This is a genomic window from Planococcus sp. ISL-110 (assembly GCF_018613575.1).
In the GTDB taxonomy this organism is placed as follows: domain Bacteria; phylum Bacillota; class Bacilli; order Bacillales_A; family Planococcaceae; genus Planococcus.
Window position 1 is genome coordinate 57,672 of the sequence record NZ_JAGGPX010000027.1, and the last position, 57,671, is coordinate 115,342.

The following is a 57,671-nucleotide window of genomic DNA, read 5'->3' on the forward strand; positions in this document are numbered from 1 at the left end:
GGCTTGTTTTGGGATGCGCGAAAATATGCCAAAAAATATCTGGTCTATGAAACGCAGGGTAAATATGCGGCAGAAGCGATGGAAATCGTTGATTTTGCGGAACAGGAAGATTGGCAACTTTTTGATGACGACGGAGAAGCGCAGGACAGCGAATACTATTATCGTCAGGAAAAGGCGCGCCGGATGATGGAGCAGGGGGATTTTGCCGGAGCCATCGAAAAGCTGGAAAAGCTGGTCGAAGAAAAGCCGGATTTCTGGGGTGCCTATAACAACCTCGCTTTGGCTTACTTTTATATCGGTGAAGCGGAAATGGCAAAAGCTCTGCTGCATGATGTGTTGCGGAAAAATACCGGCAACCTCCACGCGCTCTGCAATTTGGCGGTCTTTCATTATTATGAAAAAAACCCGGAACTGGACGATGTTCTGGAGCTGCTGAAAAAGATCCAGCCCTATGTCTTTGAGCATCGCTATAAATTGGGTGCGACGTTTGCACTGGTCGGCAAATACAAGGAAGCCTACCGCTGGCTGAAAAGCCTTCAGAAACGGGGCTTTGATGGAGATCCGGCTTTCTATTTCTGGCTGTCGCATGCCGCTTATCACTCAGGTTATGAAGAAGCGTCCCGCCAAGCCTGGGACCAGTTGAAAAAGATGGATCCCGGCAAAGACGGCTATGAGCCATGGAACGACCATTCGGCTATGCCGCATGCAGATGCGCTCGAGCATGACCGCGATTATCTGGTGAAAAAATTAGATCACGTGAAAAAAAGTGAACGGATATTCGGTTTGTTTTTGCTTGGCAAATCTGCACATAAGCAGGAGATCATCTCGCATCCGAATTGGCTGGCATCCGATCAGCCTTCTGTTTTGGAAACCTTTGTGTTGGGATATGCTCTTGGCCATCCGTTTAAAAAGGAAATTCCTGCCGAGCAGGCGTTCATGCGGGCTATGGAAGCTGCAGAGCATCTTTATGCCCGACACGGAATGGTGACCCAGCAGCAGGCTGAAGTTTTCCAGCTGTGGTTCCTGCTGGTCGAAGAGGCCTTCAGCCGGAATTATCCGTTCAAGAATCCGGCCGCGTTAGCTTCAGCTGCCGACTACATGGTCAAATCCGCCAAAAATGAAAAAGTGACAAAAAAAGAGCTGGCGGACAACTTTGGTGTATCGGTCGCTACCTTGACAAAGTATGTAAAGGAAATGACCGCCTACTTGGCGGATATGGATTCATAGGCATAAAAGTTGAAGCTTTTGCCGGAATCTTATACGATTTAGCTACTGAGAAATAGGAGGCCTATGATTATGACTGAAACGAATACAATTTATGATGTAGTTATTATTGGAGCAGGACCAGCAGGCATGACTGCCGCTGTTTATACTTCCCGTGCGAATTTGACGACCTTAATGTTGGAACGCGGCATTCCGGGCGGCCAAATGGCCAATACAGAAGAAATCGAAAATTATCCAGGCTTTGATCACATTCTAGGGCCGGACCTTTCAACGAAAATGTTTGAACATGCAAAAAAATTCGGTGCTGAGTATGCATATGGCGACGTAACTGAAATTACCGACGGCGAAGAATTCAAGACCATCAAAGCCGGGTCGAAGGAATACAAAACGCGTGCCATCATCGTGACAACCGGTGCTGAATACAAAAAAATGGGCGTACCCGGTGAAAATGAACTGGGCGGCCGCGGCGTCAGCTATTGCGCCGTGTGTGATGGAGCTTTCTTTAAACAGAAAGAATTGGTTGTTGTCGGTGGGGGAGATTCGGCAGTTGAAGAAGGAGTCTACTTGACCCGTTTTGCAGACAAGGTAACAATTGTCCACAGACGTGACGAGCTTCGTGCCCAAAAAATCCTTCAGGACCGTGCATTTGCCAACGACAAAATCGACTTTATCTGGAGCCATACCGTCAAAGAAATCCACGACGATGGCAATGGCAAAGTCGGAAGTGTTACTTTGGTATCCACTGACGATGATACAGAAAGAGAATTCAAAGCAGACGGTGTCTTTATCTACATCGGCATGTTGCCGTTGACGAAGCCATTTACTAAGTTAGGCATCTTGAACGATCAGGGCTATATTGTCACCAACGAGAAGATGGAGACCAATGTGCCTGGCATTTATGCAGCAGGCGATGTTCGTGAAAAAACATTGCGCCAAGTCGTTACAGCAACAGGCGATGGCAGCATCGCAGCGCAGGCGGCACAGCATTATATCGAAGAGCTGATCGAGAAAATCAGCATGAAAACACAAGCTTAATTGTTTCTTAATCGTTCTGTAACGTGCTTGTCATGAATAGGGGCTATAGTAAGAAGAGTAAATTGAACCCCTTTTTATAAAGAAGTTTTGATGGGCCGTTTTTCGAGCAACTCGAAAGGCGGCCTCTTTTTTTGCATTTTTTTGCATGACACACCAGGATAGATGTATAATGGAGTAAGTTTACAATAGATGCGGAGTGTCGAATGTGCAGCGAATCGCAAATTTATTAGTTATTAAAGATAGACAAGTCTTATTACTGAAGAAGCCGCGGCGTGATTGGTACGTAGCACCGGGCGGCAAAATGGAAGCCGGGGAGTCGATTTTCGAAGCGGCAGTCCGTGAATTCAAAGAAGAGACGAACGCAATGCCAATTGGCACGCATTTAAAAGGCGTCTATACGATGATGATCCAGGAGCAAGAACAAATTGTGGACGAATGGATGCTGTTTACATTTGCAGCGAACAATTTAACCGGTGAATTATTTGAAGAAACAACTGAAGGCCTGCTGGAATGGCATCCTGTGGAAGAGCTCGCATTTTTGCCGATGGCAGAAGGCGATCGTACCAATCTCCAGTTTGCGGCGCACCACCAGGGAGTCCAATATGGTACTTTCTATTACACGCCAGAATTCCAGCTGATCAAAAAGAACATCCAATCATCAATCGAAGAGGTGAACCATCAGAATGGATAACCGTCAAGAAGAAACAGAGTTAATCATCATCACAGGCATGTCGGGTGCAGGAAAAACCGTGGCAATCCAAAGCTTTGAAGATCTGGGGTTTTTCACAATCGATAATTTACCCCCTGCACTGCTGCCTACTTTTATCAAATTGATGAGAGACTCAGGGAAATCGATGAAGCGGGTAGCGGCAGTTATGGATTTGCGCGGCGGAGACTTTTTTGACAGCCTCGTAGACGCAATCGACGATTTGTCACAGGAACCGAACGTCTCCATCACCGTTTTATTTCTCGATGCGGAAAACCAGACATTGGTGAGCCGATACAAAGAAACGCGAAGATCACATCCTTTGTCGCCCGGCGGATTGGTATTGGGCGGCATTAAAAAAGAACGTGATATGCTAAGCGACCTTCAAGGAAGAGCAAAGTACTTCTACAATACGTCCGAAATGACGCCGCGCCAGTTGAAAGAGCGAATTACCACCGATTTTTCAACAAAGACCAGCAATGTCTTTACGGTGAATGTCATGTCTTTCGGATTTAAACATGGTATGCCGATCGACGCCGATTTGGTGTTCGATGTGCGCTTTTTGCCAAATCCCTATTATATCGAAGAGTTAAATCCGTTGTCAGGCCTTGATGAGCGGGTGTCAAGCTACGTCCTGAAATGGCAGGAAACACAGACCCTTCTCGAGAAATTGACAGATCTGCTGCAATTCATGATCCCGCAGTATAAAAATGAAGGGAAAGCGCAGCTTGTTATCGCTTTCGGCTGCACCGGTGGCCAACACCGTTCAGTGACCTTAGCTGAATACTACGGCAAGCTTCTGACTGAAAACAATAAAGTCATTGTTACGCACAGGGATGTCAAAATAAGAAAGGAATGAGTGCATGGAACACAACCAGCACCGGAAACGCGTCGTTATTTTAGGCGGAGGCACAGGACTTTCTACACTATTGCGTGGATTGAAGCTATATCCGCTGGATTTGACGGCCATCGTAACCGTCGCAGACGATGGAGGAAGTTCAGGCCGCTTAAGAAATGACTTGGATATTCCTCCTCCTGGAGATATCCGAAATGTCCTCGCAGCATTATCGGATACGGAACCTTTAGTTGCTGAAATGTTCCAATACCGTTTTAAGCAATCCTTAGATCTTGATGGCCATTCCCTGGGCAATTTAATGCTTGCCGCTTTGACGGACATTACAGGGGATTTTTCCCATGCGGTCCGTGAAATGAGCCGGGTATTAAGTGTCAATGGAACAGTGCTGCCTGCGGCCAATCAAATCGTAACGCTGAATGCCGAATTAGAAGATGGCACCATCATCAAGGGTGAGTCCAAAATCCCTGCCTATCTCCAGCCGATCAAACGGGTTTTCATAGAGCCTCATGACGTCAAAACCCTACCCGCTACCATAGCAGCGATTGAAAATGCGGACGTTATCGTAGTCGGACCGGGTTCGCTATATACCAGCATTTTACCAAACCTGTTAGTGAAAGACATAAAAAAAGCGGTGCTTGCTGCCAAAGCCAAGAAAATCTACATCTGCAATTTGATGACGCAAGCGGGCGAAACTTATAAATACACTGCCTCTGACCATGTTCAGGCGATTTACGACCATGTCGGCGAAAATTTTCTCGATGCGATTCTTCTTGATAGAGTCCAGATGCCGCCGATTGTAGCCGAACGCTACAAAAAAGAGATGGCATCGCCGGTCGAATACGACGAAGAGCGACTAAAGCAGATGGGTCTTGAAGTGTATAGAAAAGACATTGCCAATATTTTTGGGGAAATTGTCCGACATGAGCCGCTGAAAGTGGCAGAATGGTTATTTGAATATGCTGGGGGCCGTGCCAGCGAAGATTCGAAGCAGCTTTATTTTTAGTGCTTTGAAAGGAGGAACGAATTTTGTCTTTTGCATCCGAAACAAAAAAAGAAATGACTCAGATCGAAGTGGACGATTGCTGTGGAAAAGCAGAACTTTCCGCAATGATCCGGATGAACGGCACCTTGTCGTTTTCCAACCGGCAGTTGAGCCTGGATATTCAAACTGAGAATGCAGCGATAGCGCGGCGCATTTATACGCTGTTGAAACGCTTTTACAAAGCTTACCCGGTTGAATTGCTTGTCCGAAAAAAAATGCGCTTAAAAAAGAACAACATTTACATCTGCAGAATTCGTGAAGGCGCCAAACATGTCCTTGAAGACTTGGAAATCCTGACGGAAGGTTTTCAATTTCAGCACCAGATCGTCAAGAGCCTGATTGAGAAAAACTGCTGCAAACGCTCTTATTTACGGGGAGCGTTTTTAGCAGGCGGATCGGTCAATAATCCGGAAACCTCATCCTATCATTTGGAAATCTACTCTCTCTATAAAGACCATGCCGACTCTTTGGTCAATTTGATGAACGAGTTCCATTTGAACAGTAAAACGATAGAGCGGAAAAAAGGCTTTGTGACCTACCTGAAGGAAGCGGAAAAAATCGCCGACTTTTTAAGCATCACAGGAGCCCATTCCGCTTTATTGAAATTCGAAGATGTCCGAATCATTCGGGACATGCGCAACAGCGTAAACCGTCTTGTGAATTGTGAAACCGCTAACTTGAATAAAACCATCGATGCCGCTTTACGGCAGGTGGAGAATATCCGTTTTATCGATGGAGCAATTGGAATCGACCAATTGCCTGAAAGGCTGCGTGAAATTGCCAGACTTCGGGTAGAGTATCAAGACGTGACTCTTAAAGAGTTGGGTGAAATGGTGTCTGGTGGTTCGGTCAGCAAGTCGGGTGTCAACCACAGGCTGAGGAAAATCGATGAGATTGCAGCGTCACTGAGAAAGGGAGAAATGATCGGCCGCTAACTGGCGGCTGTTCTTTCATATATAAGAGCGAAGTTTCAGAGGAGGGTAAGCATGGTTGAAAAACAAGTGAAAGTACGGTTGAAAACAGGTCTTCAAGCAAGACAAGCCGCATTATTTGTTCAGGAAGCGAACCGATACAGTGCAGATGTTTATTTAGAAAAAGACAACAAAAAAGTGAACGCCAAAAGCATCATGGGAATCATGAGCCTGGCTATCAGCAAAGGAACAGAAGTCAAGATTTCGGCAGATGGATTGGATGAGGAAAAAGCGGTTCATTCCCTGTCGGAAATCATTGAAAAGGAAGCATGAGAATAGCGGTCTCTGTAAGCTGAACCGACGTTCTTGCCTGGCTTCTCGCGGAAGGCATGCCAAAGCGGCCGACGCAGCGGGCAAAAGGTAAGTTCTTAAGCTCGAATTCCAAAATTGAAAAACTACAAAAAAACTCACAGCGCAAAGGCTGTGAGTTTTTTTTAGACATCTTTTTTGTGGTTTTCAGGTAATTTGCTGCGTGTGATGACCTGATCGATCAAACCATATTCAAGCGCGCGTTCTGCTGTCATGAAGTTATCACGGTCTGTATCTTTGGAAATGACGTCCATTGGTTGCCCAGTGCGTTCAGAAAGAATCTGGTTCAACTTTTCGCGAAGGTGGAGAATGCGTTTAGCGGCAATTTCGATTTCAGTTGCTTGGCCTTGAGCACCGCCAAGAGGCTGGTGAATCATGACTTCGGCATTTGGAAGCGCCAGGCGTTTGCCTTTAGTTCCGGCTGCAAGTAGGAAAGCTCCCATTGAAGCGGCCATACCGATACAGATGGTCTGGACATCCGGACGGATAAACTGCATCGTGTCATAAATCGCCATACCGGCTGTGATGCTGCCGCCTGGGCTGTTGATGTAGATTGAAATATCCTTATCTGGATCTTCTGCTTCAAGGAACAAAAGCTGTGCAACAATTGAATTCGCAACATTATCATCAATGCCGCTGCCTAGCATGATTACGCGATCTTTCAACAAACGTGAATAAATATCATAAGCACGTTCGCCTCGGCTAGTTTGTTCGATTACTGTAGGAATTAAGTTCATAGAATAGTTCCTCCTCGATTAAGTGGTTTGTAAACAGTGCTGAAAGTCTTTTCAGCTGTACTATTATCATACACATCATGGTCAATGAAGGTCAAATCTAACGAATTATAGAAATAGACTTGCTTAAGTTAAAATATTTTTGTATAATAGTAAAGTCGCTAATAGCGAAAATGCCCTCGTAGTGTAATGGATAACACGTAAGATTCCGATTCTTGAGATGGGGGTTCGATCCCCTCCGAGGGCATAAAAAACAGCATGGCCCATTTTGCCTTCACCGGCAGGATGGGCCATTTTTTTGTTTTTGAATTAACTTCTTTAAATCGTTTGATAGAAGCGGGTTGGAAGAAACTGCTCCAGTTATTGTTCAGGATTACTCAGTGGATGCTACTTCCAAAAACGCTTTAAAAAGAGACGTTTAAAAGAACTGCTGTAAAGGGAAATGACTAGTAGTACCTACTAGTGAAGAGGTGGAGCATTTGAAGAAATTATTGATTCCCATTATTATTATAGTCGCATTTATTGCCATTGTTGCAGCGATTCTTGTGCCAAGCTATAACGGCTTCGTACAGCTTGAAGAGGATGTCAACCAGTCCTATGCCCAGATTGAAAACCAGCTGCAGCGAAGGCTTGATTTGATTCCCAACTTAGTGGAAACGGTGAAAGGCTTTGCTGATCAGGAACAAAGCGTCATCGACAGTGTGACAGATGCACGTTCGAATTTGGCGGGTGCTGAAAGCGTCAGTGAGCAGGCCGAGGCAGATGCCGAGCTGAGCGGTGCGTTAAGCCGGTTGCTTGTCGTTGTAGAAAATTACCCGGAAATTCGTTCCAGTGAAAATTTCCAGCAGCTGTCGGATGAACTGGCAGGGACGGAAAATCGCATTGCAGTAGCCAGACAGGATTATAACGGAACGGTTTCTGAATTTAACCGAAAAGCCAGAAGCTTTCCTGGAAACATGATTGCCGGCATTTTCGGATTTGAAGAAAAAGAGTATTTCGAAGCGGATCCGGATGCCTCTGAAGCACCGGAAGTTGATTTTGGAACGGATGAGGACGAACAATGAGACGCAGTATAGCGCTTCTATGCTTCCTGCTGCTGATGGTCAGCGGGCGTGGCTTGGCAGCTGACTTTTCGGAATTGACGAATGATCTTTACATTCAGGATGAAGTCGGTATTTTGTCGGAGCAGCAAAAAGAGCAACTGCGACAATTGGGCCGTGGGCTGGAAGATGCCACAACCGCACAAATAATGGTGTTGATCATTCCTACACTGGAAGGCGAGCCGATCGAGAGCTATGCCAACGAAGCTTTTCGCCATTACGGCGTCGGTTCGGAAGAAGAAAACAATGGGGTCCTGGTAGTGCTGGCGCTGGATGAACCGGATAACCGGGAAATCTACGTGGAGATCGGCTACGGGCTCGAAGGTGCTTTGCCGGATGGAAAAGTCGGCCGGATTTTAGATGACTACGCCATCCCTTACCTAAGCCAGGGCGACTACAGTGAAGGCGTCATCAATTTGTATGAGGCGCTTTACCAGGAAGTGGCCGCTGAATATCAGTGGAACGGTGAACCGGTGGAACCACAGGCTGCAGCTTCCCAGCAGCAGGAAGAGGGGCTTCCGCCATTCATGACCATCTTGATCGTGTCAGCCATCCTTATATTGATTACGGGGGGTGGCGGAGGCAAGGGCGGCGGCCGAGCCCGACGTTCGCGCAGAGGCGGCTACATGGGGCCTGGAAGCTTTGGTGGTGGATTTGGAGGCGGTGGTTTCCGCGGAGGCGGAGGCGGTTCAGCCGGAGGCGGCGGAGCAGGCCGAGGTTTCTAAAGGGTTTAAAAAGCTTAACTCCCAACCGTACATTCTTAATCTGGAAATGACCGTCTGGATTGATAGGTGCTCACTCTTCCATATAGAAAGAAGGAAAATCATGTTTACTTTGTACACCCGTTCTAACTGCCCGCTCTGCGATGAAGCTAAATTGATGATTGGACTTGTCAATGAGGATTTTCCTTTACCATATAAGGAAGTCGATATCGAAAGTGATGATGCATTGCATGAGAAATACATGCTGATGATCCCGGTGCTGGAAAAAGACAATGAAGTATTGTTATATGGCAATATCGGTTATGTAGAATTACTGGAAGCGTTAGAAATTTAACGCTTCTTTTTATTTGCAATTAAAAGAATGATTAGGTAGAATGATTTTAGTGGGACACAAAATTATTCAATGGGATAAAAAACGTCCAGCTAGAACGGAGTGAAAGTATGGATGCATTATCTGTCGCTCAGCGAAAACTGATGCCGGAAATGTCCGAACTCCTGAAAAAGCGATACCAGATTTTACAGACAATAAATTTTGAACAACCAATTGGCAGGCGCACGTTAAGTGAGATTGCCGGAGCAACAGAGCGTGAAATCAGGAAAGAAACCGATCTGCTGCGCAATCAGCAGTTGATTGAAATGAAGACAGCAGGCATGACAGTCACTTCGCAGGGATTGGAAGTGCTGGAAAAGCTGAAAGTTTTCGTTCGTGAAATGTCGGGACTGACAGATATGGAAATACAGCTGCAGACAATCTTAGGAATCTCGAACGTGGTGATTTTGCCGCAGGACAGTGATGAGATTCTAGCGGTGAAATCCCATATTGGCAAAGAAGCTGCCCGTCTTCTGGAAACATTGTTTGGCCGTTATGAAAAAATTGCCGTCACTGGCGGAAGTACCATGGCGGCTATCTCAAAAGAGTTGTCGATCGGCAAACCCAACCGGGCGCTTCAATTTATCGCAGCCCGCGGCGGACTGGGAGAGGATGTCCTGCATCAGGCCAATACCATCGCATCTGCATTTGCCGAAAAAACAGGCGGTTCGTTTAAAACCCTTTACTTGCCGGATCATTTGAGCGCTGAAGCTTTTGAGATGATGATGAAAGAGCCGGTGATCAAGGAAATGATGGACTTGTATGATCAGACGGATGTAGTGGTCCATGGCATTGGCAATGCAGAGGAGATGGCGGTTCGCCGCCACTCTTCTCTGGAAGAAGTAGAGAAGATACGTTCAGGCGGAGCGGTAAGCGAGGCTTTCGGCTATTATTTCGATAAAGATGGAAAGATTGTTTATCGCATCCGCACAGCGGGGATTCAATTGGAGCAGGTGCAAAATGCTTCAACAATTTTGGCAGTTGCCGGTGGAGGTTCCAAAGCAAGAGCGATTTTATCTTATTTCAAAAATGCGCCAAACCCGACAGTGTTGGTCACAGACGAGGGTGCTGCACGAAAGATTATCGAACTGACTAAAAAATTGGAGGAATTATAAATGACTTTAAAATTAGCAATTAACGGATTTGGACGTATTGGACGCATTGTATTTCGTGAGGCAATGGCAAACAAAGAAGTGGAAGTCGTAGCAGTAAATGACTTGACTGACGCTAACATGCTTGCTCACCTTCTAAAATACGATTCAATCCACGGAACATTGGATGCTGAAGTTTTTGCGGAGGGCGATAACATTGTTGTAAACGGCAAAACAATTCGCGTATTTTCTGAAAAAGATCCATCAAACCTTCCATGGAAAGATTTTGGCGTTGATATTGTTGTTGAATCTACTGGATTCTTCACGGACACAGAATCTGCTTCAAAACACATCGAAGCCGGAGCGAAAAAAGTCATCGTATCAGCACCAGGCAAAAACGGCATGAAGACACTTGTTATGGGTGTTAACCACGAGTCGTACAACCCGAAAGAACACAATGTTGTATCAAACGCATCTTGTACAACTAACGGCTTAGCTGGCATTTCTAAAGTATTGAATGACCGTTTTGGCATCAAGCACGCTATGATGACAACAATCCATTCTTACACGAATGACCAAATCCTTTTGGATTCACCGCACAAAGATTACCGCCGTGCACGTGCAGCTGCAGAATCGATGATTCCGACAACAACTGGAGCAGCAGTAGCTGTATCACAAGTATTGCCTGAATTGAAAGGCAAAATTGACGGAATGGCTATCCGCGTACCAACATCAAACGTTTCATTGATTGACTTGGTAGTAGACCTAGAGCAAAAAGTAACTGCTGAAGAAGTCAACAAGGCTTTGAAAGAAGCAACTGAAAACGAGTTGAAAGGTTACCTGGAGTACAGCGACCTTCCATTGGTTTCAAAAGATTATAACGGTAACACTGCTTCTTCAACAGTTGATGGCTTGTCAACAATGGCACTTGGCGATAACATGGTCAAAGTCCTTGCTTGGTACGACAACGAATCCGGCTATTCAGCACGTTGCATCGACCTTGCATTGCATATGTACAAAACGGGATTGTAATCCCGAAATCATAGCTTAATTACCAATGAACCTCTATAATAAAAGAGGGTAAAAGGGGCGGGGACATACCCCGTCCCTTATTTTTTTGAATACAAATAGGAGGTATTTTCATGCAGCAGAAAATGACCATGAAAGATTTGGATTTGAAAGGAAAACGTGTATTTTGCCGTGTCGATTTCAACGTACCGATGTCTAAAGGGAAAGTGACGGATGATACTAGAATCCGTGCAGCTGTACCAACTATAGAGTACTTGATCGAACAAGGTGCGAAAGTGATTTTGGCCAGCCACTTGGGCCGTCCAGATGGTCAGGTCAATGAAGACTTGAGACTTGCTGCGACAGGCGTCCGGTTGGGTGAGTTGTTACATAAAGAAGTTAAGAGCTTGGACGAATCGATTGGCGAGAAAGTCGAACAGGAGATTTCAGCGATGCAGGAAGGCGACATCATCCTGCTTGAAAACGTCCGTTTCCATCCGGGAGAAGAAAAGAATGACGAAGAGCTTGCAAAAGCATTTGCTTCGCTGGCGGATGTTTTTGTCAATGATGCATTCGGCGCAGCTCACCGTGCACATGCTTCTACAGCAGGCATTGCCAGCCATCTGCCGGCCGTATCAGGCTTGCTGCTGGAAAAAGAGCTTGATGTACTGGGCAAAGCGTTATCTGAACCTGAACGTCCGTTTACGGCGATTATCGGCGGCGCCAAAGTAAAAGATAAAATCGGCGTCATTGATCATTTATTGGATAAAGTCGACAATTTATTGATCGGCGGGGGACTTTCGTATACCTTTATCAAAGCGCAAGGCTTTGAAATCGGAAACTCTCTTGTGGAAGAAGATAAATTAGACCTGGCTAAATCATTCCTCGAAAAAGCGGAACAAAAAGGCGTTAAATTCTATTTGCCAATTGATGCAACAGTAGCCAGCGAATTTTCAAAAGACGCTGATACGAAAAGCGTCAATATCAAAGAAATCCCTTCAGACTGGATGGGACTGGATATCGGCCCTGAAACTGTGGAGTTGTATTCGGATGTTATCAAAAACTCGAAGCTGATCATCTGGAACGGACCGATGGGCGTCTTTGAAATGCCGGCCTTTGAAAACGGCACAAAATCCGTTGCGCAGGCGATGGCTGAAACGTCGGGCTACACAGTAATTGGTGGCGGTGATTCTGCAGCGGCTGTTGAAAAATTCCATGTGGCCGATAAAATGGATCACATCTCTACGGGCGGCGGCGCTTCCTTAGAGTTTATGGAAGGCAAGGATTTGCCGGGTGTCAGTGCATTAACGGATAAGTAAAGCGATTAATTGAAAGGGAGTGTTTTTGTGAGAAAACCAATTATTGCAGGAAACTGGAAAATGTATAAAACAGCAACAGAGGCAAAACAATTTGTCGAAGAAGTAAATGGCTTAGTACCGGATTCTGAAAAACTGGATGCCGTTATTTGCGCACCTGCGATTTTCTTGGCGCAGCTGGTCGTTTCTGCAGAAAACAGTCCGCTTCAAATCGGGGCACAAACAATGTCCGAAGAAGATGAAGGCGCATTTACCGGAGAAATAAGCCCTGTCCAACTAACGGACATCGGTGTTAAATACGTCATTATCGGCCATTCAGAGCGCCGCCAATACTTCAATGAAACGGATGAGTCAGCCAACAAGAAAGTGAAAGCCGCTTTTAATCATGGGTTAGTGCCGATTCTTTGTGTCGGTGAAACACTGGAGCATCGCGAAAACGGCAAAACAGGCGCTATTGTCGAAGCACAAGTGGAAAAAGGGATTTCCGGTTTGACTGAAGAACAGATCACCCAATTGGTCATCGCCTATGAGCCTATCTGGGCAATTGGCACAGGAAAAACCGCTACTGCAGAAGACGCTAATGAAGTTTGCGGGATTGTCCGCAAAAAAGTGGCAGCATTGTACGACGAACAGGCAGCTGAGCAGCTTCGCGTTCAATACGGCGGCAGCGTAAAGCCCGCTAATATCGACGAACTAATGGGCATGGAGCATATTGACGGAGCATTGGTTGGAGGCGCAAGCCTGGAAGCCGGTTCTTTTGTCAAATTGTTGGAGGCGGGTTCACATGCGTAAAACCGAAAATCCGGCTGCTCTCATCATCTTAGATGGATTTGGTTGTCGCGAAGAGAATTTCGGTAATGCCGTTGCACAAGCTAACAAGCCAAATTTTGATCGTCTGTGGGAAACTTATCCGCACGAACTGCTGACAGCTTCTGGAGAAGCTGTCGGTTTGCCGGAAGGCCAAATGGGAAATTCCGAAGTAGGGCACTTGAATATCGGTGCTGGCCGAGTTGTTTACCAAAACTTGACGCGTATCAATAAGTCAATCCGTGAAGGCGATTTTTATAAAAATCCCGTATTTCTTGAAGCGATTGCCAATGCCAAAAGCCGTGGCAAAGCGCTTCACATTTTAGGGTTATTATCGGATGGCGGAGTCCACAGCCATTACGAGCACCTTTTCGCTTTACTGAGACTTGCAAAGCAACAAGGATTGACTGAAGTTTATGTTCACGGTTTTCTCGACGGCCGTGATGTCGGTCCGCGCACTGCGCTTAAATACGTAGAAGAAACCGAGCAGCAAATGAAAAAAATCGGTGTCGGCAAATTTGCATCGATCAGCGGCCGCTATTATGCTATGGACCGTGACCAGCGCTGGGAACGTGCTGATCTGGCTTATCGTGTATTGGTTGACGGCATCGGCAAAACGGCTCCTTCAGCAAATGCCGGCATTACGTACTCCTATGACCAGGATGTTTCGGATGAGTTTGTTGTACCATTTGCCATCGTTGAAGATGGCAAACCTGTAGCGACTATCGATTCGGATGATTCGCTGATTTTCTTCAACTTTCGCCCGGATCGTTCGATTCAACTGACATCCGCGTTTATCCGGGAAGATTTTACGGGTTTCCCGTTAAGCGCTAAACACCCGAAAGGTTTGACTTATATCACCTTTACTTCGTACAGTGAAGATTTGCCGACACATATTGCATTTGAGACGCTGAACCTGGAAAACACTATTGGAGAAGTGATCTCAGCTAATGGATTGACGCAGTTGCGGATCGCAGAAACTGAAAAATACCCGCATGTAACGTTCTTTATGAGTGGCGGGCGTGAAAAAGTCTTTCCTGGAGAAGACCGCATTCTCGTAGCCTCTCCAAAAGTCGCCACGTATGATCTGCAGCCTGAAATGAGCGCATACGAAGTAACAGATCGCTTGGTGGAGCAAATTGAAGCTGGTGCACACGATGCCATTATCCTAAACTTCGCAAATCCGGATATGGTCGGACACAGCGGCTTGTTGGAACCGACCATCCGTGCCATCGAGGTTGTAGATGAATGTTTGGGTCGTATCGTTGACGCACTGCATGCGCAAGGCGGCTCGGCATTGATCACAGCTGACCACGGCAACGCTGATGAAGTCCGTACGGTTGAAGGGCTGCCGATGACCGCACATACTACCAATCAAGTGCCGGTAATTTTAACCAAGTCAGGACATGTACTCCGAAAAGACGGAATTCTTGCCGACTTGGCACCGACGATCTTAAAAATGCTGGATATTGAACAACCGATCGAAATGACAGGAAAACCATTATATTAAAAGGGAGCTGTTTTAATTGCCAATTATTACACAAATTCAAGCACGCGAAGTATTAGATTCACGAGGAAACCCAACAATCGAAGTTGAGGTATTCACAGAAAGCGGTGCATTTGGCCGCGCAATCGTACCATCAGGCGCTTCTACTGGCGAACACGAAGCAGTCGAGCTTCGCGACGGCGACAAGAGCCGTTACCTTGGAAAAGGCGTATTAAAAGCAGTAGAGTTTGTTGATACTGAAATTGCAGAAGCAATAGAAGAAAAATACTCAGTGCTTGACCAAGTATCAATCGATAACGCGATGATCGAGTTAGATGGAACAGAAAACAAAGGGCGTTTAGGCGCTAATGCAATTCTAGGTGTTTCATTGGCCGTTGCTCATGCTGCAGCCGACTACTTGGACGTTCCACTTTATCAATATTTGGGCGGCTTTAACGCAAAACAATTGCCGGTTCCAATGATGAACATCTTAAACGGCGGCGAACATGCTGACAACAACGTGGACATCCAGGAATTCATGGTAATGCCAGTTGGAGCAAAATCATTCCGTGAAGCGGTTCAAATGGGCGCAGAAATTTTCCATAACTTGAAAGCCGTATTGAAAGAAAAAGGCTACAACACTTCTGTTGGAGACGAAGGCGGATTTGCTCCGAACCTTGGTTCGAACGAAGAAGCGTTGACGACTATCCTTGAAGCTATTGAAAAAGCTGGCTACAAAGCCGGAACAGACGTCTTGCTGGCTATGGACGTGGCTTCTTCTGAAATCTATGATAAAGAAAAAGGCGTTTACAACTTGCCAGGCGACAACACGGTGAAAACATCTGCAGAGATGGTTGACTGGTACGAAGAACTTTGCAACAAATACCCGATCATTTCAATCGAAGATGGATTGGACGAAAATGACTGGGCTGGACATAAACTGTTGACAGAACGAATCGGTGACCGCGTTCAATTAGTTGGAGACGATCTTTTCGTTACCAACACGAAGAAATTGGCGCAAGGAATCGAAGAAGGCATCAGCAACTCGATCTTGATCAAAGTAAACCAAATCGGAACATTGACAGAAACTTTCGATGCGATTGAAATGGCGAAACGCGCAGGGTACACAGCAGTCATCAGCCACCGTTCAGGCGAGTCTGAAGATGTTACGATTGCAGACATCGCTGTTGCAACAAACGCTGGACAAATCAAAACAGGTGCACCGTCACGTACGGACCGCGTTGCGAAATACAACCAGTTGTTGCGCATCGAAGATCAGCTGTTTGAAACAGGCCAATACTTAGGTCTAAAAACTTTCTACAACTTGAAAAAATAAAATAGAGGCTAATGTTTCTATTTTCACAATTTATCAAAAAAGTCTTTAGGCTTTCATTTCGCTTCAGGCGGACGCGTTCCACGGGCACGGCTTCTGCCGCTTCCCTCGCTGCGCTCAGTCCAGTGGCTCCAGCTCGTGTCGCTCTGTCGCTTTGCTCCGTCACTGTTCCCGTAGGAGTCGCCGCCTTCCGCTTCATTCAGAAAAGAGAACCTTCACTAAGTGGTTTGGAGAAGCGTCCGTTCGACTCCTGCGGGAAAGCGAGACGGCCGAGACCCCGCAGGGAACAGAGTGACTGAGGAGGCTTGGACGCGAGCCCGCGGAAAGCGAACGGTAAGCTTCGGAAAACCAGGCCATATTAGAAGTTTCTTTACAAGCTGAGAAAATAGAGGCAAATGCCTCTATTTTCTATTGCTATTGTCACCGGTCACAATTTTTGGTAAACTTAGATTTGTTGTGAACGTTCTTTTCAGGAGGTGGAATTTATGTATACGTTGTTAATGACATTACTCGTCATCGTATCGCTCGCATTAATCGTAGTCGTTTTATTGCAATCTGGAAAAAGTGCGGGTCTTTCAGGAGCCATCTCCGGTGGAGCAGAGCAACTTTTCGGCAAGCAAAAAGCTCGTGGGCTGGACTTGGTCCTTCACCGCGTAACGATCGTACTTGCTGCCTTATTCTTTATTCTGGCTGTTGCCGTAACGAAAGTTTAATGTAGATGATTAAATCGCCTGACCATACATGGTTGGGCGTTTTCTTTTAGTATTGGAATGGAGGGATTTTCATGCGTGTTTCGCAGCCAAAACCATTTTTCTTCAAAGCGGGCAAGCGGGCAGTTCTGCTGCTGCATGGATTTACAGGAAACTCGGCAGATGTCCGGATGCTGGGCCGTTTTTTGGAGACCAAGGGGTACACGAGCATTGCACCGCATTATGCGGGCCATGGCGTCGCACCTGAAAAACTGGTTGACACCGGTCCCGTGGACTGGTGGAAAGACGTAGAACAGGCATATGAGACATTGCTTGAAGAGGGCTATACTGAGATTGCAGTAGCGGGTCTGTCGCTTGGCGGCGTATTCAGCCTGAAATTAGGGTATACAAAGCCTATCAAGGGAATTGTCAGCATGTGTGCGCCGATGTATATGAAAACCACTGACCTTATGTATGAAGGTGTGTTAAAATACGCGCGCGAATATAAAAATTATGAAGGAAAAAACGATGAGCTTATCGAAGAAGAAATGAAGGCCTTCCAGGAACGGCCGATGGAATCGCTGGCTGATTTACGTGCCTTGATTGCAGATGTCAAAGAACATGTGGACCATGTCTATGCTCCCTTGTTCGTCGTCCAAGGCAGACTAGATAATGTTATCAATACGGATTCGGCCAATGTCATTTATGATAATGCCGAATCGACTGATAAGCAAATCAAGTGGTACGAAAAATCAGGTCATGTCATCACGCTTGATAAAGAGAAAAAGCAATTGCACGAAGACATTTTCGCATTTCTTGAATCACTCGATTGGAGTGTGTGAACGGTCATAAAGGAGGAGTTAGACTTGGGAAATACCGGAAGTTCATTGGAACAGCGCTTATTGGTCTTCATGCGCGAAGAAGCATACAAGCCGCTGACTGTACAGGAAATAGAAGAACAATTCGGTTTTGAAGATGCCGACGAATTTAAGGAACTGGTAAAAACATTAGTACGCTTGGAAGAGAAAGGGACGCTTGTCCGTTCAAGATCCAACCGCTACGGCGTACCGGAGCGTATGAACCTGATGCGCGGGAAATTCATCGGACATCCAAAAGGGTTCGGCTTTGTCGCACCTGAAGAAGCCGGTCCGGATGATGTCTTTATTCCGCCGACTGAAACGAATGGCGCGGTGAACGGCGATAAAGTGCTGATCCGCATTTCAGAAGGATCTTCAGGAGACCGCCGCGAAGGTGCGATTATTCGAATCCTCGAACGCGGCACCACAAAAGCTGTCGGAACCTTCCAGGAAAACAAAGGCTTCGGCTTTGTCGTTACAGATGACAAAAAAATGAATATGGATATCTTTATCGCCAAGGATGACACGTTAGGCGCAGTAGACGGCCATAAAGTTGTCGTGGAGATTACCGGATGGCCCGAAGGCAGAAAGTCTGCAACAGGTATGGTGACGCAAATTCTTGGCCATAAAAACGATCCAGGTGTCGATATTCTTTCAATCATCCATAAATACGGCATTGAAACGGAGTTTCCGCCGGATGTGTTGGAGCAGGCAAATAATGTGCCGGATGAAATTGACCCGGCAGACCTTACAGATCGCCGTGACCTGCGCAATGAAAAGATTGTCACGATTGATGGAGCCGACGCCAAAGATTTGGATGATGCTGTCCAAGTGGTGAAGTATGAAGATGGTACGTATAAATTAGGGGTACATATCGCTGATGTCAGCCATTATGTGACGGAAGGGTCTGCAATTGACCGTGAAGCTTATGACCGCGCTACGAGCATCTACTTAACAGACCGTGTTATTCCGATGATTCCGCATCGCCTGTCAAACGGCATTTGTTCATTAAACCCACAGGTTGACCGTTTAACTTTATCTTGTGAGATGATTTTCAACGACCAAGGCGAAGTAGTTTCTCATGACATTTTCCAAAGTGTCATCAATACGTCAGCACGTATGACGTATACAGACGTTTATGAAATTTTAGAGCAGGACAACCAGGAGCTGAAAGAACAGTACAGCGAATTGGTGCCGATGTTTGAGTTGATGAAAGAGCTCGCGGAAGTTCTTCGTACCAAACGGATGCGCCGAGGAGCCATCGATTTCGATTTCAAAGAATCCAAAGTGCTGGTGGATGAAAACGGCTACCCGACAGACGTTGTTGTCCGTGAACGCACCGTTTCTGAGCGATTGATCGAAGAGTTTATGCTGGCTGCCAATGAAACAGTGGCTGAACACTTCCACGGCTTGGAAGTTCCCGCGATTTACCGGATCCATGAAGATCCAAAACCGGAAAAACTGCAGCGCTTTTTCGAATTCGTTACGAATTTCGGGATTGTGGTAAAAGGATCCGGCACACAGATTCATCCAAAAGCTTTGCAGGAAATTGTCGAATCAATTGCAGGAACTCCGGAAGAGCCGGTTATTTCCACGATGATGCTTCGTTCCATGCAACAGGCGAAATACTCGTCTGAGAGCTTAGGGCATTTTGGTTTATCGACCGAGTTTTATACGCATTTCACTTCGCCGATCCGCCGTTACCCGGATTTGATTGTGCATCGCCTGATTCGCACATACTTGATCGAAAAGGATTTGTCACAAAAAACAATCGCTTATTGGGATGCCAATATGGATGACATTGCTACACATACGTCAGAACGCGAACGCCGTGCAGTGGAAGCTGAACGTGATACAGATGCTTTGAAGAAATCACAGTTTATGGCTGATAAAATCGGAGAGCAGTTTACCGGTATCATTTCTTCTGTGACGAATTTCGGTTTGTTTATTGAATTGGCGAACACCATTGAAGGCTTAGTTCACGTTTCCAATATGACGGATGATTACTACCGTTTTGACGATCGCAGCATGATGATGATCGGCGAGCGCAATAAACGCCAATTCCGGATCGGTGACGAAATTGAAATTAAAGTCATCGGCGTAAAACCGGAAGAATCATCCATCGATTTTGAAATTGTGGGTATGGTGCAAAACACTCGCCAGTCGAGAAGAGAACAGCCGAAAGTGATCCGTGCTACGAAAAAAGACGGCGGCGGAAAACCTGGACGCGATGGCAAAAAAACCGAAGGCGGCGGACCTACACGCAAGCCTAAAAACCCGAAGAAAAAGTTCTATGAAGACGCAGCAAAACAAGGGCGCAACAAGAAAAAATAAAATAGCGGCTCGAGGGCCGCTTTTTTGAATCTAGCTGAGGTGAAACCGTATGGCCAAAGGAGAAGGCAAAGTAATCGCCCAAAACAAGAAAGCCGGTTTCGATTATTTCATTGAAGAAACAATCGAAGCGGGGATTGTCTTGCAGGGTACAGAGATCAAATCTGCACGAAACGGCAAAGTCCAGTTGAAGGAATCATTTGTACGGATCCGCAACGGCGAAGCTTGGATTTCAAATATGCATATCAGCCCATATGATCAGGGCAATCAGTTTAACCATGACCCAACACGGTCGCGTAAACTGCTGCTGCACAAAAAGCAGATTGCTGATTTAGAGGCCCATTCGAAAGTGCAGGGTTCTGCAATCATTCCACTGAAAATATATTTGAAGGATGGCTTTGCCAAGATTTTGCTCGGCGTCGGTAAAGGGAAGAAAAACTACGACAAACGGGAAGATTTGAAGAAAAAAGATGCGAAACGGCAAATTGATCGTGCGATGAAAGAATACAACCGCTAGGACTTGTAGTCTGACCAATGTTGTCTTATAATAAGGATATAGCACATGAAGCTGTTTATTCATCTTCCGTGTCTCTTTTTAATAAGGGGGACGTTACGGATTCGACAGGGATGATCTGGGCTTGGGTCGCGCGTCGGAGGGTCGGCTCCGTCATCAACGTATTTATAACAACTGGCAAAACAAACCAAAACCTAGCATTCGCAGCGTAAGCTCGGATCTGCTTTATCTATCCATCGCCCATGTGGCTGGGTAAAGCTCAACTTTAGTGGGATACAACATTTGCTGCCATCTGAGGCAAATGTGAGAGATTCGCAGATTAGTGCCCAGGACGCCTGCTTATTGGCAGAATGGTGCATGAAACCCCAATGAATAAGCTACACGCGTAGACGCTCAAGTAGCGGAATTTCTGGACGCGGGTTCGACTCCCGCCGTCTCCATAGTGAGATTGCTGCTAAATGCAGTGGTATTAAGTTTTAAGAAGTTAGGGATATTAATGGGGAGTTAAACTAAGGTGAAAACTCCCTAATAAACGCCTTTACGAATTTGTTTCAAATGACCTTCTAATTTATTTGAATTAGGAGGTTTTTGTATGGGTAGAAAACACGGTATTTTTTCCATTTCGTCAGAAGAAATTGATATTTTTACAAAGAAGAATAAAAATGAAAGAACCGACATTACTATTTCCTCTTATAGTTGTTTATGACAAGCAACTATAAGAGGGTCTTTTTGTTTTGGTCAAAAGTAGCGAGTCAGTTGATAATTTTAAAATTTATTAGCAAATCCAAGAATTTAAAGATAAGCATAAGGAATACCAATTGACGATGAATTATTTTACTAAGTTTTTAATGATATATGTAAGGTTAGCAAGAATCTAATAAGGTTTACTTCAGTAAAATAAGGTATATTATATTTGTTGAATAGATTCTCTTTAGAGACAAGAAAAGTAGGTGGAAAAAGTGGGGAAATTTGGATTGGATAGCAAAGGTCAGGTAGCTGTGACAAAGTATCATGAAAAACACAAGCCTGCCAAATTTGATAAAAAGCAACAACTTGAAAAAATACGTGCTGAGTATTTGAAAAAGAAGCAAAAACAAACAGATAAATAATATGAATGAAAATATAGGAAGACTAAAATCTCCCTATGTTTTTCTTATTCGAAACACTTTTTTCAATCGAGGACAAAGTGTTATTGATGCTTGATTTTGTCTAAAAACTGACGGTTCTTTTAAATAAGTATGAAAACGCCTAAAACCTTTGTGGCTGTAAGTCTCATTGATTGAGGCATGAAACTTTCCTAAGTAAGCTACACGCGTAGACGCTCAAGTAGCGGAGTTTCTGAACGCGGGTTCGACTCCCGCCGTCTCCATAGTGAGATAAAAAAAACGTCAAAACCTTTTACGAGGTTTTGACGTTTTTTTGTTGTTCTATTAAATGTTGATTTTTGCTGCGGCCAGACGCTTTCGGACCCGCAGGACGTGGTCATGCAGCAGGGAGGAAGCACTGAGGCTCCTTGTCACAGGCTCCTATGGGGCTTGATGAGGGCGCTGTGCTGCTCCTGATGAGTAGCTAACCTTCTCGTACTAATCAGCTGAATTGTCTCTACATGGATACATGAGAGGTTCTGTAGAATATATTAATAAAAAAATGTAGTTCAAAATACATTTTTGAAGAACTTTTTATGAAAAATAACGTCATCTTATAATATGGCTTTGAAAGAGGGGCGTAATAGGAGTTTGGTATTTTTTACTGCTGTTTATAGGACTGTATTTAATGTTCGCAGGACTATTCATGAAAAAGCGATTTTCCTCATTGATTAAAATAGGCTTCGTCTTTACAGGGTTAATATGTATAGCTTTCTCATTATTTATGTTTTTCACCAGGAAGTGCTGAAGTATCTCAATAGGTACATTAAAAAAATCCGGATTTTCTTTGAATAAAATAGTGTTTGTGTTGTTTCAGCTAGACACTGTCACCTGGCTTTTTAGTAAGTTTGAATAGACAAAAGCTTGATTTACAGCGAAGAAGTTGCCGTACTTTTCTTCCTCAATGGGGTCGGGCAATGGTTTATGTTTTTACAGTTGGATTGAATATGCTACAATAACGGACATTATGTTCGAAGGGAGAACACATATGATTAAAAAATGGTTTTTGACAATAGTACTTGGAGGATCCATGGTAGCATTGGCTGCTTGTGGTGATGAAACTGCAGAAGAAACGAATGGTGAAGAGACGCCTCAAGAGGAAGTTGCAACAGATGAGGAAAGTGAAAGCGGTGAACAGCCAGAAATGCCGGAACCTGACTTAGAAGGCGTTCCAGATGTGGTCGCAGAAGTAAATGGTGAAGAAATCGCGAAAGAAGAGTTTGAAATGGCTTATACGGGACAATTCCAACAGATGGCTATGCAGGCACAGATGTCCGGACAGGAAGTTGACCAGGCTCAGTTAAAAGAGCAAGTTGCGGAAAGCTTAGTCGCTCAGGAATTACTTGTTCAAGAAACTGAAAAACAGGAAATCACTGCATCAGAAGAACAGATTAGCGCGACATTAGAAGAACTTTCCCAGCAAAATGGACTTGAATCTTCAGAAGAATTTTTGGCTGCACTTGAAGAGCAGGGAATCTCTGAAGAAGAAGTGATGGAGCAGGTGGAAGCCCAAGTAAAAGTAGATCAACTGATTGCAAGTGAGACCGGCGAAATTAATCCGACGGATGAAGAACTTCAGACGTTTTATGATGAAGCACAGGCTCAGCAAGAAAAGGCTGGCGGTGAAGCTCTTCCAGCATTTGAGGAAGTAAAACCTGAACTTGAAGAACAGATTAAAGTGCAAAAAGAAGGAGAAGCTGTCCAAACCTTAGTTGCTCAGCTTCGTGAAGAAGCAGAAGTTACAATCAACCTATAAAAAAAACCAGATCCCCGTGGATCTGGTTTTTCTTTGCCTAATTTAGACCATTTGATAAATCTGTTCTGTAACTTCTGCCACCTTCACAGCATATAGATAGATCAGGCAAAGCAAGGTGGCAAGTGGGAATGCCACAAAAATAACTGTTTTTAGCCGATTGCTGATAGCAAAAAAAGACAAACGATGCCGTTCGAAAAACAAAAACAGCCAGGCGGGGACTGCAAACACCATGACCAGCAGAATGTTGTGAATAAAATCTATTTCATCCTTCAGCAAAGCAAACCGCAATTGGTCGCTGGTTTCCCATAATTCCTTGCTGAACCGAAAATTTTCCTGGTTTAAATAGCCGACTTGCAACGCAGATCGTGTTTCCGTTTCGCTGTAATCAAGGATATAAGGGAAGATTTTCAGTGTGTAAATCAGATAGTACAGCAACAGAAACAAAACAAAATAAGCTGAAACCTTTACAAGCAGTATCGTTTTATTACGCCGATGAATGGATGTCATAGCAGCCTCCTGACGAGCTAGATATGTAAATTGAATAAAGCGGCATGTTAAAGTTCTTTTTGATTTTTTAAATCCCTGAAGATTTCAAACCTCTTGCAGTAAAGTCCGTGAACAATCTTTTCTCTTTGTTCTGTTATAGGGTCTCGAGCTGAAATGACCAATTTCCAGAATCTGATATTTCCCTCGTCTTCTAGATGGTATCCTAGCGCATAGATTTTTTGTCATTCACCCTTTTGCAGTAATCTTTGGAATTTATTTCATCCTCTACAAAAAGAAAAGTAGTAGACTTCTGTTCCAATAAAGAAAAAACGCCTGATTTGTTTATGGACTGCATCCCGTTGCCAGGGCAAGCAGAAGAGGAGTCCTGCTGAAATGTATAGAATTTTTTTCGTTTGGTGAACTTCCGTCTCCTGCTTTTTCACCCCTATGTATTTCTAAATTACCCTAATATTTGGGCGCATAACAATCATATGCCATTATCTTTACTTTTATGAAACGCTGACAGGAAAATAGAATTTAATTTTTAAATTTTTGTAAGTCCGGGTTTGTTGAAATTAGGAAGTAGTTAAAGATCTTTAGCAGAAGAGCAACTTCCCCGCAGGAACTTCAGTGCTTTACCTGGAGAAGTGTTTGGCTGTAGTGGTTTCGTCTATATCCGATTTTTCTGAAAGAAAACGATTTGCATCGTCCTATCGAAAAGACGTTAAAATCGCGAATTTTCAGTAAAATTATTTCCGTGTTTTCTTGAGTTCTTTTGGGAACAACTGGTTTGACAGGACAGGAAATTTTCCGTATCCTTTACACTTGTGATATAGAGAAACTTCATTCAGTGGGGATTCTTCATCCGCTGCTGGTTTTTAGTTGATCAATTCGGTCTTTAAATGTCAGTAGGCCCCCGCTATAAAAAGTGGGGGTCTAGCTGGCCGTTAAAACGGGATAAAAAAAGGAGGGTACTATATGAAAAAAGTAACCAATGTTTTTTGGATAGCTCTTGCACTTGTATTATTGGCCATTGGCTACGGCGCATTTGCACCCGATAATTTTGCAGGAGTTACAGGGAATATAAAATCGTTCTTGACAACTTCGTTCGGGTGGTATTATTTATTGATTGTTTCCATCATGGTTATATTCTGCCTATTTTTCGTCGTCAGTCCGATGGGACAGATCAAACTGGGTAAAGATACAGATAAACCCGAGTTCTCGTTCGGGACATGGATTGCCATGCTGTTTTCAGCAGGAATGGGGATCGGTCTTGTTTTCTGGGGAGCGGCAGAGCCGTTGTCGCATTTTGCGATCGACCCGGCAACTGCTGAACCTGGAAGTGCTGAAGCAATGCGCGAATCAATGCGTTTCAGCTTTTTCCACTGGGGGATTCATGCGTGGGCAATTTATGCCGTAGTGGCATTGGCACTTGCTTATTCCCAGTTCCGAAAAGGGGAACCTGGATTGGTTTCCGCGACCTTGAAACCCTTGTTCGGAGATAAAATGAAAGGGCCTTGGGGAACGCTTGTCGATGTTATCGCTGTTTTTGCAACAGTTGTTGGTGTCGCAACTACCCTTGGGTTTGGCGCTATCCAAATCAACGGGGGCCTTGCCTACCTATTTGATGGTATTCCGGGAGACAGCTTCGCCATTCAATTGGTCATCATCGCCATTGTAACGGTCCTGTTCATGATCTCGGCTTGGTCTGGATTGAGCAAAGGAATCAAGTACCTGTCCAATATCAATATGGTGCTGGCAGTCACCTTGCTTCTGGCAGTTATCATTCTTGGACCTACCTTATTGATTATGAATATGTTCACCGATACGATCGGCACGTACTTCCAGAACCTGGTTCAGATGAGTTTCCGTGCAGGTCCTATTGATGAGGAAAATCGTGCCTGGATTGATGGATGGACCATCTTCTATTGGGCATGGTGGATTTCATGGGCGCCATTCGTCGGTATATTCATTGCCCGCGTATCCAGAGGACGGACGATTCGCCAGTTTCTATTAGGCGTCCTGCTGATTCCGACCTTCATCAGTTTCCTTTGGTTCGCGGCTTTTGGTACGACGGCTATCGATGTACAGAATAGCGGAGTGGATTTAACAGGATTGCTAACAGAAGAAACGCTGTTTGCAGTGTTTAATGAATTGCCTCTAGGTGTTATGCTATCAGTCATTGCGATTTTCCTGATTACGACATTCTTCGTCACTTCTGCCGATTCCGCGACATTTGTTCTCGGAATGCAGACAACAGGCGGTTCGTTGTATCCGCAAAATGCAGTGAAATTTACATGGGGGATTGCCCAATCGGCAATCGCTGTGATTTTATTGTCAACTGGTGGGCTTGGTACATTACAGACGGTGCTGATCATTGCGGCGTTCCCGTTCTCGATCATCATGCTGTTGATGATGGCATCCTTCTACAAAGCATTGAATATCGAATACAAAGCTATAAAACGCAAACGTTAAAACCGCCGCTTCGGCGGTTTTTTCATTGGAAAAGCGTTATAATGGAAATCAGGCAACGACAGGATGGGGGATTTTTAGCATGGAGAAACCGCATGTATTATTAGTGGATGGTATGGCGCTGCTGTTCCGCTCATTTTTCGCGACATCGGCCGTCGGACAATATTTCCGGACGACTGAAGGCTTGGCGACGAATGGCGTACAGGGATTTGCTAGACACGTGTTGGCAGCGAAAACGATGATGAAGCCGACTCATATGGCAGTTTGCTGGGACATGGGAGCACGGACGTTCCGGACGGATCTGTTCGATGGCTATAAAGCGAACCGGCCGGCACCTCCAGAGGACATGGTCCACCAGTTTGGTCTGGCTCAATCGATCTCCGAGCAGCTTGGCTGGATGAATTATGGCGAGGTGGGAATCGAAGCGGATGACTTTATCGGTTCTTTTACCAAACAATGGCAGGACCAGGTGGACTTTACCATTATCACAGGCGACAAGGATATGCTGCAACTATTGTCGCCTTCAGTCAGTATCGCATTTATGAAAAAAGGATTTCACATTTACGATGTCTATACCGAAGCACGATTCATCGAAGAGTATGACATACAGCCTGGGCAATTTGCAGATGTCAAAGCGTTCATGGGCGACCCGAGCGACGGCTATCCCGGAGTCAAAGGAATTGGTCCGAAGACAGCACTACAGCTGATCCGGGATTATGGCTCAACAGACGGTGTGCTCGAGGCCATCGATAAGTTAAAACCGGCACAGAAAAAGAAAATCGACGAGCATAAGGAAATGCTGCTGCTCTCAAAAAAACTGGCTGTCATCAAATGTGACATCCAGCTGGAGGTGCCGTTGGAGAAACTGATTGTTCCTGCATACACCCAAGACCATATTCAATTATGCCGTGACCAGCAATTGCTGCTGCTTGCCAAACAACTGGAGAAAGATGTTGGGGTCACTGCCGATCCTTGGGCTTAATCTTCACAAAGGTCAGCACTTTACGATTTTCCAGATAAGAAACCGTCCGCATTTTGCTGGGACGGTTTTTTTGTCCGTTGTCATGGATATAGAGAAGCAGGTCGTCTGCTTCCTGTTTAAAACCGATCAGCGGCACCCAATGATAGCTGTAAAGCGGCTTTGAAAACCATTGGAAGGTGAAATAACGGTCAAACTTCATAGCAAGCGGGCGGCCAGCCAATAATTCTTCTTTCACTTCCTCAATGCTCCGGACTTTTTGTACCTCGTAGCGCATGCCAGAGATTTTGTGGAAATTCCGCAGCAACCGCCAGGTAAACAAACCAATAGGAGTCGTGCCAAGCAGCCGGTAAAGCTGGTTGACGCCAAGTTCTATCCCTTCATGAAACTGGAGGATGGCAGCGGCTGTCACAGGGCCGCATGCGGAAGTACGGTACTTTTTGAGGATAGCCTCATTATGCTGGGAAAGCCCCTGAAAAGCGATTAGTTTCTTCACCTCTATCACCTCCGAATCTTATTCAGCGTTAAAGTTTGGACAGCAATTGGTCATTTTCAGTGAGCAGCTGCTTCAAAGCGATACGGAAAGTCGTGTACACTTCCAGCTCGACTTGAATTCCGGCATGGACGATATCACGGACAAATAACGGATTGGAACCTGCATACATTTCACGCAGACCCATCAGGCCCAAAGCGGAATTCAGCTGGCTCAATTCACTGGCCGATCCATTATAATCGAATCCGGTGGAGTTTTAATAGTAGGTTTGGATAAGTTAAATGAAACAATCTGTATGCCAGATAAAAAAACCAAGTTCTAAAATATTAACGACTGATATCAATTAGCTCAATTTAATTGCAGCGAAAAAAACGAGCAGGCGTGAGCCTACTCGTTTTGGTCATTCAGAAATTCTGTAACCGATTCAGGTGACTTGGCATTGGCGCTGTGAAGATGAGCTGTTTTTTCGCCGTCTTTAAAGATCAGCAAGCTCGGTATGCCCATGACGTCATATTTTTCAGCAAGGTTGGGAAGCTCGTCGCGATTGACGTCAACCCACTGATACTGATTGAATTCTTCGATGATCGGATCGATGAACATATCCATGCGCGTGCAGTCTGGGCACCATCCAGCCTGAAATTTCACAACGACCGGTTGTGTACCGTTTATAACTTCATTGAATTGCTCGTTCGTATTGAGTGATTTCATTTGTATTGCCTCCTTATAGGTTCTCTTTCAGTTTACCGTGCTTTGGCTAAATCGCAAAGAATTTGTTCCTGAAAATTTTTGGGAGTTTTTAACGATTAAATATTGCGAAAAAACGGAATATAACTTACACTAAGAGACATAGAGAACGTTCTATTTTTTTTAATTAAAAAATGAATGAGTATTCATTCAAAAATTCAAGGAGGGTTTGCTAGTGGCTTACCAAATTAGAAAAGCGGCTGTACTCGGTTCAGGTGTAATGGGTTCGGGAATTGCAGCGCACCTTGCAAATATAGGAATCCCTGTATTATTGCTTGATATTGTTCCGCGTGAATTATCGAAGGAAGAACAGGCAAAAGGGTTAGCTCTTGAAGACAAGGCGGTACGCAATCGAATTGCAACCGGCTCTATACAGAAACTGCTCAAGCAGAAACCTGCTCCATTAACAGCTAAAAAGAACCTTCAATTGATCACGCCAGGAAACCTGGAAGACGATCTGGAAAAACTAAAAGACGTCGACTGGATCATTGAAGTCATCGTTGAAAACCTTGACGTAAAAAAATCCCTATATGAAAAGATTGATGGTGTCAGAAAAGACGGCACCATCATTTCATCCAATACATCAGGCATCAGCATTAATGCGATGGTGGAAGGTCGCTCAGAAGATTTCGGCAAGCATTTCCTGGGAACTCACTTTTTCAATCCACCGCGTTACCTGAAACTGCTGGAAGTTATTCCTGCGACAACAACTGCTCCAGAAGTAGTGGAGTTTATGACAGCATTTGGAGAAGACCGTTTGGGCAAAGGCGTGGTTATTGCAAAAGATACACCGAACTTTATCGCCAACCGGATCGGAACTTATGGTTTATTGGTGACCTTGCGTGAAATGATGGCACGCGGCTATTCAATTGGGGAAGTGGACTCGGTTACCGGACCATTGATCGGCCGACCGAAATCAGCGACTTTCCGCACTTTGGATGTTGTTGGACTGGATACTTTCATGCATGTGGCAAAAAATGTCTACGACCAGACTTCTGGTGAAGAACAAAAGGTATTTGAAGCGCCTGAGTTCATGACTAAAATGGTTCAGAACGGCTGGCTTGGAGCTAAATCCGGGCAAGGATTCTTCCTGAAAAAAGACAAAGAGATTCTGGAGCTTGATCCGGAAACACTTGAGTACCGTGCAGCCGGCAAATTGAAAACACCTTCACAGGAAATGGCGAAGCAACAAAAAGGCCTCGCAGCTAAAATGAAGACGCTTGTATATGCAGAAGACCGTACCGGTGAACTGCTTTGGAGCATCTTAGCTCCAACATTGCGCTATTCAGCCCAATTGAACGGGGAAATCGCAGACGATATCGTGGCCATCGACAATGCCATGAAATGGGGCTTTGGCTGGGAACAAGGGCCGTTTGAAACCTGGGATGCGATTGGTGTTAAAAAATCAGTTGAGAAAATGAAGCTGGAAGGGCATCCAGTTCCGGCATTCGCTCAGGCTTTGCTCGACAGCGAAAACGAAACCTTCTATAAAGAAGAAGACGGTGATCTTCATTTCTTTGACGGCACGTCTTATCAACCAGTCCCGGTCAATGAAAAAGTTATCGACTTGAAGCGCTACAAGAAAAAGCATGGCGTCATCAAATCAAATTCGGGGGCAAGCCTGATCGACTTGGGTGACGGCATTGCCTTGCTGGAATTCCATTCACACTCGAATGCGATCGGCTTGGATATCATGCAGATGATCAATTACGCGGTCGACGAAGTGGAGAAAAACTTCAAAGGGCTTGTCATTGGCAACCAGGGCAAGAACTTCTGCGTCGGTGCAAACCTCGGCATGATCCTGATGGAAGCACAGGACGACAATATTTTTGAGCTGGATTTCACAATCAAGACTTTCCAGAATGCCATGATGAAAATCAAATACAGCAATAAACCAGTTGTAGCAGCTCCATTCGGCATGGCCCTTGGCGGAGGTGCAGAAGTGGCGTTGCCGGCAGCGCATATCCAGGCTTCTATGGAAACCTATATGGGCTTAGTGGAAGCAGGCGTCGGGCTGATTCCTGGCGGCGGCGGAAACAAAGAACTTTATATGAAGCAATTGAAAGGTCTGCCAAATGGCGTGACAGTCGATTACCAGAATATCGCCAGCAAAGTGTTCGAATCGATTGCGATGGCAAAAGTCTCCACTTCAGCAGAAGAAGCACGCGAAAACAACTTCCTGAATTTTGTGGACGGTATCAGCGTTAACAGCGATCACTTGATCTATGATGCAAAACAAGCGGCTTTGTCGCTGTATGAAAATGGCTACCAGGCGCCTTTGCGCGAAAAAGTTCCAGTCACGGGCGAACCTGGCTATGCTACCCTGCTTTTGGGTGCGGAAGGCATGTTCATTTCAGGCTATATCAGTGAATACGACTTGAAAATCGCCAAAAAACTGGCGTTTGTGCTGTCAGGCGGGAAAGTTCCATATGGCACGAAAGTAGATGAGCAATACCTGCTTGATCTTGAGCGACAGGCATTCTTAAGTCTGGTAGCTGAACCGAAAACCCAGCAGCGCATGCAGCATATGCTGGTCAAAGGAAAACCGTTACGCAATTAATCGTTGATCATAAAAGGAGGAAATATACATGCGTGAAGCAGTAATCGTGGCCAGTGCTCGGACACCGGTCGGAAAAGCAGGAAAAGGTTCTTTAGCGACTGTACGTCCGGATGATTTCGGCGCATTGGTTGTAAGAGAAGCTCTACAGCGGGCTGGCGGATATGATGGGCCGATAGATGATTTGATTATGGGCTGTGCCATGCCGGAAGCCGAACAGGGCATGAACATCGCCCGCAACATCGGAGCACTTGCAGGATTGCCGGATACGGTTTCAGCCGTTACCGTCAACCGCTTCTGTTCTTCAGGCCTTCAGTCGATCGCCTATGCAGCAGAACGCATTATGGTCGGTTCAGCCGAAGCAATCATTGCAGGTGGTGTGGAATCAATGAGCATGGTGCCAATGATGGGCAACGTCATCCGTCCAAACGCGAAATTGGCTGAAACAGCTCCTCAATATTATATGAGCATGGGCCACACCGCAGAACAGGTAGCGACGCAGTACGGCGTCAGTCGGGAAGACCAGGATGCCTTTTCTGTCCGATCGCATGAAAAAGCGGCAGCAGCCATTGCAGCCGGAAACTTTGATGAAGAAATTGTTCCAGTCGAAGTAATCAAACGATATGTAGATGAAAACAATAAATATCAGGAAAAATCCTCTATGTTTGAAATGGATGAAGGCGTCCGCCACGGAACTAGCATCCAGACTTTAAACAAATTGCGTTCAGCCTTCTCAGCACGCGGAACGGTTACCGCCGGAAACTCCTCACAAACTTCTGACGGCGCCGGTGCATTACTGGTGATGGACCGCGAAAAAGCAGAGGCATTGGGGTTGAAGCCAATCGCTAAATTCCGTTCATTCGCAACTGGCGGCGTACCGCCTGAAGTTATGGGAATCGGACCGGTTGTCGCGATTCCAAAAGCCTTGAAATTGGCCGGATTGACCATTGAAGACATCGATGTCTGGGAATTGAACGAAGCTTTCGCTTCTCAGTCGCTTGGTGTTATCCGCACGCTTGGTCTGGATATCGACAAAGTTAACTTTAACGGGGGAGCCATTGCACTGGGCCATCCGCTGGGTGCAACAGGTTCGATCCTGACGATTCGCATGATGAGCGAATTAAAACGCCAAGGCAAACAGTTTGGCGTCGTCACCATGTGTATCGGTGGAGGAATGGGCGCAGCTGGCGTCTTTGAAATGCTGTAGAAATAAATTTGATAAATATTTTGTATGGATATTCCGCAAATCAGCTCCGCTTTCCTACGGGCTTGCGCCGAACTAACTCGGGCTAAACGCCCGAGTGGATTTCTTGTAGATCGTTGCACTGCTCCCTTAGGAGTCTCCGCTGATTTGCTCCATATCCCAATAGTTCATTAAGAAAAAATATTTCTTTATTTATAAGAAAGTCTAGAGTCATAGAAGAAAGAGCGGAAGGCGGCGACTCCTGCGGGAGCAGCGAAGCGATATAAAGTAGACCCCACAGGGCGTAAGCCCGAGGAGGCTTAGCGCTTCGTCGCAAACGAGTCGGGCTGTGCCTGACTCGCTTTCTGCCGGAAAGCGTCCGCCTGGAGCGATTTCTTCAAAATGAAACATAATAAGCAATTACAAAATAGGAGGAATACAAAATGGAGCAATCAAAAACATTGATCAAAGGCGGCAGTTTCTTAATCGAAGATGCGGACCTGTCACGTGTGTTCACACCGGAAGATTTCACGGAAGAACAAAAAATGATCGCAAAGACGACGGAGGATTACGTCAATACAGAAGTAATGCCGGTTGTTGAAAATTTGGAAAACCACGAGTTCGAGCATTCGGTTCGTTTGTTGAAAACAGCTGGAGAACTTGGTCTTCTAGGTGCCGATGTTCCGGAACAATACGGCGGTTTGGGCTTGGATAAAATCGCATCTGCGTTGATTGCTGAAAAAATGTCGAAAGCAGGCGGCTTCTCGATCACTCACGGAGCGCACGTCGGCATCGGTTCATTGCCAATCGTCCTCTTCGGAAATGAAGAACAAAAACAAAGCTACCTGCCAAGATTGGCAACAGGCGAAATGATTGCAGCTTACGCATTGACTGAGCCAAGCTCAGGATCGGATGCACTTGGTGCAAAAACAGTAGCCAAACTGAACGAAGCGGGTACGCATTATGTCTTGAACGGTGAAAAGCAGTGGATCACCAACGCTGGATTTGCGGATGTGTTCGTGGTCTATGCAAAAATTGACGGAGACAAATTCTCAGCCTTTATTGTAGAACGTGAATTCCCTGGTGTTTCTGTTGGGCCGGAAGAAAAGAAAATGGGCATTAAATCGTCTTCGACACGTACATTGATCCTGGAGGATGCTGAAGTTCCTGTGGAAAACCTATTGGGTGAAGCGGGGCGTGGACATATTATCGCGTTCAACATCTTGAACATTGGCCGCTACAAATTAGGAGTGGGTACAATCGGCGCATCTAAACGCGCTATGGAATTGACGATCCCTTATACAAATCAGCGCCAGCAGTTCAAGATGGCGATTTCTTCATTCAACTTGACGCGCGAAAAATTGGCGACGATGGCATCTAAATTGTATGCTGTGGAAAGCTCAGTTTATCGCACCGTCGGTTTGTTCGAAGACCGCATGAGCGGATTTACGGATGAGCAGCAGGCAGATGGCAAACTGGTAGCTGACTCGATCGCTGAATTTGCTGTGGAATGCTCACTGAATAAATTTTTTGGTACAGAAACATTGGATTACATCGTGGACGAGGGTGTTCAACTGCATGGCGGCTACGGCTTTATGCAGGAATATGAAATCGAGCGCATTTACCGCGACTCACGCATCAACCGTATTTTTGAAGGTACCAACGAAATCAACCGTCTGCTGGTACCAGGAACTTTATTGCGCAAAGCGATGAAAGGCGAATTGCCTTTATTGCAGCATGCACAGCAGCTTCAGGAAGAATTGTTGATGATGATGCCTGAAGAAGTGGGCACAGAAGCATTGGCGCAGGAAAAATACCTGGTGAAAAACGCCAAGAAAATCGCATTGCTTGCAACCGGGCTTGCAGCTCAGACCTACGGCACGAAACTGGAAGCGGAGCAGGAAGTTCTTGTCAATATCGCAGACATCGTCAGCAACGTCTTTGCAATGGAGTCGGTAGTGCTTCGTACAGAAAAAGCGATTGCTGCTTCAGGTGAAGAAAAAGCCAAGCAAAAACTTCTATATACACAGATCTACTGCCAGGAAGCATTTGATCAAATCGAAAAGGATGCAAAAGAAACATTGATCGCTGCAATCGAGGGCGACAACCAGCGCATGATGCTTTCTGCATTGCGCAAATTGACTCGCTCAACGCCTTACAATGTCATCGCGAAAAAACGCGAAGCAGCTGTCAAGCTGATCGACGTTGAAAAATACGTCGTATAATGAATGAGGAAAACAGGCAAACCCGATAAAATCGAGTTTGCCTGTTTTTTATTCATCGACCGACTGCCTTCTTTTTGGTAAGCTTGAAAAAAGGGGGTTCTAAATTGATTACGTATTACGCATATCCAAAATGTATAACTTGCCGCAAAGCGAAAAGCTGGCTGGAACAAAATGGCGTGGAGTACAATGAAGTTCACATTGCAGAGAATCCGCCAACAAAAGAACAAATGGCTGAAATCCATCAGGCAAGTGGTTTAGAATTGAAGAAGTTTTTCAATACGAGCGGTCTGGTTTATCGTTCGCTGAGCTTGAAAGACAAGCTGTCTGACATGACACAAGAACAGCAATTAGAGCTTCTAGCTTCAAATGGCATGCTGATCAAACGCCCGTTGGCTTGGGATGGCAAAAATGTGACACTTGGCTTTAAAGAAGCAGACTATCAAAATAGCTGGTTGTAAGGAGGACCTCGTCATCTTGTATTTCACAGCTGTTTATGTCAAACTGAACTTGAATGAACTACATAATTTGGAGGGGTCAAGATGAGCACACCAGCAGAACTTCGTTATTCAAAAGAACATGAATGGGTCAAAGTCGAAGACGGCAATGCGCGTATTGGAATTACTCATTTCGCACAGGCTGAATTGGGAGATATCGTTTTCGTGGAGCTTCCACAAGTTGGCGATGAACTGAAAAAAGACCAGCCTTTTGGTAGTGTTGAATCCGTTAAAACGGTTTCGGAATTGTATGCGCCAATCAGCGGCAAAGTGATCGAGGTCAACGCTGAGCTTGAAGACAGCCCGGAATTCGTCAACGAGTCACCATACGAACAGGCTTGGATGGTCGTTATTGAAGCCCCTTCTGAAGAAGAAGTCAATGAATTGATGACAGCAGACCAATACAAAGAAATGATCAACGAGTAATCCCTTAAAAGCGCCTGTGTTTTGGCGCTTTTTTTCGTTCCGATTCTTTCGTCTGTTTTGAAGGTGCGATCTTTTGTTTACGTATCGAGGCCTGAAAAAGTGTTGAAAATAGACTAAAGCCAGATTCATTGTTATTTTAAAAGTACGGATTAAGCCGCATATGCACAAGCTGAAAAGTGAAGGGAATTTATGGACTGGCAATAGCAGCAGTATTGTGGGAAGTACAAAATCGTTTAGTATTAATGGACATCAGAACTTTTCTTATTCTATATTCAATGGGGTGGGTGTTTATGGGAAAGGTGATTGTGGTGGAGGGGATCAGTGATAAGTCGAGGATTGCTCCGCTCATTGCAGAACCCGTGACGATTCTTTGCACAAATGGTACAGTAAGTGTATCGAGACTTGAAGAATTATTGCTGCCTTACGAAGGCCAGGACATTATCATATTAGTGGATGCAGACTCTTCAGGAGAAAAACTGCGGAAGCTGGTTAAGCGTGAATTTCCCGAAGCCCGCCACTTTTACGTCAATCGGAGCTATAAGGAAGTCGCGGCAACGCCGCTCCGAATTCTGATGGACGTGCTCATCACAGCGAATGTCCAGGTCAAAAAGCTATTGATAGAGGGATGAAGAAGATGAAGGAATGGACACATAAAGAATGGATCAAAGAAAAGAATACCAAACACATCACGGCGTTTTATCTGTACACGCCGATGTGTGGAACCTGCCAGGTGGCTTCAAAAATGTTGACTGTTGTCACAGAATTGTTGCCTGACCTCCAGATAGGCAAAGCGAACTTGAATTATGTTCAGGAAATCGCGGGCTTATATGAAGTGGAAAGTGTGCCGTGCCTGCTGATTACGGAGGATGGCAAACTGAAGGAAAAGATTTATGCCTTTCAGTCGGTGCCATATTTATATGGCAAATTAAAATCTGTTGACGAATATAGCCCGACATGGTAAATTGAAATTCTGATAAGAAAAGTACAAGCGTCTTTAGAGTAGCAAGAAGCGCTGTAGCATGAACAAAAAATTCATACGTTCTTATGCTTTCAAATAATTTCATATCGAAACTCTTATTAAGAGTGGTGGAGGGAAGTGCCCTATGAAGCCCGGCAACCGTCATGAAAATGAAATGGTGCCAAATCACACGAAGCGAAAGCTTTGGAAGATGAGAGATTGGTTTCCGTATAATATACGTTTGCCCTTCTGCTCAGTTCTGCGCGGAAGGGCTTTTTATTTTTAGAATGTAGGGGTGTTCAAGAAATGATTGAGTTAAAAAAAGTGACGAAAAAGTTCGATACGGGCAAAGCGGTCCTTACGGCTGTCGACCAAGTCGATTTATCCATTTCTGATGGTGAAATATTCGGCATCATCGGATACAGCGGAGCCGGTAAGAGTACATTGATCCGTTTGCTTAATGGATTGGAAAAACCCAGTTCAGGGACGGTAGAGATTAACGGGCAGACGATTACAGCGATCAAAGGCGGGGAATTGCGCAAAGCCCGCCAGAAGGTCAGCATGATCTTCCAGCATTTTAACTTGCTGTGGTCCCGTACGGTAAAAGAAAACATCGAATTTCCACTTGAAATTGCCGGAGCGGCAAAAGCACAGCGAGGCAAACGGGTTCAGGAGCTGATCGAACTGGTCGGATTGACCGGCCGTGAAAATGCTTATCCATCGGAGCTTTCAGGTGGCCAGAAACAACGCGTCGGCATTGCCCGTGCACTGGCAAACGACCCGGAAGTCCTGTTATGTGATGAAGCGACTTCTGCACTTGACCCTGAAACAACAGATGCGATCTTGGATTTGCTGGTGGACATCAACAAGCGATTGGGATTGACAATTGTCTTGATCACACATGAAATGCACGTCATCCGAAAGATTTGCCACCGCGTGGCAGTCATGGAGGGCGGCCGGGTTGTTGAACTTGGCGATGTACTGAATGTTTTCCAATCACCAAAAGAAGAAATCACCAAACGATTTGTAGCACAGGTGACCGATTCCGGCGATTCGCAGGAAACCATCAAAAACCTGCGGGAATTATACCCGACAGGCGAATTGGTGAAATTGGTTTTTGTCGGTGATCAAACCGAACAGCCAATCCTGACAAAACTCATCCGCAGCCATTCTGTGGAAGTCAATATTGTTCAGGGCAATATCTCGCACACACAGCGCGGGGCCTATGGAACGCTGATTCTCCAGTTAAAAGGCTCAATAACAGAAATTGAAGAAGCACTGGCATTCCTTCGCTCAGAAGATGTTCAGGCGGAGGTGATGCACAATGATTGATTCGTTATTCCCCAATGTAGATTGGGACAGCATGTGGGAAGCCACACTTGAAACACTGTATATGACAGCCTTATCGACCGTATTTACGTTCGTCATCGGTTTAGCTCTCGGGATTTTATTGTTTTTGACGGCACCGAAGCAATTATGGGCAAATAAAATCGTTAATTGGCTGACAGGGGCATTCGTCAATATTTTCCGCTCGATTCCCTTTATTATCCTGATCATCTTATTGATTCCTTTTACTTTGTTCCTGATGGGTTCTATTCGTGGACCCAATGCAGCTTTGCCTGCATTGATCATCGGTTCAGCTCCATTTTATGCGCGTATGGTACTGATTGCATTGAAGGAAATTGATAAAGGCGTCATCGAAGCAGCTCGTTCAATGGGCGCGACGACCGGCACGATTATCTGGAAAGTATTGTTGCCAGAATCGAAACCGGCGTTGATTTCCGGTATAACGGTCACGGCCATTGCATTGGTCGGCTATACAGCCATGGCAGGCATCATTGGTGCTGGCGGCCTTGGAACCTTAGCTTTCCTGGACGGTTTCCAACGGAGCCGTGAAGACGTCACCTTGATGGCGACGATTTTGATCCTGATCATCGTCTTTGTCATTCAGTTTATCGGTGACTTGGTAACAACAAAAGCAGACAAACGGTAATAGCGGATTTTATTTTCCGAGATATATATAAAACACAACAAAAGGGAGAGATTCAACATGAAGAAATTTGTAGCAGGAACAGCATTAACAGCTTTGGTACTCGCAGGATGCGGAAATGGTGGGGAAAGTGAAGAAGAGTCGAACACATTGCGTGTAGGCGCTTCAAACGTGCCGCATGCTGAAATTTTAGAGCAGGCACAACCGATTCTAGAAGAGCAGGGTATTGAGCTTGAAATCGAAACCTACCAGGATTATATCCTGCCGAATGAAGATTTAGAGTCAGGTGAAATTGACGCCAACTATTTCCAGCACATGCCTTATTTGGAGTCTCAAGTAGCGGACCATGGCTATGAATTCGAAAACGCCGGCAGCATCCATATCGAACCGATTGGTGTCTACTCTCAGGATCATACTTCTCTTGATGAACTTCCTGAAGGTGGAACAATCTTGATGAGCAACTCGGTTGCGGATCATGGCCGCATTCTTTCTATGCTTGAAGCTGAAGGCTTGATCACGTTAGCTGAAGGTGTAGAAAAAACAGCTGCTGAAGTGAGCGATGTTGTTGAAAATCCGAAAGATCTTCAATTTGATGCCAACTATGAAGCAGCATTGCTTGTTCAAATGTACGAGTCAGGTGAAGGCGATGCAGTTTTGATCAACTCAAACTATGCGATTGATGCAGACATCAACCCGTTGGAAGATTCGATTGCTCTTGAATCTTCGGATTCACCATACGCCAATATTATTGCGGTGCGCGCTGGTGATGAAGAAAACGACAACATCACAGCATTAGTGGAAGTATTAAAATCCCAGGAAATCCAGGATTTCATTTTGGAAGAATGGGGCGGCTCAGTCGTACCAGTAGAATAATCTTTTAAAAAAGCATCCTCCGGGATGCTTTTTATTTTGTTCAAATAATAAAAATATTTCGTGTTTTAATGTATACCTTACATTTTGAGAAGGTCTGTGCTACTTTTGAATAATGTAAAAGAAGCATTTGTTCATATGAGGGGGACATGTTCATGAAGTTCAATTTTGGTTTGTTGCCGCGTATCGTTGTGGCAATTATTTTAGGGGTGCTAATTGGGTTGATTGCACCAGAAGGTTTGGTGAGGGTCTTTGCGACGTTCACATCGATTTTCGGTAATTTCTTAAACTTTGTCGTGCCGCTGATCATTCTCGGGTTTATTGCTCCGGGAATCGCAAAATTAGGAAAAGGCTCTGGAAAACTCTTGGGAGTAGCTACCGGAGTTGCCTACGCTTCTACGGTTGTAGCAGGAATTATGGCATTCTTTGTTGCGACAATGGTGCTGCCTAACTTTATGAAAGCAGGATCTCTAAGCAGTATGGCAGATCCGGAACATGCTTTGGCAGCTTCGTTAATTGCACTTGATATGCCTCCTGTTTTTGGCGTCATGTCTGCTTTGATCCTGGCTTTCCTTCTGGGTATCGGGATGGCATCGACAGGCAGCAAGACCATGGTATCGTTTTTTGATGAATTCCAGGCGATTATTGAAAAAACGATTTCCTATATCATCATTCCTTTGTTGCCGTTCCATATTTTTGGTATTTTTGCCAATATGGCATATGGTGGAGCAGTCTTTGAAATTTTATCGTTATTTGCTATCGTCTTTGTGATGATCATCATTCTTCACTGGAGCATGCTTTTGCTTCAATATTCAGCTGCTGGAGCTTTGAAAAGCAGAAATCCATTTTCAATCCTGAAAACCATGATGCCTGCTTATTTCACGGCATTGGGTACTCAGTCTTCTGCAGCGACAATCCCGGTTACTTTGCGTCAAGCCCGCAAATCCGGAGCCAATGAACGGGTAGCGGACTTTACAGTTCCGTTATTTGCGACCATCCACTTATCTGGTAGTACTATCACCTTAGTCTCGTGTGCCATCGGTGTTGTACTGTTGACAGGTGGGGTACCGACATTTGGAAGTTTCTTTCCCTTCATTCTAATGCTGGGTGTCACGATGATAGCGGCACCTGGAGTTCCAGGCGGTGCTGTAATGGCAGCAATCGGATTACTGGAAATTATGCTCGGATTTGACCCTACAATGGTTGCTTTGATGATCGCGCTTTATATGGCACAGGACAGCTTTGGTACGGCAGCCAACGTCACTGGTGACGGCGCATTGGCACATATTGTCGACCGTTTCACCAACGGCCGAAAAAGTTTAGAATAGCAGGACTATTCGCCTTATTATGACTGTTTAAAAAGGTCTATTCTATTGGTAATTTCTGTGCTATTATAGCGAAGATATTATACAATAGGGGGAACCAATGTGAAGAAATTATGGGCAATCGGATTAACGGCAGCAGTTCTATTAACTGCCTGTGGAGAAGAGGAATCAACTGAGCCGACGGAAACAACAGCCGGCGCTGAAAGTTCTGGAGACAGTAAAGAAGTTAAGCAGGAACTGATGAAATTTTATATGTCGATTCCAAATGCGATCAATGCGGTGGATGCTGACTTGAATGCATTTGAGATGAATCAGGCAGAAGGCACCTTGCCGGAAGGTGAAGAACTTCAGACGATGAAAAATGCAGCAATCGCTTCTGCTGAAGAAGCAGCGGGCGCTGTCGATACTATAGAAATTCCAGCAGCATTGGAAGAACGGCAAGGAAAGATTGAAACTGCGTTTGCGGCAATGCGCGAATCGTATGAAATGAAAGCCGAAGAATTGACGAAAGATGCATCTTTTGAAGCAGCTGACGAAAAATTCGGAGAAGCCGATGCAATGTTAAACGAATTGCTTGAAGAGCAGGAGTTAGCTGCATCAAGCATTTACAACGAAGTTTCACAATAGATAAAGTGGCCCCTGACAAGCAATTGTCAGGGGTTTTGATTTTAGATCAATGCGAAAAAGTTAGTTTTTCAGTCTGATTTATTCATTCCAACCTATAGAGTGTAACTGTAAGACAAAAGTTCTATTTTCAGATTAATTAGACTATTTATGTGTTTATTTGATATTCCGTGGGGTATAATAGCTAAAGTAATCTACAAAACCCCAAGATTGAAAGGAATGGTTCAATATCGAATCGAACGGAATTGAAAAGACCGAGAAAATGGAACAGGCATTCAGAAATGCACATGGTTTCGGGATTGACGAATATCAAAATGACCCTGATAAAATACTTGAAGTTGAACAGCGCCGTGAACAGGATTATCAGCTAGGCCAAAAAGTAGCCAGTCAAATCGAGCGGCAGGTACATCGAGACTAAATATATGAAAATGAAACCAGCATCTCAAGATGCTGGTTTTTTTATTGATATAATTTCTCAATTAGAACTCTATTATTGAAAATAACGAAGCATGACAGTTATCATGTAGCGCTTTTGCAAAATACTAAGGAATCCAGTATTTTAAAATGTTTTGCCACAGCTTTTTAAGTAGTTTAATGATTTGCCAGTAGGATGGATATGGGTTAAGATTAGAATGATACTAATTAAGAATGGTTTGCCATTCAACATCAACTTTATGGAGGTATTTACATGTCAACTTTGGTCATTAAAGATTTACACGTTAAAATCGAAGACAAAGAGATTTTAAAGGGTGTAGACTTAACAATTAATACAGGTGAAATTCACGCAATCATGGGACCTAACGGTACTGGGAAATCCACTTTAGCATCAGCTATTATGGGCCATCCTAAATACGAAGTTACACAGGGATCCATCACTTTGGACGGCGAAGACGTTCTAGCAATGGAAGTTGATGAACGGGCACGCGCTGGCCTTTTCCTTGGAATGCAATACCCAAGCGAAATTTCTGGGGTAACCAATGCTGACTTTATGCGTTCTGCAATGAATGCACGACGCGAAGAAGGCGACGAGATTTCTTTGATGAAATTCATCCGTGAATTGGATAACAAGATGGAAGTGCTTGATATGGAACAAGAGATGGCACAGCGTTACTTGAACGAAGGTTTCTCAGGCGGGGAAAAGAAACGCAACGAAATTCTTCAATTGATGATGATCAAACCAAAAATCGCGATTCTCGATGAAATCGACTCCGGATTGGATATCGATGCATTGAAAGTCGTTTCAGATGGCATCAACCAAATGAGAAGCGAGAACTTCGGCTGCCTGATCATCACTCACTACCAACGTTTGCTGAACTACATTACGCCTGACCATGTCCATGTAATGATGCAGGGACGCGTCGTGAAATCTGGTGGAGAAGAACTTTCCCAGAAATTGGAGTCAGAAGGCTATGACTGGATCAAAGTGGAACTTGGCATTGAAGACGAGACTGTAGGACAAGCATAATTGAAGGGAGAGACTAGCATGACGGTTGAAACAAATTTAAAAATGACCGAGCAGGACGTGCGCTCCTTTTCAGAAATGAATGGTGAACCTTCATGGTTTACTGAGCTTCGTCTTCGTTCGTTTGGTGAAGCGCAAACTTTGCCGCTGCCAAAACCAGACAAAACAAAAATTCTTAGCTGGAACTTTACTGATTTTCCAGTGCATACAGTAAAAAGTTCAGTTTTTGGTTCCATTGAAGATTTAACAGAAGATGTTAAGTCTATCGTGGACTTAGAGCAAAAAAACCTTTATATACAGCACAATAATACCCCAGCATTTTCACGCATTTCTGATGAACTTGCAGCACAAGGCGTTATTTTGACGGATATTTTCACAGCTCTTCGTGAACACGGCGATTTGGTTAAGAAATACTTTATGACAAACGGCGTAAAAACGGACGAGCATAAATTGACGGCATTGAATGCGGCCTTAATGAACGGTGGCGCATTTCTCTATGTTCCAAAAAATGTCGTTGTGGAAGAGCCTGTACAAGTGGTTTTCTATCACGATGATGCTGAAGCTTCATTGTTCAACCATGTAATTGTAGTTGCAGATACCAGCAGTAAGGTGACGTATGTGGAGAACTATTTCTCAACTGTTCCGCATGCAAACGGACTCGCTAATATTGTTTCCGAAGTATTTGCTGAGGATAATGCACAAATTACCTATGGCGCAGTGGATACACTGGCAGAAGGGTTCATTACGTATGTCAACCGACGCGGCAGAGTGGCTCGTGATGCACGTATCGAATGGGCATTAGGAATGATGAACGACAGCGACACGATTTCTGAAAACACGACAAATCTGATCGGCGATAATTCTTACGGAGATACGAAAAGCGTAGTAGTTGGACGTGGGTCGCAAAAACAGAACTTCACGACTCAAGTTGTCCATTGGGGCAAAGATTCCCAAGGTTTCATTTTGAAACACGGTGTGATGAAAGATTCAGCCTCAGCCATATTCAATGGCATTGGTAAAATCGAACACGGTGCAACAAGATCAAACGCAGTGCAGGAATCACGTGTGTTGATGCTAAGCCAAAAAGCTCGTGGAGACGCAAATCCAATTCTTTTGATCGATGAAGACGATGTAACGGCAGGACATGCTGCATCAGTTGGCCGTGTAGATCCACTTCAATTGTATTATTTGATGAGCCGCGGTATCACAAAACAAGAAGCTGAACGTCTTGTTATTCACGGTTTCCTGGCACCGGTTGTTCGTGTACTGCCAATCGAAGGCGTTAAAAAGCAATTGACGGAGGTTATCGAAAGGAAAGTCCGCTAATGATTAACCAAGAGATAAAAAGCTATTTTCCGATACTCAACCAAGAAATAAATGGCCATCCACTGATTTATCTGGACAGTGCAGCCACTTCACAAAAACCAGTTCAAGTTATTGAAGCATTAACGAATTATTATGAATTGGATAATTCCAATGTGCACCGTGGCGTACACACGCTCGGTAACCGTGCAACTGAAAAATACGAAGGCGCACGTGAAAAAGTCCGGAAATTCATCAATGCCAATTCAACGGAAGAAATCATTTTCCTGCGAGGAACGACAACCGCCATCAATCTCATTGCACAAAGCTACGGCAGAGCCAATGTAGAAGAAGGCGACGAAATTGTCATAACATATATGGAACATCATTCCAATATTATTCCCTGGCAGCAATTGGCGAAAGAACGCGGCGCCATTTTAAAATACGTGGAACTAGAAGAAGACGGTACGATTTCTTTGGAACAGGTTCGCGCAGCTGTTACGGAACGGACGAAAATTGTTTCGATGGTATATGTCTCGAACGTTCTTGGTACCATGAATCCGGTCAAGGAAGTTGCACAGATTGCCCATGAAAATGGAGCGGTCATGGTTGTGGATGGTGCCCAGGCGGCGCCGCATCTGAAAATAGATGTTCAGCAGCTGGACTGTGATTTCTTTGCCTTTTCCGGACATAAAATGTGCGGCCCTACTGGAATCGGTGTCCTTTATGGCAAGAAGGAATTATTGAACAATATGGAACCGGTGGAGTTTGGTGGAGAAATGATCGACTTTGTCGGATTGTATGATTCGACATGGAAAGAGCTGCCTTGGAAATTCGAAGGTGGAACACCGATCATTGCAGGCGCCGTGGGATTAGGCGCAGCCATTGATTTTCTAAACGAAATCGGCTTGGATGAAATTGAAAAGCACGAACATCAAATGGCTGCTTATGCAATGGAAAAAATGAGCAGCATCGAAGGACTGGAAATTTACGGTCCGGCTGATCCTGAGCAACGGGCGGGGATTGTCACGTTCAACTTGAACGATGTCCATCCGCACGACGTCGCAACTGTCCTCGATATGAGCGGCATTGCGGTTCGTGCAGGCCATCACTGCGCTCAGCCTTTGATGAAATGGCTGGAAGTTACAGCAACAGCACGCGCGAGCTTCTACTTATACAATAGCGAGTCAGATGTTGATCGCTTAGTGGAAGGGCTGCGTTCGGCAAAGGAGTATTTCAACGATGTCTTCTAATAACTTAGATCAATTATACCGACGGGTCATTATGGATCATTATAAAACGCCCCGCAATAAGGGGACGATTGAAAATAACAGCGTCAATATCGAGATGAATAATCCGACTTGTGGAGACCGCATCCACTTGACTTTGCAGGTCGAAGACGGCATCGTCAAAGATGCGAAATTTGACGGTGAAGGATGTTCGATTTCTATGGCTTCTGCTTCCATGATGACGCAGGCTGTCAAGGGGCAGGAAATTGATACGGCATTAAAACTTTCCGGAATCTTTTCAGATATGATGCTTGGCAAAGAGTACGATGATTCGATCGACCTTGGCGATATTGAAGCATTGCAAGGTGTCTCTCAGTTTCCAGCCCGTATCAAATGTGCGACTTTGGCATGGAAAGCCATGGAAAAAGGCGTACAAAATGAAGAAAAATCGTAACATAGAACGGAGGAACGACGATGGCCAAACAAATGCCAGAAATCGGTGATTATAAATATGGGTTCCACGACAAGGATGTCTCAGTTTTCAGGTCGAAACGTGGCTTGACTGAAGGAATTGTAAGAGAAATCTCGAAAATCAAAGAAGAGCCGGAATGGATGTTGAATTCCCGTCTGAAAGCATTGAAATTGTTTTATTCAATGCCGATGCCACAATGGGGCGGCGATTTAAGTTCGTTGAACTTTGATGAAATTACGTATTACGTAAAACCATCAGAAGCGAGCCAAACTTCATGGGATGAAGTTCCTGAAGAAATCAAACGCACATTCGACAAATTGGGAATTCCAGAAGCAGAGCAAAAGTATTTGGCTGGCGTATCAGCTCAATACGAATCTGAAGTGGTTTACCATAACATGAAAGTCGAATTGGAAGACATGGGGATCGTCTTTAAAGATACTGGTGCTGCTCTTCGTGAAAACGAAGATCTTTTCAGAGAGTATTGGCAGTCGGTTATTCCGGCAGCCGACAATAAATTCTCGGCATTGAATACAGCGGTTTGGTCGGGTGGATCTTTCATTTATGTGCCAAAAGGCATTAAAGTGGAATCACCGCTTCAGGCTTACTTCCGCATCAACTCGGAGAACATGGGCCAATTTGAGCGTACCTTGATCATTGTCGATGAAGGCGCAAGTGTCCACTACGTTGAAGGCTGTACGGCTCCTGTTTACACGACGAATTCACTTCACTCAGCTGTTGTTGAAATCATCGTGAAAAAAGATGCTTATTGCCGTTATACAACAATCCAGAACTGGGCAAATAATGTCTTTAACCTTGTAACAAAGCGTGCGTTTGTTGACGCTAACGGCACAATGGAATGGATTGATGGCAACATCGGTTCAAAAGTGACTATGAAGTACCCAGCGATTTACTTGAAAGGTGAAGGCGCTCGCGGCATGACCCTGTCAATCGCAATTGCTGGCAAAGGCCAACACCAGGATGCTGGAGCGAAAATGATTCACTTGGCTCCGAACACCTCTTCATCCATTGTTTCGAAGTCTATTTCGAAACAAGGCGGTAAAGTTTCATACCGCGGGATGGTCCATTTTGGACGCAAAGCAGATGGCGCACGTTCAAACATTGAATGTGACACGCTGATCATGGACAACCAATCAACTTCAGATACAATTCCATACAACGAAATCTTAAACGATAACGTTTCTTTGGAGCACGAAGCGAAAGTTTCAAAAGTATCGGAAGAGCAATTGTTCTACTTGATGAGCCGTGGCGTTTCTGAGCAAGAAGCAACAGAAATGATCGTAATGGGCTTTATCGAACCATTCACAAAAGAACTTCCAATGGAATATGCGGTGGAAATGAACCGTTTGATCAAGTTCGAAATGGAAGGCTCTATCGGTTAATAGATTAATAAAATAACCCTTGGCATGATGACTTTCATGCCAAGGGTTATTTTTGTGGATTTTGCTCAATGCAAATCTAGGTCCTCCCATGCAAGAAATTATGCCGTTTTAGGTTTCAATCAACGGGTATAGAAACGTAGAAGGAAATTTCAAGGAGGTATACCGGATATGAGTCAAACATTTGATGCACTAAAACAGAAGCTCAGCAATGCAGATTTGGGGCAAGCAAAAGAAGTATTTGAGCAAGCCAAAGTAGCTTATGAAGATGGGAAAATCGATGAAACCGAAAAGAAAGAGTTGATGGAATCGGCAAAATCCATCTTTAGCGGCGGCAAAGGGCTCGGTGGATTGTTCTAAAAGCTTGAAATGAAAATTTAAGTAAGATAAGCTTTGGCATAATGTATGCCAAAGCTTATTTTTTAATGTTTTTCAGTGCTTCTCGTTCGCTTAGAGGCATTAAAAAATGTTCTGATACAAATGACAGGGCCCACTCAGCATCCGTTTTGGCATATTCGCGAAGCGCCCAGCCGATGGATTTTTGGATAAAAAACTCAGGGGATGCAGTGTGCTGCAAAATGATGCGGCCCAGTGCTGCTGCATCCGTCTGTTTTTTGTATTTTAATTGATGGAGAATAGCCGCACGGTTTATCCACATGTTTTGGGCTTCAGACCACTCAAACATGGTTACTGTTCCAGCAGTCCGTTCTGTCTGAATGACGTGGCCAAGTATTCGTGAGACGATAGAATCAACACTGTCCCACCAGGACTTGCTTTCAATCAGCTCTCGGAGAAAAGGCAAATCCTCAATGGTCAACTGCTTCTGCATTTTTCCCAGCAAGGCGATGGCCGCATATTGATATTCCCGTTCCGGCAACTCGTACAAATTCCAAACTTCTTCAGCCAAATGCTCCGGTTCCGGCAGCTGATACTCCAGAAATTGTTCTCTCAGCAACGCATTCCGCAATGGAGTTTTAATGCCCAGAAAGTCAAACTGGTTCCGCATATAAGCAGACATCGGTGCTGCCAGTTCAGTGTTGCGGTGTGCCTCGAATTTCTCGACGATTCCTTTATGGTCCCACGTTTTTTTCACCACCGTTTCATCTCCCTGTTCTTTTTAAAAAAAGTGTAGCACAATCGAAAGAAAGCAACGAAGCAACAACTGATAAAGTTGAACTGATGATATTCAGCGCCGGCGTGTCCGCGAGGAAGCCGAAACACTTCAGCCTGGCCATCCTGCATAAAGCATCCTCATAGCGACCGAAGCGGCTTTAAGAAGAGGATTGTTCTTAAGACCTGAAACAATAGTTCTTCTATAAATCCTCAATTGCCATAAAGAGAATCTTTTTTAAAAAAGACGTTCTATTTTTTCTATGCTATCATAAAATAATAAAGAAAAATGGAGGCGGAACGATGATTTATGTAGGTTTGACGGGTTGGGGAGACCATCCGGATGTCTATAGCCCAGGCTCAAAAAAAACAGAGAAATTGATTGATTATGGCGCACATTTTCCGATTGTCGAACTGGATTCCTCTTTTTACGCGGTTCAACCTGAACGCAATATCCGGAAGTGGATTGCAGAAACGCCAAAACAGTTTCAGTTCGTGGTAAAAGCCTATCAAGGGATGACAGGCCATCAGCGTGGAGAAAATCCGTTTGAGTCGCGCGACGACATGTTTGATGCGTTCTGCAAATCCATACGGCCGTTGAAAGAAGAGGGCAAACTGGCGATGGTGTTGCTGCAATTTCCGCCGTGGTTTGATTGCCAGAAAGACAATGTCGAACAGCTCCGGGAAATTACGGGGCGCCTGACGGAATTCGATTTGGCGATAGAGTTTCGCCATCAGTCCTGGTATGCCAATGGCATGAGTGAGAAAACGCTGGACTTTCTGCGGGACAACAACCTGATCCATTCGGTCTGTGACGAACCACAGGCAGGGGATGGTTCGATTCCGTTGGTTCCCATCTCTTCGAGAAAAGACAAAGTGCTGTTGCGCATCCATGGGCGCAATGTTCATGGATGGCTGAATCCAGGGCATGGACAAAAATGGCGGGAAGTCCGTTACCTGTATGATTACAACAAAGAAGAGCTCGAGGAAATCAGCCGTGCAGTCGAGTCATTGACCGACACTACTGAGAATGTCTATGTTATCTTTAATAATAATTCGGGAGGCCATGCAGCAGGTGATGCAAAGCAGTTCCAAAAAATGAATGAATTGTCGTTTGATGGTCTTTCACCAAAACAGATGGATTTATTTGAAGGAGGATTTTAATGGTTTTCTTGATCATGGCGCTTGTCGGAATAATTTCGGGCATTGTGGGCGCTTTGATAGGGCTGGGTGGAGGAGTGATACTGGTTCCAGCCTTGCTGTTTCTGGGCACCAGTTTCGCATTTTTCCCTGAACTTTCACCCCAAAAAATTGTTGGATTGTCCGTCATCATGATGATTTTCACTGGTCTTTCTTCCACGTTGGCTTATATGAAAGTTCGGACCGTCGATTACAAGAGTGGGCTCATTTTCTTTGCGGGCAGTGCGCCAGGCACGGTGATCGGCGCTTTTGTCAATAAAAATCTGGATCTGTCCTCATTCAACCTGTATTTCGGTATTCTTCTGGTATTCCTGTCCTTGCTTTTGCTGCTGCGTGATCACCTTAAGGCTGTTCATTGGTTCGTTGATAATGGACGCAAGACGACGTTTACGGACAAGCAGGATAAACAATACGTTTACGGCTATCCCATTTGGTTTGCCTTGCTGTTGACCTTTTTTGTGGGGTTTGCCTCAGGGTTGTTCGGTATAGGTGGGGGATCGATTATTGTGCCTGCTATGATTCTTCTGTTTTTATTTCCGCCACACGTGGCGATTGGCACATCAATGTTCATGGTTTTTTTGTCGGCTCTTGTCAACTCGGTTACCCATATTGCGTTGGGGCATGTGCCGTGGATCTATACGATGGCAGTGATTCCAGGTGCATACATCGGTGCGAAAATAGGCGCCAGATTAAATAGGCGCCTCGATTCGGAAATGCTGGTGACAATTTTGCGGCTTGTGCTCCTCGTTCTGGGGCTGCGATCAATTTACGAAGGAATATTCAGTTCTTAAAGAGGTGTTTTCATGAACGAAACCATTCATATTTATCATACCAATGATTTGCATAGCCATTTTACGAATTGGCCCCGCATCAAGTCTTTTTTAGCCGAACGAAAAAGATGGCATGAAGAAGAAGGCGATGTCTGTTTGATTTTGGACATCGGCGACCATGCCGACCGTTCGCATCCTTATACGGAAGGCACTGCCGGCAAAGGCAATGTACAGCTGCTGAACGAAGCGCAATACGATGCGGTGACAATCGGCAATAATGAAGGAATCACACTGTCTAAAGAAGAATTGGATGATTTGTATGTCCAGGCTGACTTTGAGGTGGTTGTATCGAATTTATTCGATCTGGAGGGCAATCGGCCAAATTGGGCCAAGCCGTATCACATCATCCGTGCGAAAAACGGGATGCGCATCGGGCTGGTAGGTGCAACTGCAGAGTTTACCCCATTTTATCGGAAGTTGGGCTGGCAAATCACCGATGCAAAACAATCAATCATTCAGGCAGTAGAAGAAATTAAAGAGGAGACGGATTTGATCGTCTGCTTATCGCATCTTGGCATCAAGGAAGATGAGCTTTTGGCAGACCTTTGTCCGCAAATCAATATTATTTTGGGAGCACACACCCATCACATCTTCCACGAAGGAAGATGGCAGGGAGACACGCTGCTCGGGGCTGCAGGCAAATTCGGATTCTATGTTGGACACATCGCAGTGGAAAATGTATTTGGAAAATCCTCCGCACAGTTGATTGAGACTTCCAGTTTACACGAAGTGGAAGAGGGATTTGATGCATTTTTGGTCGAGCAGGGGAAAGTACAAATGGAAGAGCTGGTTTTTCATAGCACAAAAATCCTGAAAGCGGAATGGTTTAAGGATTCAGAGCTTGGCACTTTATTCGGACGTGCGATGATAGAGTTTTCAGAAGCTGATTGCGCCTTGTTCAATGCAGGGATTTTCATGGAAGACATGCCCAAAGGTGATTTGACACGCTATGACTTTCACAAGATGCTGCCCCATCCGATCAACCCTTGTCTTGTTGAGTTGAGCGGAGCGGAATTAAAGGAAATTTACTTGCAGTCCCTGAACTCAGAATGGCCGCAGCTCGAATTGAAAGGCATGGGATTCCGGGGTGTCGTGTTCGGCAAGATGCTTCATCTGAACATGGAGGTTATCGACCATCGATTTTACATCAATGGGCAATTGGCGGTGCATGACCAGGTTTACCGGTTGATCACGCTGGACATGCTGACGTTCGGTTATTTTTTCCCAAGCCTAAAACGAGCTGCTAAAACTTATTTTATGCCTGAGTTTTTGCGGGATGTGTTCGGTGATTATTTCCACAGCAAAGCCTTAAAGTAGAAGGAATATTCGGAGTATATAAGCATTTGATTTTGCTTAGATTTTGAGCTATGCTAACAAAGAAATATATATTGGTGGGTAGAGGCTGCAGAATTGATCAGTAGGATGCGCGAGTTTGACCGCGAGGAACGCATCTGAAAGGAAGTTTTGCCGAAATCCATTTTCTGGGGTCTAAGGAAATGGATTGGGGTCATTCTGAACAAGAATGTCACTGTCATTCAAGCGGTAGCTTGAATGGAGAGCTACAGGGTTGTTTGACGTTTTAACGCACAGACGAATTGTAGAAGGCTGACTTATCCAACTGGAGAGGTCGGCCTTTTTTGTCTCGTTTTTTACCCATCAAAAACAAGGAGGAGTTTTCATGGAAAATACGATTTATTCGATTTTGCCGCCGATTATTGCAATTGTCATGGTGCTGCTGACGCGCCGTGTGCTGTTGTCGTTGGGTACCGGTATTGTCGCGGCAGCTGTAATCTTGACTTGGTTCGCACCGATTGAAGCCTTGCAGGAACTTGTGTCATCTTTTACAATTATCTTTTGGGACGAAGGCTTTAACGCCTATAATGTCTTTATTATTCTTTTTCTTTTACTACTGGGGATCATAACAGCATTTGTTAGTTTATCCGGCGGCAGCCATGCTTTCGCTGAATGGGCTTCGACGCGGATCAAGTCACGAAGAGGCGCTAAAGTTTTGACAGTGGCTTTAGGCATAATTATCTTCATCGATGATTATTTTAATGCATTGACAGTGGGCCAAGTAGCACGACCGATTACTGACCGCTACAAAGTGTCGCGTGCGAAGCTTGCCTACTTTATCGATTCAACCGCTGCACCTGTCTGTGTGGTCTCGCCGGTCTCAAGCTGGGGTGCTGCCATCATCGGCATCATCGCGACTATCCTGGCTGGCCAGAACTTCGTTGAGTATTCTGCGTTGGAAGCATTCCTGTGGATGGCGCCGATGAATTTCTACGTTGTCGCTTCACTGGCCATCGTCTTTTTTGTTGCAATCCGCGATGTCGATTTTGGCGAAATGAAGAAACACGAAGTATTGGCAATTTCTAAGGGACAACTTTTTGATCCGGACAAAACAATTCCTGGTGAAATGAAAGAAGAGTTTCCGAATCATTCGTATGGGCATGTCAGAGACTTGTTGCTTCCAATCGTGCTGCTGATTGTCGGGACGGTTGTCGCGATGATTTGGACCGGCTACCAGAATGCCGGGCAAGTTTTCGATATATGGTTAATTTTTGAAAATACCGATGTACCGGCTTCATTACTTGCAGGGGGTATCTTAGGTGCATTGACATCAATCATCCTCTATACACTGCAAATTAAAAAGAACGAAACTGCCAATGCCGGATGGATTGGCAAAGGCATCTGGGCAGGCATCAAATCCATGATGGGTGCTGTACTGATCCTGATTTTTGCCTGGTCACTGACTTCATTGATCGGATCGCTTGAGACAGGGGCTTATCTGGCAAATGTTGTTTCTGAAGGCAATGTGCCGACAGCCGTTTTGCCGGTTCTATTGTTTGTCTTAGCGGGCATCATGGCCTTCTCCACAGGAACATCATGGGGCTCATTCGGTATCCTTCTCCCGATTGCAGGAACAATCATGATAGAAGCCGATCCATCCCTGTTGCTGCCGGCTTTATCAGCTGTTCTGGCAGGAGCCGTGTTTGGGGATCATTGTTCACCGATTTCCGATACGACAATCTTGTCATCTACAGGAGCCGGAAGCAATCACATGGACCATGTCTTAACGCAGATTCCATACGCATTGACGGCTGCGGGCATCGCTGCGATAGGGTATATTGTCATAGGTTTTACCGGTTCCCTACTAATATCACTGGGAGTGGTCGCAGTAGTTCTGGCTGGGCTCTTCATCTTCTGGTCACAGCGGACAACTATTATTGAAAAACAACAAAATATGTAATTGAAACGAGGCAGAGAAGCTATTTCTCTGCCTTTTTACTTTTGCCGCAATAGTTTTTTTGAAATATATCGCGAATTCATCTTTACTTTGTGAGAGCCTCTCGGTATACTATTTTTAGATTAATTAATAATCTGAATATAATCAAAATTCCTATTTTTATGTTAGTAAAATGGGAAAAATCAAAGGGGGAAGAGAGATGGAACGTTCACAATGGGGTACACGTGCCGGTTTTATCATGGCAGCCGTCGGCTCTGCAGTAGGTCTAGGTAACATTTGGCGTTTTCCGTATGTTGCATTCGAAAATGGCGGAGGCGCATTTTTCATACCGTATCTTTTTGCATTATTGACTGCTGGGATTCCGATTCTCATACTGGAATTCACAATTGGCCATAAGTACCGTGGCTCAGCACCGTTGTCATTCTTCAGAATGGGCGGTAGGAAATTAGAATGGCTTGGTTGGTGGGCAGTATTTGTGTCCTTTATCATATCTGTGTACTATGCCGTTATTATCGCCTGGGCAATGCGCTATACTTTATTTTCTTTCAATCAGGCATGGGGAACAGATACCGAAGACTTCTTATTCAATGAGTTTTTGCAGCTGACAGCTCAACCAGGAGAAACTGGTGGGATTGTATGGGGCGTTTTCATCCCACTTGCTTTAGTATGGATCATCACTTTAGGGATTTTGCTGGCAGGAGTCAAAAAAGGAATTGAAATGGCTAACCGGATTTTCATTCCTACGCTAATTGTTATTTTCTTAGCGGTTGTCATCCGGGCTGTCACATTGGATGGATCTTTAATAGGATTGGAAGCCTTCTTCCAACCGGATTTTGATGCCATAATGGATCCAACGGTTTGGGTTGCGGCTTATGGGCATATATTCTTCAGTTTATCTGTAGCATTCGCGATCATGATCACGTATTCAAGTTATCTTCCCAAAAAATCGGATATTACGAACAACGCATTTATCACTGGATTTGCCAACTCAAGTTTTGAGTTGCTTGCCGGGATCGGTGTTTTTGCCGCCCTTGGGTTCATGGCTTCTCAGCAGGGGGTAGCTGTAGGCGATGTTGCTACAGCAGGTGTCGGGCTCGCATTTGTCGTGTTCCCGCAGATTATCAATGAATTTCCTGGCTTTAACGGATTGTTCGGGTTTTTATTCTTCCTATCCTTAACACTTGCCGGACTTTCTTCATTGATTTCAATCACTGAAACCTATGTTGCCGGATTCTCAGAGAAGTTTGGAATTTCCCGCAGAAAATCGGTGATTTTTGGTGGTGGGATTGCTGCTTTAATTTCAATCCTATTCGCAACACAGGGCGGTTTGTACTTCCTGGATCTTGCAGATTACTTCATCAACCAATTTGGTGTTGCAGCAATTGGCCTTGTGGAAGTTGTGCTGGTCGTCTGGGTATTCCGGAAAGCAGATCTGCTCAAAGGACATGCCAACGAAATTTCGGATATCAATCTTGGAGCATGGTGGAAGTTCAGCCTTGGCATCATTACACCAATCGTTCTAGGCTACATGATGTTCGGTTTGCTGAAGCTGAATATCCTGAAAGAGTTTGAAACGGAAACTGGAAACTACTCAGGTTATTCCGACATGTTCACCTTAGCTGGTGGTGTGTCAGTAGCAGCTGCAGCAGTGATCTTCGGGATTCTGTTCTCAATCGGAAAATGGCATAAAGATCAGGGACAATATGACGAACGCAATTAAAAGGGGGAGCTTCATATGACTGTAAGTTCAATTGTGGTAATGATTATCGGAATGGTCATCATTTGGGGTGGCTTGGCTGCAAGTATATTGCACGCGGTCAGCAGCAGTAAAAAGAACAAGGCGAGAGACGCTGCAAATGCAGCAAATAACGTATAACTTAAAGGCCTGGAAACTTATTGTTTCCAGGCCTTTCTGTGTTTTCTGAGGGATAAGCAAACTTGTGAGGAGCAGGTCTTTGTGATACATTTGAAAGAGAAGCGGATTCCATACATAAATCAGATAGATAGGGGACGATGTGCGTGTCAACTAAACAAGAACATCTCAGAAAGCCCGATTGGTTAAAGATCAAACTCAATACCAATGAAAACTATACAGATTTGAAAAAAATGATGCGGGAAAACAATCTGAACACCGTCTGTGAAGAAGCGAAATGCCCGAATATCCACGAATGCTGGGGGACGCGAAGAACCGCTACTTTTATGATTCTTGGGGCTGTCTGCACGAGAGCATGCCGTTTTTGTGCGGTAAAAACAGGTTTGCCGAATGAATTGGATCTACAGGAGCCAGAACGTGTGGCAGCTTCCGTAAAAATGATGAACCTCAAGCACGCAGTCATTACTGCAGTTGCGCGGGATGATTTAAAAGACGGAGGATCAGCTGTTTTTGCTGAAACCATCCGGGCGATCAAACGCGCCAATCCATTTACGACGGTTGAAGTCCTGCCATCTGATATGGGTGGAAGCTACGAAAATCTGGAACGGCTAATGGATGCGAAACCGGATATTTTAAATCACAACATTGAGACTGTGCGCCGCCTGACGCCAAGAGTCAGAGCGCGTGCCAAATATGATCGGTCGCTTGAATTATTGAAGCGTTCGAAAGAGATGCATCCGGAAATTCCAACAAAATCCTCTTTAATGATTGGCTTGGGCGAAACAAAAGAAGAAATTATTGAAGTGATGGATGATTTGCGCGCCAATGATGTTGATATTATGACGATTGGACAATACCTCCAACCTTCGAAAAAACATTTGATCGTACAAAAATATTATTCGCCAAAGGAATTCAAGGAGTTCTGGGAAATCGCGATGACTAAAGGGTTCTCGCATTGCCAGTCAGGCCCTCTGGTTCGAAGCAGCTACCATGCGGATGAGCAAGTCAATGCAGCTGCCAAAGAGCGTCAGCGCCTCGGAGAAGTGCAAGCAGCTGCTACAAACAGCTAATGGATGGTGAGAAAATTGATCACATTAGATCAGTGGAATTATGACATATTAATTGATTACCGGGAAGGGTTCCAGGAAGAAGCAATAACCGCTCGTTTCAGTGAAATTCTGTCCAAATATGATTACATTTTGGGTGATTGGGGATATGGCCAGCTGCGGTTGAAAGGTTTTTTTGAAGATGCCAACCACAAAGCTACCTACGATACGAAAATCAGCACCCTGAAGGATTATCTCTATGAGTATTGCAACTTTGGCTGTGCTTATTTCGTGATAAAGAAAGTCGGTAAAGCAGTTCCACCGATCGAAGAACCAGAACAGCAAACTCCCGAAGCGGACATTTGATCCGTCGGGGGTTTTTTGTGCATCATGATAGGATAAAGGGAAAAATGAAAGATTTTCAAAAGCCTATTGGAGGGTATTTTTATGTATTTTATTGATCGCAGCAAAATTACTGAAACGATTCAGTATATGAATTCTTTACTGGACTTTTATGAAAAACAGCAACAGTGGACGTCATTTGGTGATCAGCTTGCGCTGGAGCGTTTAGGAGCCAACATCATCGAGTCGATTATCGATGTCGGCAACTCGATGATTGACGGGTTCATCATGCGTGATCCGGGGAGCTACGATGACATTATCGATATTTTAGTAGATGAAAAAGTGATTGCAGCAGAAATGGATCAACCGTTGAAGCAGGTAATTGGATTACGGAAAATGCTGGTCCGGGAATTTATGAAAGTGGATCAGCAGGCAATTACAGCTGCGATCGACAAAAATCTTGAGTCATTAAAAGCGTTTGGACCGAGAGTTGAGCATTATCTTGTTCATGAACTGGGGCCGGTTTCGGCATTTATCCCGGAGACAGACGATGGCAGTTAAAAAAACGTATCGAGCTTATTGCCTGGATTTGGATGGAACAGTTTACCGCGGAACTGAAGCGGTGGAAGAGGCAGCAGGTTTTGTTCAACGGCTGCAGCAACAGGGAATCGAACCATTTTTCGTAACCAATAATGCATCCATGACCCAGCAGCAATTAAAGGATAAAATGGCTGCTTTCGGCATCAATGCAAAAAAAGAACGCATCATGTCGTCGGCGATTGCAGCAGCAAAATACATCAAGCGCTGGTACCCAGAACGGACCGTTTATATGATTGGGTCGGATGGTTTGGAACAGGCGCTTCAACAGGAGGGGCTCGAGCGAGTAGAAAAAGATGCTGGTATCATGTTGATGGGGATTGACCGCAACAT

The 57,671-nt window shown here is 44.9% G+C and carries 59 protein-coding genes, 1 tRNA gene, 1 other RNA gene and 2 riboswitches (2 of these 63 cut by a window edge); of the genes, 55 read left to right on the plus strand and 6 right to left on the minus strand.

Annotated features, from left to right (window positions below; genetic code table 11):
- The 7 genes from J7I83_RS15330 to J7I83_RS15360 form a co-directional block, all read left to right on the plus strand.
- Positions 1 to 1,227 carry the 3' portion of a tetratricopeptide repeat protein gene (locus J7I83_RS15330; RefSeq protein ID WP_215102123.1) on the plus strand. Its footprint begins 297 nt before the window's first position, so 1,227 of the gene's 1,524 nt are visible here — the last part of the coding sequence; its start codon lies off the left edge, out of view; it ends in the stop codon at positions 1,225 to 1,227.
- Between the two features lie 69 nt (positions 1,228 to 1,296).
- Positions 1,297 to 2,259: a thioredoxin-disulfide reductase gene (trxB, locus tag J7I83_RS15335; protein ID WP_215102124.1), complete on the plus strand. Its 963-nt coding sequence runs from the start codon at positions 1,297 to 1,299 to the stop codon at positions 2,257 to 2,259.
- A 205-nt stretch (positions 2,260 to 2,464) separates the two neighbouring features.
- Entirely contained in the window at positions 2,465 to 2,950 is a 486-nt protein-coding gene (locus J7I83_RS15340; RefSeq protein ID WP_215102126.1) for an NUDIX domain-containing protein, read from the plus strand.
- Positions 2,943 to 3,824: an RNase adapter RapZ gene (rapZ, locus tag J7I83_RS15345; protein WP_215102129.1), complete on the plus strand. Its 882-nt coding sequence runs from the start codon at positions 2,943 to 2,945 to the stop codon at positions 3,822 to 3,824. The genes J7I83_RS15340 and rapZ overlap by 8 nt, the downstream gene beginning before the upstream one ends.
- 4 nt (positions 3,825 to 3,828) lie before the next feature.
- Entirely contained in the window at positions 3,829 to 4,824 is a 996-nt protein-coding gene (locus J7I83_RS15350) for a gluconeogenesis factor YvcK family protein (protein ID WP_215102131.1), read from the plus strand.
- 23 nt (positions 4,825 to 4,847) lie between these two features.
- Positions 4,848 to 5,798, plus strand: a complete 951-nt coding sequence (gene whiA / locus J7I83_RS15355; protein WP_215102133.1) for a DNA-binding protein WhiA — start codon at positions 4,848 to 4,850, stop codon at positions 5,796 to 5,798.
- 51 nt (positions 5,799 to 5,849) lie between these two features.
- Complete coding sequence (locus J7I83_RS15360; protein WP_215102135.1) at positions 5,850 to 6,107, plus strand: HPr family phosphocarrier protein; 258 nt, start codon at positions 5,850 to 5,852, stop codon at positions 6,105 to 6,107.
- A gap of 161 nt (positions 6,108 to 6,268) precedes the next feature.
- Here the strand turns inward: J7I83_RS15360 and clpP are convergent, their stop codons facing one another.
- Complete coding sequence (gene clpP / locus J7I83_RS15365; RefSeq protein WP_215102137.1) at positions 6,269 to 6,880, minus strand: ATP-dependent Clp endopeptidase proteolytic subunit ClpP; 612 nt, start codon at positions 6,878 to 6,880, stop codon at positions 6,269 to 6,271.
- A 172-nt stretch (positions 6,881 to 7,052) separates the two neighbouring features.
- On the opposite strand from clpP, the gene J7I83_RS15370 reads away from it, so the two are divergent.
- From J7I83_RS15370 to J7I83_RS15450, 17 genes are all read left to right on the plus strand, one after another.
- A tRNA-Arg gene (locus J7I83_RS15370) sits at positions 7,053 to 7,124 on the plus strand.
- Between the two features lie 232 nt (positions 7,125 to 7,356).
- Positions 7,357 to 7,941, plus strand: a complete 585-nt coding sequence (locus tag J7I83_RS15375; protein WP_215102139.1) for a LemA family protein — start codon at positions 7,357 to 7,359, stop codon at positions 7,939 to 7,941.
- Positions 7,938 to 8,702 (plus strand): TPM domain-containing protein, encoded by a 765-nt coding sequence (locus J7I83_RS15380; protein ID WP_215102141.1) that lies wholly within the window; start codon positions 7,938 to 7,940, stop codon positions 8,700 to 8,702. Before J7I83_RS15375 ends, J7I83_RS15380 begins: the two co-directional genes overlap by 4 nt.
- A 100-nt stretch (positions 8,703 to 8,802) precedes the next feature.
- Positions 8,803 to 9,033: a glutaredoxin family protein gene (locus tag J7I83_RS15385; RefSeq protein ID WP_215102143.1), complete on the plus strand. Its 231-nt coding sequence runs from the start codon at positions 8,803 to 8,805 to the stop codon at positions 9,031 to 9,033.
- 107 nt (positions 9,034 to 9,140) lie between these two features.
- Entirely contained in the window at positions 9,141 to 10,184 is a 1,044-nt protein-coding gene (locus J7I83_RS15390; RefSeq protein ID WP_215102145.1) for a sugar-binding transcriptional regulator, read from the plus strand.
- Positions 10,185 to 11,192 carry a type I glyceraldehyde-3-phosphate dehydrogenase gene (gene gap / locus J7I83_RS15395; protein WP_215102147.1) on the plus strand — a complete coding sequence of 336 codons (1,008 nt, stop codon included), beginning with the start codon at positions 10,185 to 10,187 and terminating at the stop codon, positions 11,190 to 11,192.
- Positions 11,193 to 11,302: 110 nt separating this feature from the next.
- Positions 11,303 to 12,487 carry a phosphoglycerate kinase gene (locus tag J7I83_RS15400; RefSeq protein ID WP_215102149.1) on the plus strand — a complete coding sequence of 395 codons (1,185 nt, stop codon included), beginning with the start codon at positions 11,303 to 11,305 and terminating at the stop codon, positions 12,485 to 12,487.
- Between the two features lie 27 nt (positions 12,488 to 12,514).
- Positions 12,515 to 13,276 carry a triose-phosphate isomerase gene (tpiA, locus tag J7I83_RS15405; protein WP_215102151.1) on the plus strand — a complete coding sequence of 254 codons (762 nt, stop codon included), beginning with the start codon at positions 12,515 to 12,517 and terminating at the stop codon, positions 13,274 to 13,276.
- Positions 13,269 to 14,801: a 2,3-bisphosphoglycerate-independent phosphoglycerate mutase gene (gpmI, locus tag J7I83_RS15410; RefSeq protein ID WP_215102153.1), complete on the plus strand. Its 1,533-nt coding sequence runs from the start codon at positions 13,269 to 13,271 to the stop codon at positions 14,799 to 14,801. Before tpiA ends, gpmI begins: the two co-directional genes overlap by 8 nt.
- A 16-nt stretch (positions 14,802 to 14,817) precedes the next feature.
- Positions 14,818 to 16,113, plus strand: a complete 1,296-nt coding sequence (eno, locus tag J7I83_RS15415; RefSeq protein ID WP_215102155.1) for a phosphopyruvate hydratase — start codon at positions 14,818 to 14,820, stop codon at positions 16,111 to 16,113.
- A gap of 482 nt (positions 16,114 to 16,595) precedes the next feature.
- Complete coding sequence (secG, locus tag J7I83_RS15420; protein ID WP_215102157.1) at positions 16,596 to 16,823, plus strand: preprotein translocase subunit SecG; 228 nt, start codon at positions 16,596 to 16,598, stop codon at positions 16,821 to 16,823.
- Between the two features lie 71 nt (positions 16,824 to 16,894).
- Positions 16,895 to 17,641 carry an alpha/beta hydrolase gene (locus tag J7I83_RS15425; RefSeq protein WP_215102159.1) on the plus strand — a complete coding sequence of 249 codons (747 nt, stop codon included), beginning with the start codon at positions 16,895 to 16,897 and terminating at the stop codon, positions 17,639 to 17,641.
- A gap of 24 nt (positions 17,642 to 17,665) precedes the next feature.
- Complete coding sequence (gene rnr / locus J7I83_RS15430) at positions 17,666 to 19,990, plus strand: ribonuclease R (RefSeq protein ID WP_215102160.1); 2,325 nt, start codon at positions 17,666 to 17,668, stop codon at positions 19,988 to 19,990.
- Between the two features lie 49 nt (positions 19,991 to 20,039).
- Entirely contained in the window at positions 20,040 to 20,504 is a 465-nt protein-coding gene (smpB, locus tag J7I83_RS15435) for an SsrA-binding protein SmpB (RefSeq protein WP_215102161.1), read from the plus strand.
- Between the two features lie 86 nt (positions 20,505 to 20,590).
- Positions 20,591 to 20,944: a transfer-messenger RNA gene (gene ssrA / locus J7I83_RS15440) on the plus strand.
- Positions 20,945 to 21,460: 516 nt separating this feature from the next.
- Positions 21,461 to 21,610, plus strand: coding sequence for a hypothetical protein (locus J7I83_RS15445; protein ID WP_038703351.1), 150 nt, complete (start codon positions 21,461 to 21,463; stop codon positions 21,608 to 21,610).
- 1,024 nt (positions 21,611 to 22,634) lie between these two features.
- The gene (locus J7I83_RS15450; RefSeq protein WP_215102162.1) at positions 22,635 to 23,402 is read left to right on the plus strand and encodes a SurA N-terminal domain-containing protein; all 768 of its coding nucleotides are present in this window, start codon (positions 22,635 to 22,637) and stop codon (positions 23,400 to 23,402) included.
- A 42-nt stretch (positions 23,403 to 23,444) separates the two neighbouring features.
- On the opposite strand, the gene J7I83_RS15455 is transcribed toward J7I83_RS15450, so the two are convergent.
- Positions 23,445 to 23,909 (minus strand): hypothetical protein, encoded by a 465-nt coding sequence (locus tag J7I83_RS15455; RefSeq protein ID WP_215102164.1) that lies wholly within the window; start codon positions 23,907 to 23,909, stop codon positions 23,445 to 23,447.
- A 957-nt stretch (positions 23,910 to 24,866) separates the two neighbouring features.
- On the opposite strand from J7I83_RS15455, the gene J7I83_RS15460 reads away from it, so the two are divergent.
- Together J7I83_RS15460 and J7I83_RS15465 are read left to right on the plus strand one after the other, a co-directional pair.
- Positions 24,867 to 26,363 (plus strand): glycine betaine uptake BCCT transporter, encoded by a 1,497-nt coding sequence (locus J7I83_RS15460; RefSeq protein ID WP_215102166.1) that lies wholly within the window; start codon positions 24,867 to 24,869, stop codon positions 26,361 to 26,363.
- 79 nt (positions 26,364 to 26,442) lie between these two features.
- Positions 26,443 to 27,342, plus strand: a complete 900-nt coding sequence (locus tag J7I83_RS15465) for a 5'-3' exonuclease (RefSeq protein ID WP_215102168.1) — start codon at positions 26,443 to 26,445, stop codon at positions 27,340 to 27,342.
- On the opposite strand, the gene J7I83_RS15470 is transcribed toward J7I83_RS15465, so the two are convergent.
- The 3 genes from J7I83_RS15470 to J7I83_RS15480 all read right to left on the minus strand — a co-directional run bounded on the left by J7I83_RS15470 (position 27,320) and on the right by J7I83_RS15480 (position 28,540).
- Positions 27,320 to 27,835, minus strand: coding sequence for a C39 family peptidase (locus tag J7I83_RS15470; protein ID WP_215102170.1), 516 nt, complete (start codon positions 27,833 to 27,835; stop codon positions 27,320 to 27,322). The two genes, J7I83_RS15465 and J7I83_RS15470, sit on opposite strands and share 23 nt — an antisense overlap.
- A 28-nt stretch (positions 27,836 to 27,863) precedes the next feature.
- Positions 27,864 to 28,049 carry a hypothetical protein gene (locus J7I83_RS15475; protein WP_251047679.1) on the minus strand — a complete coding sequence of 62 codons (186 nt, stop codon included), beginning with the start codon at positions 28,047 to 28,049 and terminating at the stop codon, positions 27,864 to 27,866.
- 170 nt (positions 28,050 to 28,219) lie between these two features.
- A complete protein-coding gene (locus tag J7I83_RS15480; protein ID WP_215102172.1) occupies positions 28,220 to 28,540 on the minus strand; it encodes a thioredoxin family protein in 321 nt (106 codons plus the stop codon).
- A 211-nt stretch (positions 28,541 to 28,751) separates the two neighbouring features.
- On the opposite strand from J7I83_RS15480, the gene J7I83_RS15485 reads away from it, so the two are divergent.
- From J7I83_RS15485 to J7I83_RS15575, 19 genes are all read left to right on the plus strand, one after another.
- Entirely contained in the window at positions 28,752 to 31,136 is a 2,385-nt protein-coding gene (locus J7I83_RS15485; RefSeq protein ID WP_215102174.1) for a 3-hydroxyacyl-CoA dehydrogenase/enoyl-CoA hydratase family protein, read from the plus strand.
- Positions 31,137 to 31,164: 28 nt separating this feature from the next.
- Entirely contained in the window at positions 31,165 to 32,340 is a 1,176-nt protein-coding gene (locus J7I83_RS15490) for an acetyl-CoA C-acetyltransferase (RefSeq protein WP_215102176.1), read from the plus strand.
- A gap of 419 nt (positions 32,341 to 32,759) precedes the next feature.
- Positions 32,760 to 34,541, plus strand: a complete 1,782-nt coding sequence (locus tag J7I83_RS15495) for an acyl-CoA dehydrogenase family protein (RefSeq protein ID WP_215102178.1) — start codon at positions 32,760 to 32,762, stop codon at positions 34,539 to 34,541.
- A gap of 104 nt (positions 34,542 to 34,645) precedes the next feature.
- Complete coding sequence (locus tag J7I83_RS15500) at positions 34,646 to 34,999, plus strand: arsenate reductase family protein (protein ID WP_215102180.1); 354 nt, start codon at positions 34,646 to 34,648, stop codon at positions 34,997 to 34,999.
- Positions 35,000 to 35,080: 81 nt separating this feature from the next.
- Positions 35,081 to 35,461, plus strand: a complete 381-nt coding sequence (gene gcvH, locus J7I83_RS15505; protein ID WP_215102181.1) for a glycine cleavage system protein GcvH — start codon at positions 35,081 to 35,083, stop codon at positions 35,459 to 35,461.
- Between the two features lie 290 nt (positions 35,462 to 35,751).
- Positions 35,752 to 36,090, plus strand: coding sequence for a toprim domain-containing protein (locus J7I83_RS15510; protein ID WP_215102183.1), 339 nt, complete (start codon positions 35,752 to 35,754; stop codon positions 36,088 to 36,090).
- A 5-nt stretch (positions 36,091 to 36,095) separates the two neighbouring features.
- On the plus strand, positions 36,096 to 36,422 hold the full coding sequence (locus J7I83_RS15515; protein WP_215102185.1) for a thioredoxin family protein: 327 nt from the start codon (positions 36,096 to 36,098) through the stop codon (positions 36,420 to 36,422).
- Positions 36,423 to 36,532: 110 nt separating this feature from the next.
- Positions 36,533 to 36,637, plus strand: a riboswitch (SAM riboswitch).
- Positions 36,638 to 36,725: 88 nt separating this feature from the next.
- The gene (locus J7I83_RS15520; protein WP_215102187.1) at positions 36,726 to 37,751 is read left to right on the plus strand and encodes a methionine ABC transporter ATP-binding protein; all 1,026 of its coding nucleotides are present in this window, start codon (positions 36,726 to 36,728) and stop codon (positions 37,749 to 37,751) included.
- Positions 37,744 to 38,412, plus strand: a complete 669-nt coding sequence (locus J7I83_RS15525) for a methionine ABC transporter permease (RefSeq protein ID WP_215102189.1) — start codon at positions 37,744 to 37,746, stop codon at positions 38,410 to 38,412. Before J7I83_RS15520 ends, J7I83_RS15525 begins: the two co-directional genes overlap by 8 nt.
- 57 nt (positions 38,413 to 38,469) lie before the next feature.
- Entirely contained in the window at positions 38,470 to 39,282 is an 813-nt protein-coding gene (locus J7I83_RS15530) for a MetQ/NlpA family ABC transporter substrate-binding protein (RefSeq protein ID WP_215102191.1), read from the plus strand.
- Between the two features lie 152 nt (positions 39,283 to 39,434).
- A complete protein-coding gene (locus tag J7I83_RS15535; protein ID WP_215102193.1) occupies positions 39,435 to 40,607 on the plus strand; it encodes a dicarboxylate/amino acid:cation symporter in 1,173 nt (390 codons plus the stop codon).
- Between the two features lie 99 nt (positions 40,608 to 40,706).
- Complete coding sequence (locus J7I83_RS15540) at positions 40,707 to 41,231, plus strand: hypothetical protein (protein ID WP_215102195.1); 525 nt, start codon at positions 40,707 to 40,709, stop codon at positions 41,229 to 41,231.
- 259 nt (positions 41,232 to 41,490) lie between these two features.
- Positions 41,491 to 41,646: a YuzK family famiily protein gene (locus J7I83_RS15545; protein ID WP_215102197.1), complete on the plus strand. Its 156-nt coding sequence runs from the start codon at positions 41,491 to 41,493 to the stop codon at positions 41,644 to 41,646.
- 264 nt (positions 41,647 to 41,910) lie between these two features.
- Positions 41,911 to 42,693, plus strand: coding sequence for a Fe-S cluster assembly ATPase SufC (sufC, locus tag J7I83_RS15550; protein WP_353048298.1), 783 nt, complete (start codon positions 41,911 to 41,913; stop codon positions 42,691 to 42,693).
- 18 nt (positions 42,694 to 42,711) lie between these two features.
- Entirely contained in the window at positions 42,712 to 44,016 is a 1,305-nt protein-coding gene (gene sufD, locus J7I83_RS15555; RefSeq protein WP_215102200.1) for a Fe-S cluster assembly protein SufD, read from the plus strand.
- Entirely contained in the window at positions 44,016 to 45,245 is a 1,230-nt protein-coding gene (locus tag J7I83_RS15560) for a cysteine desulfurase (RefSeq protein WP_215102202.1), read from the plus strand. Before sufD ends, J7I83_RS15560 begins: the two co-directional genes overlap by 1 nt.
- Positions 45,235 to 45,675 carry a Fe-S cluster assembly sulfur transfer protein SufU gene (gene sufU, locus J7I83_RS15565; RefSeq protein ID WP_215102204.1) on the plus strand — a complete coding sequence of 147 codons (441 nt, stop codon included), beginning with the start codon at positions 45,235 to 45,237 and terminating at the stop codon, positions 45,673 to 45,675. Before J7I83_RS15560 ends, sufU begins: the two co-directional genes overlap by 11 nt.
- A 20-nt stretch (positions 45,676 to 45,695) precedes the next feature.
- A complete protein-coding gene (gene sufB, locus J7I83_RS15570; protein WP_215102206.1) occupies positions 45,696 to 47,093 on the plus strand; it encodes a Fe-S cluster assembly protein SufB in 1,398 nt (465 codons plus the stop codon).
- A gap of 168 nt (positions 47,094 to 47,261) precedes the next feature.
- Positions 47,262 to 47,450: a hypothetical protein gene (locus J7I83_RS15575; protein WP_215102208.1), complete on the plus strand. Its 189-nt coding sequence runs from the start codon at positions 47,262 to 47,264 to the stop codon at positions 47,448 to 47,450.
- A 55-nt stretch (positions 47,451 to 47,505) separates the two neighbouring features.
- Here the strand turns inward: J7I83_RS15575 and J7I83_RS15580 are convergent, their stop codons facing one another.
- A complete protein-coding gene (locus J7I83_RS15580) occupies positions 47,506 to 48,186 on the minus strand; it encodes a DNA alkylation repair protein (RefSeq protein WP_353048297.1) in 681 nt (226 codons plus the stop codon).
- 317 nt (positions 48,187 to 48,503) lie between these two features.
- Between J7I83_RS15580 and J7I83_RS15585 the strand changes: the two genes are divergently transcribed.
- From J7I83_RS15585 to J7I83_RS15630, 10 genes are all read left to right on the plus strand, one after another.
- The gene (locus tag J7I83_RS15585) at positions 48,504 to 49,364 is read left to right on the plus strand and encodes a DUF72 domain-containing protein (protein ID WP_215102210.1); all 861 of its coding nucleotides are present in this window, start codon (positions 48,504 to 48,506) and stop codon (positions 49,362 to 49,364) included.
- Positions 49,364 to 50,191, plus strand: a complete 828-nt coding sequence (locus J7I83_RS15590; RefSeq protein WP_215102212.1) for a sulfite exporter TauE/SafE family protein — start codon at positions 49,364 to 49,366, stop codon at positions 50,189 to 50,191. The genes J7I83_RS15585 and J7I83_RS15590 overlap by 1 nt, the downstream gene beginning before the upstream one ends.
- A gap of 12 nt (positions 50,192 to 50,203) precedes the next feature.
- Positions 50,204 to 51,547, plus strand: a complete 1,344-nt coding sequence (locus J7I83_RS15595) for a bifunctional metallophosphatase/5'-nucleotidase (RefSeq protein ID WP_215102214.1) — start codon at positions 50,204 to 50,206, stop codon at positions 51,545 to 51,547.
- A gap of 71 nt (positions 51,548 to 51,618) precedes the next feature.
- A riboswitch (Lysine riboswitch) is annotated at positions 51,619 to 51,800 on the plus strand.
- A 108-nt stretch (positions 51,801 to 51,908) separates the two neighbouring features.
- Positions 51,909 to 53,483: a Na+/H+ antiporter NhaC family protein gene (locus tag J7I83_RS15600; RefSeq protein WP_215102216.1), complete on the plus strand. Its 1,575-nt coding sequence runs from the start codon at positions 51,909 to 51,911 to the stop codon at positions 53,481 to 53,483.
- Positions 53,484 to 53,679: 196 nt separating this feature from the next.
- Positions 53,680 to 55,200, plus strand: a complete 1,521-nt coding sequence (locus tag J7I83_RS15605) for a sodium-dependent transporter (protein ID WP_215102218.1) — start codon at positions 53,680 to 53,682, stop codon at positions 55,198 to 55,200.
- Between the two features lie 15 nt (positions 55,201 to 55,215).
- Entirely contained in the window at positions 55,216 to 55,356 is a 141-nt protein-coding gene (locus J7I83_RS15610; RefSeq protein ID WP_215102220.1) for a methionine/alanine import family NSS transporter small subunit, read from the plus strand.
- Positions 55,357 to 55,499: 143 nt separating this feature from the next.
- A complete protein-coding gene (gene lipA, locus J7I83_RS15615) occupies positions 55,500 to 56,423 on the plus strand; it encodes a lipoyl synthase (protein ID WP_215102226.1) in 924 nt (307 codons plus the stop codon).
- 15 nt (positions 56,424 to 56,438) lie between these two features.
- Positions 56,439 to 56,765, plus strand: a complete 327-nt coding sequence (locus J7I83_RS15620; protein WP_251047681.1) for a YutD family protein — start codon at positions 56,439 to 56,441, stop codon at positions 56,763 to 56,765.
- 81 nt (positions 56,766 to 56,846) lie between these two features.
- Positions 56,847 to 57,302: a DUF86 domain-containing protein gene (locus J7I83_RS15625; RefSeq protein WP_215102229.1), complete on the plus strand. Its 456-nt coding sequence runs from the start codon at positions 56,847 to 56,849 to the stop codon at positions 57,300 to 57,302.
- Positions 57,292 to 57,671, plus strand: partial view of a TIGR01457 family HAD-type hydrolase gene (locus tag J7I83_RS15630; protein WP_215102230.1) — the start only. Its footprint extends 394 nt past the window's final position; the window shows 380 of its 774 coding nt (coding positions 1-380); its start codon is at positions 57,292 to 57,294; its stop codon lies beyond the right edge, outside the window. Before J7I83_RS15625 ends, J7I83_RS15630 begins: the two co-directional genes overlap by 11 nt.

Bases quoted from the DNA above. Each gene is read 5' to 3' on its own strand.
- rapZ (WP_215102129.1), top strand. From the start codon at position 2,943: ATGGATAACCGTCAAGAAGAAACAGAGTTAATCATCATCACAGGCATG.
- J7I83_RS15525 (WP_215102189.1), top strand. From the start codon at position 37,744: ATGATTGATTCGTTATTCCCCAATGTAGATTGGGACAGCATGTGGGAA.
- J7I83_RS15400 (WP_215102149.1), top strand. From the start codon at position 11,303: ATGCAGCAGAAAATGACCATGAAAGATTTGGATTTGAAAGGAAAACGT.
- J7I83_RS15575 (WP_215102208.1), top strand. From the start codon at position 47,262: ATGAGTCAAACATTTGATGCACTAAAACAGAAGCTCAGCAATGCAGAT.
- sufU (WP_215102204.1), top strand. From the start codon at position 45,235: ATGTCTTCTAATAACTTAGATCAATTATACCGACGGGTCATTATGGAT.
- J7I83_RS15595 (WP_215102214.1), top strand. From the start codon at position 50,204: ATGAACGAAACCATTCATATTTATCATACCAATGATTTGCATAGCCAT.
- J7I83_RS15605 (WP_215102218.1), top strand. From the start codon at position 53,680: ATGGAACGTTCACAATGGGGTACACGTGCCGGTTTTATCATGGCAGCC.
- J7I83_RS15560 (WP_215102202.1), top strand. From the start codon at position 44,016: ATGATTAACCAAGAGATAAAAAGCTATTTTCCGATACTCAACCAAGAA.
- sufD (WP_215102200.1), top strand. From the start codon at position 42,712: ATGACGGTTGAAACAAATTTAAAAATGACCGAGCAGGACGTGCGCTCC.
- gpmI (WP_215102153.1), top strand. From the start codon at position 13,269: ATGCGTAAAACCGAAAATCCGGCTGCTCTCATCATCTTAGATGGATTT.
- J7I83_RS15625 (WP_215102229.1), top strand. From the start codon at position 56,847: ATGTATTTTATTGATCGCAGCAAAATTACTGAAACGATTCAGTATATG.
- J7I83_RS15610 (WP_215102220.1), top strand. From the start codon at position 55,216: ATGACTGTAAGTTCAATTGTGGTAATGATTATCGGAATGGTCATCATT.
- J7I83_RS15385 (WP_215102143.1), top strand. From the start codon at position 8,803: ATGTTTACTTTGTACACCCGTTCTAACTGCCCGCTCTGCGATGAAGCT.
- J7I83_RS15490 (WP_215102176.1), top strand. From the start codon at position 31,165: ATGCGTGAAGCAGTAATCGTGGCCAGTGCTCGGACACCGGTCGGAAAA.
- trxB (WP_215102124.1), top strand. From the start codon at position 1,297: ATGACTGAAACGAATACAATTTATGATGTAGTTATTATTGGAGCAGGA.
- gcvH (WP_215102181.1), top strand. From the start codon at position 35,081: ATGAGCACACCAGCAGAACTTCGTTATTCAAAAGAACATGAATGGGTC.
- clpP (WP_215102137.1), bottom strand. From the start codon at position 6,880: ATGAACTTAATTCCTACAGTAATCGAACAAACTAGCCGAGGCGAACGT.
- secG (WP_215102157.1), top strand. From the start codon at position 16,596: ATGTATACGTTGTTAATGACATTACTCGTCATCGTATCGCTCGCATTA.
- J7I83_RS15450 (WP_215102162.1), top strand. From the start codon at position 22,635: ATGATTAAAAAATGGTTTTTGACAATAGTACTTGGAGGATCCATGGTA.
- J7I83_RS15360 (WP_215102135.1), top strand. From the start codon at position 5,850: ATGGTTGAAAAACAAGTGAAAGTACGGTTGAAAACAGGTCTTCAAGCA.
- J7I83_RS15465 (WP_215102168.1), top strand. From the start codon at position 26,443: ATGGAGAAACCGCATGTATTATTAGTGGATGGTATGGCGCTGCTGTTC.
- gap (WP_215102147.1), top strand. From the start codon at position 10,185: ATGACTTTAAAATTAGCAATTAACGGATTTGGACGTATTGGACGCATT.
- J7I83_RS15600 (WP_215102216.1), top strand. From the start codon at position 51,909: ATGGAAAATACGATTTATTCGATTTTGCCGCCGATTATTGCAATTGTC.
- J7I83_RS15520 (WP_215102187.1), top strand. From the start codon at position 36,726: ATGATTGAGTTAAAAAAAGTGACGAAAAAGTTCGATACGGGCAAAGCG.
- J7I83_RS15480 (WP_215102172.1), bottom strand. From the start codon at position 28,540: ATGAAATCACTCAATACGAACGAGCAATTCAATGAAGTTATAAACGGT.
- J7I83_RS15380 (WP_215102141.1), top strand. From the start codon at position 7,938: ATGAGACGCAGTATAGCGCTTCTATGCTTCCTGCTGCTGATGGTCAGC.
- J7I83_RS15455 (WP_215102164.1), bottom strand. From the start codon at position 23,909: ATGACATCCATTCATCGGCGTAATAAAACGATACTGCTTGTAAAGGTT.
- J7I83_RS15350 (WP_215102131.1), top strand. From the start codon at position 3,829: ATGGAACACAACCAGCACCGGAAACGCGTCGTTATTTTAGGCGGAGGC.
- J7I83_RS15510 (WP_215102183.1), top strand. From the start codon at position 35,752: ATGGGAAAGGTGATTGTGGTGGAGGGGATCAGTGATAAGTCGAGGATT.
- J7I83_RS15545 (WP_215102197.1), top strand. From the start codon at position 41,491: ATGGAACAGGCATTCAGAAATGCACATGGTTTCGGGATTGACGAATAT.
- J7I83_RS15390 (WP_215102145.1), top strand. From the start codon at position 9,141: ATGGATGCATTATCTGTCGCTCAGCGAAAACTGATGCCGGAAATGTCC.
- J7I83_RS15535 (WP_215102193.1), top strand. From the start codon at position 39,435: ATGAAGTTCAATTTTGGTTTGTTGCCGCGTATCGTTGTGGCAATTATT.
- sufB (WP_215102206.1), top strand. From the start codon at position 45,696: ATGGCCAAACAAATGCCAGAAATCGGTGATTATAAATATGGGTTCCAC.
- J7I83_RS15590 (WP_215102212.1), top strand. From the start codon at position 49,364: ATGGTTTTCTTGATCATGGCGCTTGTCGGAATAATTTCGGGCATTGTG.
- J7I83_RS15425 (WP_215102159.1), top strand. From the start codon at position 16,895: ATGCGTGTTTCGCAGCCAAAACCATTTTTCTTCAAAGCGGGCAAGCGG.
- J7I83_RS15585 (WP_215102210.1), top strand. From the start codon at position 48,504: ATGATTTATGTAGGTTTGACGGGTTGGGGAGACCATCCGGATGTCTAT.
- J7I83_RS15530 (WP_215102191.1), top strand. From the start codon at position 38,470: ATGAAGAAATTTGTAGCAGGAACAGCATTAACAGCTTTGGTACTCGCA.
- J7I83_RS15495 (WP_215102178.1), top strand. From the start codon at position 32,760: ATGGAGCAATCAAAAACATTGATCAAAGGCGGCAGTTTCTTAATCGAA.
- J7I83_RS15515 (WP_215102185.1), top strand. From the start codon at position 36,096: ATGAAGGAATGGACACATAAAGAATGGATCAAAGAAAAGAATACCAAA.
- smpB (WP_215102161.1), top strand. From the start codon at position 20,040: ATGGCCAAAGGAGAAGGCAAAGTAATCGCCCAAAACAAGAAAGCCGGT.
- J7I83_RS15460 (WP_215102166.1), top strand. From the start codon at position 24,867: ATGAAAAAAGTAACCAATGTTTTTTGGATAGCTCTTGCACTTGTATTA.